This is a genomic window from Sphingobium sp. FG58 (assembly GCF_057809055.1).
The window spans coordinates 1-57671 of record NZ_JBMDJF010000013.1 but is presented as its reverse complement, the minus strand read 5'-3'; the positions used below and the strand labels follow the sequence as shown (position 1 = coordinate 57671).

General features: G+C 62.9%; 34 protein-coding genes (1 of these 34 running past the window's edge). 14 read left to right on the top strand and 20 right to left on the bottom strand.

Annotation, left to right across the window (positions count from 1 at the left end; translation table 11 throughout):
* From ACODR8_RS14730 to ACODR8_RS14720, 3 genes are all read left to right on the top strand, one after another.
* Positions 1–874: the 3' portion of a cytochrome P450 gene (locus tag ACODR8_RS14730; RefSeq protein WP_489007950.1), read on the top strand. 395 nt of this gene lie to the left of the window's left edge; 874 of the gene's 1269 nt are visible here — the last part of the coding sequence; its start codon lies off the left edge, out of view; its stop codon occupies positions 872–874.
* A gap of 5 nt (positions 875–879) precedes the next feature.
* The gene (locus ACODR8_RS14725; RefSeq protein ID WP_489007949.1) at positions 880–1719 is read left to right on the top strand and encodes an SDR family NAD(P)-dependent oxidoreductase; all 840 of its coding nucleotides are present in this window, start codon (positions 880–882) and stop codon (positions 1717–1719) included.
* Positions 1720–1964: 245 nt separating this feature from the next.
* Entirely contained in the window at positions 1965–4211 is a 2247-nt protein-coding gene (locus tag ACODR8_RS14720; RefSeq protein ID WP_489007948.1) for a TonB-dependent receptor, read from the top strand.
* A gap of 58 nt (positions 4212–4269) precedes the next feature.
* Here the strand turns inward: ACODR8_RS14720 and ACODR8_RS14715 are convergent, their stop codons facing one another.
* The 7 genes from ACODR8_RS14715 to ACODR8_RS14685 form a co-directional block, all read right to left on the bottom strand.
* Positions 4270–5763: a phospholipid carrier-dependent glycosyltransferase gene (locus ACODR8_RS14715; RefSeq protein WP_489007947.1), complete on the bottom strand. Its 1494-nt coding sequence runs from the start codon at positions 5761–5763 to the stop codon at positions 4270–4272.
* A gap of 15 nt (positions 5764–5778) precedes the next feature.
* The gene (locus ACODR8_RS14710; RefSeq protein WP_489007946.1) at positions 5779–6951 is read right to left on the bottom strand and encodes a TonB-dependent receptor domain-containing protein; all 1173 of its coding nucleotides are present in this window, start codon (positions 6949–6951) and stop codon (positions 5779–5781) included.
* Complete coding sequence (locus ACODR8_RS14705; RefSeq protein ID WP_489007945.1) at positions 6951–8048, bottom strand: endonuclease/exonuclease/phosphatase family protein; 1098 nt, start codon at positions 8046–8048, stop codon at positions 6951–6953. The genes ACODR8_RS14710 and ACODR8_RS14705 overlap by 1 nt, the downstream gene beginning before the upstream one ends.
* Positions 8049–8168: 120 nt before the next feature.
* Positions 8169–9344 carry a glycosyltransferase gene (locus ACODR8_RS14700; protein WP_489007944.1) on the bottom strand — a complete coding sequence of 392 codons (1176 nt, stop codon included), beginning with the start codon at positions 9342–9344 and terminating at the stop codon, positions 8169–8171.
* Between the two features lie 3 nt (positions 9345–9347).
* Positions 9348–9893: a DUF2141 domain-containing protein gene (locus ACODR8_RS14695; protein ID WP_489007943.1), complete on the bottom strand. Its 546-nt coding sequence runs from the start codon at positions 9891–9893 to the stop codon at positions 9348–9350.
* A complete protein-coding gene (locus ACODR8_RS14690) occupies positions 9890–10828 on the bottom strand; it encodes a hypothetical protein (RefSeq protein WP_489007942.1) in 939 nt (312 codons plus the stop codon). Before ACODR8_RS14690 ends, ACODR8_RS14695 begins: the two co-directional genes overlap by 4 nt.
* Entirely contained in the window at positions 10825–12081 is a 1257-nt protein-coding gene (locus tag ACODR8_RS14685; protein WP_489007941.1) for a glycosyltransferase, read from the bottom strand. The genes ACODR8_RS14690 and ACODR8_RS14685 overlap by 4 nt, the downstream gene beginning before the upstream one ends.
* 131 nt (positions 12082–12212) lie before the next feature.
* Between ACODR8_RS14685 and ACODR8_RS14680 the strand changes: the two genes are divergently transcribed.
* On the top strand, positions 12213–13028 hold the full coding sequence (locus ACODR8_RS14680) for a hypothetical protein (protein WP_489007940.1): 816 nt from the start codon (positions 12213–12215) through the stop codon (positions 13026–13028).
* Between the two features lie 29 nt (positions 13029–13057).
* On the opposite strand, the gene rutA is transcribed toward ACODR8_RS14680, so the two are convergent.
* The 5 genes from rutA to ACODR8_RS14655 form a co-directional block, all read right to left on the bottom strand.
* The gene (gene rutA / locus ACODR8_RS14675) at positions 13058–14137 is read right to left on the bottom strand and encodes a pyrimidine utilization protein A (RefSeq protein ID WP_489007939.1); all 1080 of its coding nucleotides are present in this window, start codon (positions 14135–14137) and stop codon (positions 13058–13060) included.
* 5 nt (positions 14138–14142) lie between these two features.
* Positions 14143–14925, bottom strand: a complete 783-nt coding sequence (gene rutD / locus ACODR8_RS14670) for a pyrimidine utilization protein D (RefSeq protein ID WP_489007938.1) — start codon at positions 14923–14925, stop codon at positions 14143–14145.
* Positions 14918–15301, bottom strand: a complete 384-nt coding sequence (gene rutC, locus ACODR8_RS14665; RefSeq protein WP_489007937.1) for a pyrimidine utilization protein C — start codon at positions 15299–15301, stop codon at positions 14918–14920. The genes rutD and rutC overlap by 8 nt, the downstream gene beginning before the upstream one ends.
* Positions 15301–16035: a pyrimidine utilization protein B gene (gene rutB, locus ACODR8_RS14660; protein ID WP_489007936.1), complete on the bottom strand. Its 735-nt coding sequence runs from the start codon at positions 16033–16035 to the stop codon at positions 15301–15303. Before rutB ends, rutC begins: the two co-directional genes overlap by 1 nt.
* Positions 16036–16209: 174 nt before the next feature.
* The gene (locus ACODR8_RS14655; RefSeq protein ID WP_489007935.1) at positions 16210–18957 is read right to left on the bottom strand and encodes a TonB-dependent receptor; all 2748 of its coding nucleotides are present in this window, start codon (positions 18955–18957) and stop codon (positions 16210–16212) included.
* A gap of 581 nt (positions 18958–19538) precedes the next feature.
* Between ACODR8_RS14655 and ACODR8_RS14650 the strand changes: the two genes are divergently transcribed.
* The gene (locus tag ACODR8_RS14650; protein WP_489007978.1) at positions 19539–20444 is read left to right on the top strand and encodes an ROK family protein; all 906 of its coding nucleotides are present in this window, start codon (positions 19539–19541) and stop codon (positions 20442–20444) included.
* An 8-nt stretch (positions 20445–20452) separates the two neighbouring features.
* Here ACODR8_RS14650 and nagE read toward each other — a convergent pair whose 3' ends face one another.
* The 5 genes from nagE to ACODR8_RS14625 all read right to left on the bottom strand — a co-directional run bounded on the left by nagE (position 20453) and on the right by ACODR8_RS14625 (position 27650).
* The gene (nagE, locus tag ACODR8_RS14645; RefSeq protein WP_489007934.1) at positions 20453–22147 is read right to left on the bottom strand and encodes an N-acetylglucosamine-specific PTS transporter subunit IIBC; all 1695 of its coding nucleotides are present in this window, start codon (positions 22145–22147) and stop codon (positions 20453–20455) included.
* Positions 22144–24648, bottom strand: a complete 2505-nt coding sequence (gene ptsP, locus ACODR8_RS14640; RefSeq protein WP_489007933.1) for a phosphoenolpyruvate--protein phosphotransferase — start codon at positions 24646–24648, stop codon at positions 22144–22146. The genes nagE and ptsP overlap by 4 nt, the downstream gene beginning before the upstream one ends.
* A gap of 62 nt (positions 24649–24710) precedes the next feature.
* Positions 24711–25841 carry an N-acetylglucosamine-6-phosphate deacetylase gene (gene nagA, locus ACODR8_RS14635; protein WP_489007932.1) on the bottom strand — a complete coding sequence of 377 codons (1131 nt, stop codon included), beginning with the start codon at positions 25839–25841 and terminating at the stop codon, positions 24711–24713.
* Positions 25838–26881, bottom strand: a complete 1044-nt coding sequence (locus tag ACODR8_RS14630; protein ID WP_489007931.1) for an SIS domain-containing protein — start codon at positions 26879–26881, stop codon at positions 25838–25840. The genes nagA and ACODR8_RS14630 overlap by 4 nt, the downstream gene beginning before the upstream one ends.
* Positions 26882–26909: 28 nt before the next feature.
* Positions 26910–27650, bottom strand: a complete 741-nt coding sequence (locus tag ACODR8_RS14625; RefSeq protein ID WP_489007930.1) for a GntR family transcriptional regulator — start codon at positions 27648–27650, stop codon at positions 26910–26912.
* A gap of 526 nt (positions 27651–28176) precedes the next feature.
* On the opposite strand from ACODR8_RS14625, the gene ACODR8_RS14620 reads away from it, so the two are divergent.
* The 8 genes from ACODR8_RS14620 (at position 28177) to ACODR8_RS14585 (ending at position 46402) form a co-directional block, all read left to right on the top strand.
* A complete protein-coding gene (locus tag ACODR8_RS14620) occupies positions 28177–30870 on the top strand; it encodes a TonB-dependent receptor (RefSeq protein WP_489007929.1) in 2694 nt (897 codons plus the stop codon).
* Positions 30871–31084: 214 nt separating this feature from the next.
* A complete protein-coding gene (locus ACODR8_RS14615) occupies positions 31085–33358 on the top strand; it encodes a family 20 glycosylhydrolase (RefSeq protein ID WP_489007928.1) in 2274 nt (757 codons plus the stop codon).
* The gene (locus ACODR8_RS14610) at positions 33358–35979 is read left to right on the top strand and encodes a beta-mannosidase (RefSeq protein WP_489007927.1); all 2622 of its coding nucleotides are present in this window, start codon (positions 33358–33360) and stop codon (positions 35977–35979) included. Before ACODR8_RS14615 ends, ACODR8_RS14610 begins: the two co-directional genes overlap by 1 nt.
* Positions 35980–35984: 5 nt before the next feature.
* Entirely contained in the window at positions 35985–38525 is a 2541-nt protein-coding gene (locus ACODR8_RS14605; RefSeq protein WP_489007977.1) for a glycoside hydrolase family 3 C-terminal domain-containing protein, read from the top strand.
* Positions 38522–39949, top strand: coding sequence for a glycoside hydrolase family 125 protein (locus tag ACODR8_RS14600; RefSeq protein WP_489007926.1), 1428 nt, complete (start codon positions 38522–38524; stop codon positions 39947–39949). Before ACODR8_RS14605 ends, ACODR8_RS14600 begins: the two co-directional genes overlap by 4 nt.
* Positions 39946–42240, top strand: a complete 2295-nt coding sequence (locus ACODR8_RS14595; RefSeq protein ID WP_489007925.1) for a GH92 family glycosyl hydrolase — start codon at positions 39946–39948, stop codon at positions 42238–42240. Before ACODR8_RS14600 ends, ACODR8_RS14595 begins: the two co-directional genes overlap by 4 nt.
* A complete protein-coding gene (locus ACODR8_RS14590) occupies positions 42237–44498 on the top strand; it encodes a hypothetical protein (RefSeq protein ID WP_489007924.1) in 2262 nt (753 codons plus the stop codon). Before ACODR8_RS14595 ends, ACODR8_RS14590 begins: the two co-directional genes overlap by 4 nt.
* A complete protein-coding gene (locus ACODR8_RS14585) occupies positions 44495–46402 on the top strand; it encodes an alpha-L-fucosidase (protein ID WP_489007923.1) in 1908 nt (635 codons plus the stop codon). Before ACODR8_RS14590 ends, ACODR8_RS14585 begins: the two co-directional genes overlap by 4 nt.
* 16 nt (positions 46403–46418) lie before the next feature.
* Here ACODR8_RS14585 and galA read toward each other — a convergent pair whose 3' ends face one another.
* The 3 genes from galA to ACODR8_RS14570 all read right to left on the bottom strand — a co-directional run bounded on the left by galA (position 46419) and on the right by ACODR8_RS14570 (position 56697).
* A complete protein-coding gene (galA, locus tag ACODR8_RS14580) occupies positions 46419–49304 on the bottom strand; it encodes a beta-galactosidase GalA (protein WP_489007922.1) in 2886 nt (961 codons plus the stop codon).
* On the bottom strand, positions 49301–50044 hold the full coding sequence (locus tag ACODR8_RS14575; protein ID WP_489007921.1) for a copper homeostasis protein CutC: 744 nt from the start codon (positions 50042–50044) through the stop codon (positions 49301–49303). The genes galA and ACODR8_RS14575 overlap by 4 nt, the downstream gene beginning before the upstream one ends.
* A 149-nt stretch (positions 50045–50193) precedes the next feature.
* The gene (locus ACODR8_RS14570) at positions 50194–56697 is read right to left on the bottom strand and encodes an autotransporter domain-containing protein (protein WP_489007920.1); all 6504 of its coding nucleotides are present in this window, start codon (positions 56695–56697) and stop codon (positions 50194–50196) included.
* Between the two features lie 718 nt (positions 56698–57415).
* Here ACODR8_RS14570 and ACODR8_RS14565 point away from each other — a divergent pair.
* On the top strand, positions 57416–57671 hold a 256-nt coding region (locus tag ACODR8_RS14565; protein WP_489007919.1), incomplete at its 3' end, for a hypothetical protein.

Sequence of the window (57671 nt, the reverse complement as noted above, 5' to 3'; positions counted from 1 at the left end):
GGTCGACCTGATCGACAGCGTCGCGGCGCGGGGCGAGGCGGACGCCATCCATGATTTCGCCGTGCCGCTGACGGTGCGGATCATCTGCGAGCAGCTGGGGCTGGACTGGGACATGAAGGACCGCATCCAGCGCTGGTCGATCGCGGTGACGGCGCAGATCGGACGGATGCAGGATCGCGAACAGATGCTGGGCCATGCGCGCGAGATTTGCGACCTGCAACATTATCTGATCGCCAAGATGCAGGACCGGCAGGCCGATCCGCGCGAGGACATGATTTCCGATCTGGTCCACGCCCGCGACGCCGATGGCGAGGGGTTAAGCTTTGCCGAGGCGGTGTCGCTGGTCCGTGCGCTGCTGATCGCGGGCAACGAGACGACGGCGACGGCGCTGGGCAATCTGTTCTACATTCTGGCCACCCGGCCGGAGATCGCCACATTATTGCAGGAGTCGGCTGACGACGACCGGCTGATGAACCGCTTTGTCGAGGAATTGCTGCGGATCGAGCCGCCGGTGCGGGGTCTTTCGCGCATGACGACGCGTGAGGTTGAACTGGGCGGACGGACATTACCTGCGGGCGCGCATTTGCTGCTAATGTATGCGTCCGCCAACGATCAGGAGGATGTGTTTCCCCGGCCGCGCGATTTCGACCTCAACCGGCCCAATATCGGGCGGCACCTGTCCTTTGGCGGCGGGGTGCATCGCTGCGTCGGACTGGCGCTGGCGCGGATGGAGATAAAGGTGGCGGCGCGCGAGATCGTCAAGCGTATCGGCAATATCGAACTGGCCATTGCGGAGGCGGACATCCGTTATCTGCCGACCGTCGCGACCCAATCGATCGAGCGGCTGCCGATCCGTTTCACGCGGCGGGGCTGACCATCATGGCGGGAGAATTGGCGGGCAAGGTCGCCATCGTCACTGGCGGCGCAGGCGGGATCGGCCGGGCAACGGCGGAACTGTTCGTTGCCGAAGGCGCGAAGGTCGTGATCGCCGACGTTGATGCAGCGGCAGGCGAGGCGCTGGCAGCGGCATTGGGACCGTCCGCGATGTTTCAGGCGACGGACGTGTCTCAGCGCGAACAGGTCCAGGCTCTGATCGACCGTGCCGTCACCGGCTTTGGCGGGCTGCATATCCTGTTCAACAATGCCGGTATCAGCTGCGCGCCCTTCCCGCATTTCATCGATGACAGGCTGGACGATTTTCAGCGGGTGATGGGCGTCAATCTGCTGGGTCCGATGCTGGGAACGCAGATTGCGGCGCGGCACATGAAGGATCATGGCGGCGGCGTGATTTTGAACAATGCGTCGATCGCCGGGATGCTCGCGGGGCAGGCGATGATGAGCTATCGCGCGTCCAAGGCGGGACTGATCCAGTTTTCCAAGTCGGCCGCCATCGATCTGGCCCAATATGACATCCGGGTCAATTGTCTGGTGCCGGGCCATATCCGCACCAATCTTTCATCCTTCCGGGCGGAAGGTGCAGCAGCAGATGTAGCGGCAAAGGTCGATGCAGCGATCGACGCGGTCTATCTGTCGAACCAGCCGCTCAAGCGCCGGGGGCAGCCCGACGATGTTGCCCAGGCGGCGCTGTTCCTGGCGAGCGATCGCGCGTTGCAGATTACCGGCATCACTTTGCCGGTGGAAGGCGGCGTTGTTGCGGGCGATCCGGTCAATCATCTGGAAGAGATATTGGCCGCGCGGGCGATCGCCCTCCCCGAATAAGGCTGGAGCGCGCCGCCAGTTCCCGCCCAAATGTCATGCTGTCCGGCCCGTCCCGGCAGGTGGACTGCCGCGTCATCGACCGGGATGGAACGGGCTTGATGGAGCGGGAATGACCGCTTGATCCGGCAGGCACTAGTGGGACTTCGCGGTCGATCACCTCCGGCGGCTTGATAGGGTAGCGCCGGTCCAGACCGAGAAGCCGATGCCCAACATCGGCACCCTGGGCCGCTACAGGGAGAGATGCCATGACAGTTTCACCAGCTTTTCGCGCGCCACGTGATCATCGCACGACCAGTGCAGCCCTGGCGATGGCCACCGCCTTGCTGGCCATACCCGCACAGGCGCAGGATATGTCGGCTCCGCAAAGCGGCGGTCTGGACGAAATTGTCGTCACGGCGCAGCGGCGGGAAGAGAATCTGCAGAATGTGCCGATCGCGGTGACCGCGATCACGGCGGATGCGCTGGCGAGCGGGGGAATTGGCGGCACGACCAGCCTGCCGCAGGCGGTGCCGAGCGTCCAGCTGACCCGGTCTGGCCCATCCGGCATATTTTTCGTGCGCGGCGTGGGCAACACCAGCGGTGGTACGGGCGAGGAAGGAGCCAATGCCATCTATGTCGATGGCGTCTATCTGCCCGATCTTGGCCAGACCGTCTTTCGCTTCAACAATATCGAGCGGATCGAGGTGCTGAAAGGGCCACAGGGCACTTTGTTCGGCCGCAATGCGTCCGGTGGTCTGATCAATGTCATCACGCGTGAACCGGGGCGCGATGTCGTGGTGAAAGGGCAGGTCGGGATTGCCAATTATGAAAGCTATAGCGGGCAGCTATATGCGGCCAGCCCGCTGACCGATAGGCTGAGCGCCGATATAGCGCTGACCGGAACGCGGCAGGTCGATGGCTGGGGCCGCAATCTGGCGACCGGACGCAAGGTCGGCTTTGGCTGGCACTGGGGCGCGCGCTCAAAGGCGGTGTGGCGACCCAATGACCGGACGAAAATCATGATGTCGGGCGAATACGGCAAATCCGACGATGATTTCGCGTCCATCTTTCATGTTGCCGAAGGATCGGTAGGCACCGGCGGCACGCAATTTCCCGGCGACTATAATACGAACACATCCGCCTATCAGCGTGTGCGCCAGCGCATCTATGGCTTCAACCTGACCGCGGAATTCGATCTGGACTGGGCGACGCTGACCAGCATTACCGGATTTCGGGGCAACAAGACCCGCAGCGGGCTCGACCCCGATGGCGCGCAATTGCCGCTGGCGCGCTATGCGATCCATTCCGAAACGGATTCCTTCCAGGAGGAAATCCGCCTTTCGTCCAACGATACCGAACCGCTGAGCTGGCAGACCGGCCTGTTCTTCCTGCGCAACAAGGCGGCGCTGGTGAACCAGCAGCAGCGTGGCACGGCCTTTGGCGGTGTGGATGCAGGATCGGACCTGTCGGCATCGATGCGGACGCAATCCTATGCCGCCTTTGCCGAAGCGACCTATGCGCTGACGCCATCCACCGATGTCACGGCGGGACTACGCTATACCCGCGACGATCGCACCCTGCGTGGCGAACAGACGCCCGTCGGGCTGGTGCCGGGAACGCCCCTGTTCATCGGCCAGTCGCTCGCGCCGCGCACGGATTCTCTGACCTATGGCAAATTCACCTACCGGCTGGCGATCCGCCAGGACCTGACCGACGATATCAATGTCTATGCATCCTATAATCGGGGCTTCAAGTCGGGCCTCTGGGCCTTGCAGTCGCCAGCCAATCCCCCGGTCGACCCGCAATTTATCGACGCCTATGAAGTCGGCCTAAAGACCGAATGGTTCGACCGACGGCTGCGCCTGAACCTGTCGGCCTATCATTATGATATCAGCGACTATCAGGTTCGCGCCGCAGTGACGCTGGGCGCGCAGCCGACATTGCTGAACGCCGCGTCGGTGGATGTGGACGGCGTAGAGGCGGAGTTCGAGGCCGCACCGATCGACGGGCTGCGCCTGTTCGGGTCAGCCACGCTGATGCGTTCCAAATTCGCGGATTTTCCCTTTGCGCCCTTCACCTACCCCCGTCCTGCCGTCTGTACGCCGACGGGTCCGGCAGCCGGTCAGACCACAGGCGCGGCCACGGGCGGCAACCTGACATGTCTGGGCAGCGCAAAGGGCAATGACACGCCGCTCGCCCCACGTTTTGCCGCCAATATCGGCGCATCCTACACCGCCGATCTTGGCGATGAGCGCGAATTGCTGTTTTCGGCGCTCTACAGCTATAATGACGGCTATTATTTCGAGGTCGACAATCGGCTGCGCCAGGAAGCCTTTGGTGTCGTCAACGGATCGATCGAATATCGCCCGTCCGCGCGATGGGGCGTGGAATTGTGGGTCAGGAACCTGACCGATGCGCGATATCATGTCCAGAAGCTGGGCAGCGCGCTGGGCGATCTGGCTGTGCCTGCGGCGCCGCGCGCCTATGGGCTGAACGTCAAATTTGATTATTAGGGCGTCATGGGGAAACCGGAGCGCGCCATTTGCCCATCATCCTTAGCAGTATCGGCAATCATTCCGGCCGGAGATATAGCGTCCCCTCCCCTGACGGCAGCGTTGTGGCGCGATAGTCATGCGCGCTTGCCCAGGCGATCAGGGACGAATCAAGCCCCTCCGGACTGGCGGGGGACGGCGCGCTTTCCTGTCCGGTTAGGATCGCGGCGGGGGGATGACGGGTCAGGCCGTTCGCGACGCTTGCGCCGTTCAGCACATGGAAGGCAGCCTGCTGCGCCGGGGTGAGCAGGTCGCGGGTGCGGAACAGGAAGGGAGCGGCGGCAAAACGCGGATCGAGCGGAAGGCCGCTGTCCACGACCCGTTCCGGGGCCAGGCTGACGATCGGGCCAGTGATGCCCGCGGCGCGCACGCTTTGCCCGATCGCATGGGCATCACGGGTCGCCGACAGGATGGGACTGTGGGCGCGCGCGATGTTCGGGGCGATACGGATGGCTGTTTCGGCCATGCCAGCCGCCATGCACAGCATCAGGGCCGCGATGGCGGCGGGGCGCGACCAGCGGGGATCGTCCAGCATCAGGCCGAAGCGGAGAAACAGCGCAGGCAGCAGCGGCACCAGATATTGCACATAGATGGGCCGTGGCAGCCATGCCGCGATCAACCCGGCGAGGATCACATAGTCGAGCAGAGCTGTCGTCATGGAGGATTTTGCGGATCGACGCAGGATGGACACCCCCATCGCGACAAGCGCCAGCAGCGCCGATCCCTGCGCCAGAAAACGCAGCAGCCTCAGCGCGCTGAGCGGGGTTTCCACCATATAGGTGCGCTGGTTCAGCATCTGCCATTCCAGCGGCGCCTTCAGGCTATAGTCGATGATGCCGAACCAGGCCGCATCCGGTGCGATCGCCCACAGGATCAGGGTCGGCAATCCACCGGCGATCCCGCCCGCCGCCAGTGCGAGGACACTCATTGGGCCGAGCCGTCGAATATTGACCAGCGCGAACAGGCCGATGGCGGCGGCGGGCAGACCATAGCTGATCTTCGCCGAAGCCGCCGCGCCCAGTAGAAGCCCGGCGAGCATGAAGAATAGCGGGCGGCGACCCGTGCCGAGCGCGTCGATGAGCAGCGCGAGACCGGCCATGTGCAGGAATAGAGGCAGGGCATCGTTCCGCGCAACTGTCGCGGCGAACAGGAAAGCATGGCTGGTGACGAGCGCCATGGCTGCAATCCCGGCGCTGCGCCGCGACCCTCCCACCCGACATACGGTCTGGTATAACAGCGCCGCCGCCCCCGCTGCGCACAGGGTATTGACGGCGCGCAGGGCGAGGAACAGCCAGCCCTCGCACAGCCAGGCCAGCGGCGTGAAAAGCAGGGGTTGCAATGGCGTCTGGAGATAGGCGAAATCGCGATAGGGCAGGCCCGATCGCATCAATGCGACTGCGGCGACATATTGCCCTTCGTCATGGTCGATCGGTCGGAAAGCCGCAATGCCCAGCAGCACCGTTAGCAACAGCAGGAAAATGCACAGCGGGGAAGCGCGGACAGCCTTGGTCATCACAGGGCCGGATGCTTACCAGCCCATGTCGGCGCTGAACATGACGGCGCGGGTCTGATCGACGGCATGAAGGCTGCCCATCGCGGTCGGGCCGGAGAGGCCGATGCTGACCAGACGGCTGGGATTGATGAAGCGTGCGGCAAGGCGCAATCGCTGGCGCCCCTGTTGCACGGGCGTATATTCGATGCTGCCTTCGGCGCGCAGGGGCGATTGCTGGGTGCCAAGAGCAGCCAGGGCCGCGCGGCCGGTGCGCGATCCCTGTGCCGCGACACGCCACGCCCCGCTGGTCCATGCGGCGGCAAGGGCCATTTCCCGTTCCTGCACGGATCGCCCGGTCATGGTGTCCACCGCTGCCTGCTGATAGCGGACGGACCAGTCGAGATGCGACGTCAGCTGGTGCCGGGCCATCATCTTCACGCCTAACAGGCGGGCGGACCCGATATTGGTGGGCAGATAGGCGCGGTCGGCAAAGGACAGACCATTGCGGATGTCGGCGCGATAGAGGCTGGTCGTCACCATCATGTCACCGCCCGACCATTGACCACCGATCGACGCGACCCGGCTTTTTTCGGGGCGGAGGGAGCGGCGCAAAGCCTCGAAATCGGGGCGCGAAAGGCCAAGCGGGCCGGTAAAGCCGGTATCGCCATAGGCGCGCATGGATTCGTTATAGTCCATCGACAGCGTGATTGCGGGTGTGGGTCGGTAGTGGACGACGGCGTGGGGCAGGAACCAGTCCCGCGCGCGCAGCCGATCATCACCACTGCCGATCGTTACATTGGCATTGCGGTTGCTGACTTTCAGTCCGGCAAAGCCCAGCGTCATCGCGACCTGATCGGAAAGGGAGAAATGATCCTCGACCGACAACATCCGCGTACGGCTGCGCGGGCGGTGGTCGTAGCCTGATGCGCCCATAGCGGGTAAAATATCCGCCTGCGCCCCGATGAACCGGCGGCTCTGGCGCTGGAGGCGCAGGGCCACGACATGGTCTGGCTCATCACCGGGCAGCGGACGGATCGCGCCGATCCAGCCATAATCCGGGCTGGTCCTGCGCGCCTCTAGCAGGGGCGATCGTCGGATCGCAGGCTTCAGCGTGAAGCTGATGCTTTGATCGACGAATATGTCCTGTGCCGATGCGGCGCCGCTCTGGAGCGCCAGCGCGACCAGACCGAGCAGATACAGGCTGCGCATCAGCGATACTCGCTTTTCGGCGCAGGGCTGGCATCGGCCAGCGCCAGTTGCGGGCGCTGGCGGTCATAGGCGATGACATAGCCGAAATGATCGGAGAGCGGCTGACCGTCAGGCTCCGACCCGAACGGCACATGCGCGCCTTTCACGACGAGCGCTGTGCCTTGCCCGGCGCGCGCGAAGATCCAGTCCTTGCGGCGCTGGGTGGCGTGGATCAGATCATCGCGCGCCTGCGGAGCGGGGATGGCAGCCTGTTGCAGGGCGAGTTGCGCGCCGCCCTGCGACTCTGCCACGAACGACAGGCCATGGCGGGAAAAGCTGTCGAAGAAGATGCGCGTGCGATCGCCATTGCCGCCAATGTTCATGTCGCCACCGATCATCAATGTGCGGTCGCGCGGGACGGCGCTGGCGATGAAGCGCGCGGTCAGATCGACCTGTCGCGCATAGGCCGCCAGCGATCGCGCCACGGAAACGCCCGACGCCTTGCGCGCGTTGAGGTGGATATTGACGATGGCGACGGGCTTCTCTTCGCCAGGCACCTGTATGTCGGCGATCACCACGCCTTTGTTGGCGAGGCAATCGAACCCGGCGCAGGCGAAATCGGGGAAGGCCAGGCGCTGGACGCGCAGAATGGGATAATCGGACAGGATGATGAGGCCGCTGTCGGTCTGTTTCCCCATCGCCTCACCACGATCCCACCGGGCATCAGCAAGAAAGGCCCGATCCGCCGTTGCAGGCGCGATCGGCGAGCGCATCAGCCGATCCGGTCCGAAGGTCATGTGCCGGTAGCCGGACGTGCGCGCAATCTCTGCCGCCTGCGGCGTGAAGGCTTCCTGCAACACCAGGATATGGGGCTGCTGTCCCCGTTGCCGCAGGGCGCGCAAACGCCCGCCGATCCGCGCCAGCGCCGCATCCCGATCAAAGGCGAGCGGCCAGGGCAAACCCTTGATATTATAGGTCATCATGGAGAGCGTCGTATTGCCGCCGTCCGGCAATAGCTGCGCCATATCGAGACGATATGGCAGGCTGCTGCTGGTCGATCCGGTCGCGACGAAACTGACCAGCCCTGCAAACAGCATGGCTCGCATAGTCTTGTACATGATGATGCCCCCCAATGGCTGGCGTGGTCATAGCCCGCCAATGAGTCGTGCGCGTTTCTTCCGCACTGCAATATGATGAAAGTTCCATGGCGGCAGCGTCACTGATCCGACCAGTAACTGTCATGCAGCGAGCGGAAGGCTCCGTCTGGTCCCTTCATAGAGGGTGAACAGATCGGCGAAATGCGCGTCCATCGTGCGCGTGTCGGCGGCGGCGGCGCGGGCATTGGCAAGATGATCCGCTGCCCCCTGCATCAGGAACAGGCGAATGGCGGCGGCCAGGCTGGATGCGTCCGCCGCGCGGTAATGATGGCCAGCGCCCGGCACCAGATGATCCGCCGCCGCCCCGCCATCGGGCAGGAACATAGGAATGCCACTGGCCCGCGCCTCTGCCGCGATCATGCAGAAGGTTTCGGATTCGCTGCCATGGACCAGCGCGTCGGCGCTGGCGAGCAGGCTGGCGAAGGCATGGCGGTCGGTTACCGGCGCCATCAGCCGGACATGCGGATTGTCGGCCGCGGCGCGTTGCACGCTGGCGCGGGCGCGGCCATCGCCCGCAATGACGAGGCCGACCGGACGATCGAAGCCGCAGGCGGTCACGGCCTCGATGATCATCGGCCACCGTTTTTCCGGGGCGTGACGGCCCGCGCCGAACAGCAACAGCGCATCCTCATCCAGGTCGCACCATTGCAGCAGCCGTCGCCGCAAGTCGGGGTCGCGGTGCCGGGGGGAGAATATGCCGGGCTGCACCCCCATGCGGTTGGTGATGACATGCCGCAAACCGCCATTGGCCAGCCGCGTCGCCAGTTCGTCACTGGCGCACACGATATGATCGAAGCGCGCGTCCAGACGCCGCAAATGTCGCCAGAACCAGTCGAACCCGCGATCGATCTGCTCGCGACTGGCAAGGCTGCGAAACCAGCGATAGGCATAATTTCCCAATGGGTCGGCGTGCATGATCAGGCTGCGTGGTACATCGCCGCGCCAGTTGGCGACCATCGATGCGCTGCCCCAAGGCGTCGATGCCTCCACCAGATCGGGACGCAGGGCGTCCAGCCGGGCGTGCAAAGCGGCTTCGTCATGGAAATAATGATAGCGCCCGTCGAGCGGGAAGCGGCGACCCGGCACATATTCGATGCGCCCATGATCGCCGAAATATTCGACATGCGCCTGCGCGGCAGGGGCGAGAATGATGACTTCATGGCCGCGCGCAGGCCCGGCCAGCATCTTGTGCCGGACATAGGTTTTGACGCCCCCGCCCTGCGGTGCGTAAAAGGCGCATATATCGACGATCCGCATAACCTAAAGCGCCTTGACCGGGCCGAAGGACAATAATCCCCGGCGATAATTCATGATAATCCGCCCGCGCGTAGGACCGTTGCCGACGACCAGCGTGGCCGACGCAGCCTTGGGCTTGCCCATGCCCAGTTTCGGGTTGCCGCCAAAGCCGACGCCATCGACCGAAAGCCCGAATTTCCGGTTGCCGTCGCGATCATGCAGCACGCTGACTGCATAACGGCCCGGCCCCGGCACACGGACGCAGATTTGCGCAGTATAGCCGTTTTGCGTGGAGCCCTGCCCGACTGGCACCTCGACCCGACGGAAAATCTTGCCCTGAGAAATCAGGATATTATCGTCCTGAAGAAAGTCCTGATCGTTGGCGGGATAGACTTCCGCCTTCAGGCGGCCTTCGCGATCCTTGAGGCCGACGATGTCGAGCAACAAGGACGGGCCATTCTCACCGGGGCGACAGCGCGCTTCCGCCTTACCCAGATCGGGGGTCGAGGGGATGGTCGGGACTGCCGCAGCGGCGATGATGCTGGTTGCCCACAGCGCCAGGGTTTTCATGCCTGCCTCCGCTGTTTCACAAGGCCGCTCAGGCCCAGGATCAGCCCGACCAGCAGATGCGCGGCGAGTAGCAGGCTGGCGATCACCGCCAAAACCTGCGCAATTTCCAGCTCACGCCCGACCAGGAATACGGCCACGCCTGCGAACAGCACGTCCTTGTTCGGCACCATCGGCAGACGGGACAGGACCAGCCGTAGCGTCGACAGCATGAACCACCAGCTCAACGCGACATCGGGCAGCAGCAGGTGCCACAATGTCGCATAGAGCAGTACATTGGCGATGATCCGCGCCAGATGCACCCCCGCCACCATCCGCCGTTCCGGCCAGGGCAGGCTGAACACCTTGCGACTGAACAGGATGGGACCAAAGGAGGTCACCACAAGGATGGTGAGCGATATCCCCAGCGCCCGCCCGTCCATCGCCAGCCGCAGCGATGACAGGAGGGGCAGCGTGAAGAGCAGCATCGCGAGCGTGACGATATTGCCCATCACGCCGGACAATATCGCCGAATCCTTGACCGCGCCAAAGGGCGATCCGGCCATCGTCACATGCCGCCGCGCCCAGGCGTAGAAATAGACGTCGCCGACATAGCCGAGCAGCAGTTCGTTACTGATCCGCTTGCGGAACAGGGCCGACAGGCCACCGGCGGGGATCGACCATAGCCGGTTGAAGATGACCCAGTCGCATAGCGGCGTCAGGCTGTATGTCACCGCGAACACCAGCCAGAAAAGCGGGGTGCGCGGCAACATGGCGATAAGCTTGTGAAAATCGAACGAGCCGATCTGAACGAACACGACCGCCAGTATCGCAAAGGAGATAAGCGGGCCGAACCATGCCGTCCAGTTGCGGCCGGACCGGACCAGCGGGGTCGGGTCCAGCATCGCGCCTGTACCCGGCGCATGGATCAGCGGGGAAAGGGCATCGGCATGGCTCATGATAGCTGCGCCTCCAGAGGGGATTGCGAACGGGGCCTGGCAAGGGCAGCGCCCCGCGGGTGCGGGGGCGTTGCCAGCATGTGATGGAAGAGCGCGCGATAGGCGGGGACGGCGCGTTCGATGGTGAACGCCGCCGCCTTTTCGCGAGCGCGCGGGCGGTCCTGCCTATCACGGTGCGCGGTGCGGATGGCATCGGCGAACGCAGCTTCATCGCCGCCATCGATCAGCGTGCCGAGCGCACCATCGTCCAAAAGCGGCGACATGCTCGCGCAGCAGCGGGTGGCGATGATCGGAAGGCCGCACGCCAGCGCCTCGACCACGACGCCAGGCTGCCCTTCATAACGGGACGAAAGCAGCAGCACATCATGGTGTGGCAACTGGCAACGAATATCCGGGCTGAATCCGGCGAAATTCACTTTCGCCGCGATGCCGAGGCGGTCGGCAAGGCGTTCCAGCCGGAAACGCGCACGGCCTGCCCCGAAGATGGTCAGCCTGTCGTCCAGTCCGCTGCCCGCTGCGAAGGCGCGCAGCATCAGCGGATAATTTTTCTGCCGCTCCAGCCGACCGACGGCCACGAAATGCCTGCCCTGTCGCGGCAATGACGATGAAGGCAGTGCCGCAACGGCATCCAGATCGGCCAGCGCCAGCACCGGATTGGGTACGACATGCACGCGCGCGCGATCGACGCCCATCCGTGCCGTCACTTCCTGCGCCATGGGATCGGACAGGGCGGCGAAATGGTCGATCGCCTTGCCCTGTATGCGCAGCCAGAGGCGATAGACAGGCCGCATGATCGCCGGCATATCGGATCGCATCAGGTCGTTGCTGACCTTGGCCAGAATGAGCGGACAGCGCCGCCCGAGCCGCAATTTCAGCAGCACGGCGACGATCGCATAGACATTGCCGGCGCAAAACAGAATGTCGGGACGGTGCGCATCAATGGCGCGCAAGGTCGCGATCAGGAGGCGGAGGGTAGCCAGATGGCGACCGATCAACGGCCAGGATGGCAGATATTGGGTGGCGCTGCCGGGCGGCAGATCATGCTGCATCGGGCCTGCCGGATCGCCGAGCATCAGGCGCACGTCCATCCCGGCCCGCCGCCACCCCGTGATCAGCCGCAGTGCAATGCGTTCGACTCCGCCCGGTCCGGGGGCATGAAGAAAGACCAGGACGTGCGGCGGCGAAACGGCTTCACAATCGCTATCGACGATAGCTTTATCGGTCTGCGATAGCGGCTGACGGAAGCACTGCATGACCCGCCCATGTCGGACATTCATAACAGGCTGATGCACTATTCGTGACGGAACGATGAAGTCTGGACGAATGACATGTCATGATTGCGCCCATCATGAACCCGTCACAAATATCGGGATATAGGTCGGTCATGTTTGCGCCCCTCCTCCTGCCAGTGCTGCTTGCCGTTCAGGGCGTGGCAGCGTCGCTGCCTCCTGCGACCAGCGCGCCGGTCACCTTGCGCATAGCCGCCGAGGAAGCGCGGCAGGGCGTCGCGTCCGATGGCGTCCATATCTATGCCATCGACAATGACCGGATCGGCAAATATCGGATCAGCGACGGCGTGCGTATCGCGCAGTGGAAAGGCGACCGGAGACTTTTTCCGCATATGAACAGCTGCACGGCGGTAGGCCGCGAACTGATATGCGCGGCGTCCAACTATCCCGCCGTGCCGCAGACCAGCGCTGTTGAAATCTTCGATACCAAAAGCCTGCGCCATGTCCGCAGCATCAGCCTGGGCATGGGGCCAGGATCGCTGACCGCGCTAGATCGGCATGACGGGACATGGTGGGCGATGTTCGCCAATTATGACGGGAAGGGCAAAGAGGCCGACCGCGACCATCGCTATACGACGCTGGTGCAGCTTGATGATGATTTCCGGCAAATGCGCGGTTGGCTGTTTCCCGCCGAGGTGCTGGCGCGCTTTGCCCCTTTCAGCTGTTCGGGCATGAGCTGGGGCGCGGGCGGGCAACTTTATGTTACGGGGCATGACAGGCCGGAGCTATATGTCATGCGCCTGCCAAGCGCCGGATCGACGCTGGAGTTGCTGGCCACCATTCCCATCGCGACGGAGGGCCAGGCAATCGACTGGGACCCCAAGACCCCCCATCGCCTCTGGTCGATCATGCGCGGCCAGTCGATCATTGCGGCGAGCGAAATCAGCTGGAATGGCGGCCAACGGGAATAAGCGCCCTATGGCAGGGGGCCAGGGATAGTTTATTGGTCTCCATGGCTTATCGGGCTGCGGCTCTTCATCAGCGGCTGGATGCGGGTGCCAAATGCCTCCACGCCTTCCAGGAAATCGTCGAAGGTCAGCAGCACGCCGCCGGTGTTCGGCACTTGTGCCATCTCGTCCAACATGCGTGCTACGCTTTCGTAACTGCCGACCAGCGTACCCATATTGATGTTCACCGCACCTTCCGGCGCAGCCAACTGGCGCACATTGGTGTCGGTATTGACCGTGTCCTTGGCCCCCTGATCGGCCAGCCAGGCTATGGCTTCCAGATCGACACCGTCATTATAGCTCCGCCATTTGGCCATGGCTTCCTCGTCGGTTTCGGCGGCGATCACCATCACCAGCACGAAAACCGACACGTCGCGGCCGGTCTGCGCCGTGAATTTGGCCAACCGGTCATTGTTGAAAGCGAAGGCAGTCGGCGTGTTGACGCCCTTGCCTAGGCAGAAGGCATAGTCCGCCCATTTTGCCGAGAAAGCCAGCCCCGCATCGGACGATCCAGCGCAAATGATTTTCATGTCCGCTTGCGGCTGGGGGCGGACGAGGCAGTCGTCCATCTGATAATATTGGCCCTTGAAGTCCGATCGCCCGGTTTCCCACAATTCGCGCAATATGCGGGCATATTCATCCAGCACGTCGTAGCGGTTGCGGAAATGCTCCTCACCCGGCCAGAGACCCATTTGCGTATATTCGGGCGGCTGCCAGCCCGTGATCAGATTAAGCCCGAAACGACCGTGGCTGATACTGTCGATGGTATTGCACATGCGCGCGGCGAAGGCGGGCGGGATGATCAGCGTGGGGCAGGTGGCGAAGATCTTGATCTTCTCCGTCACCGCCGCAAGGCCCGCCATCAGCGTAAAGCTTTCAAGGCCATATTCCCAGAATTGCGTCTTGCCACCGAAGCCGCGCAGCTTGATCATCGAAAGCAGGAAATCGAGACCATATTTCTCCGCGCGCTGGGCGATCTCCTTGTTGAGATCGAAGCTCGGCAGATATTGCGGGGCGTTCTCGCTGATCAGCCAGCCATTATTGTTGATGGGAACGAAAACGCCGACCTGCATGGACTTTACCTCCTGAGGAATTCGAGAATGAGGCGATTGAACCCGTCCGGGTCGGTCACGTTGCAGGCGTGGCCGCCCCAATCAAAGGTGGCGGTTGTCGCCTGCTTGACCGGCGCGGCGAGATCGAGCGCTGTGGCGAAGGGGACGAGGAAGTCGTCGCGAGTGGCAATGGCGAGCAGATGTTCAAGCGCCGACAGCCCTGCCGGATCGGGCGTATAGGCCTGCACCGCGGCGATGCGTTTGGCGCTATTCTCGACGCCGGGGAACGTCGCAAGGTGGTGGTCCAGGTCGGCGGTCAGTTCGCCATCATGCGCGGCGATCCAGTCGGTCGGATAGAGGAATAGCGGCTGCGCTTCGAGAAAAGCTCGCTCGCCCGCGCCATGCAGCAGCGCGAGGCGTGCGGCGAAACAGCGCCTTGTATGCGGCGAGAGTGAGCGCCAGCCGTTGATGACTACCAGCCGGTTGATCCGTCCTGTGCGGATGGCGGTTTCGATGCCAATCGCCCCGCCCAGCGCATGGCCGACGATATGCGCGCGCTCGATACCGATGGCATCCATGAGCAGGGTCACGTCCCTCGCCATCTCCTCGACCGATACGGTGTCGGGCAGTGTTCTGTCACTGCGGCCAGTGCCGCGATGGTCGTAGGCGATGACGCGGAAATGCTCCGCCAGCGCCCCAAGATTGGGCGCCCAATAACCCGCCGAGCCGCCAAGGCCACTCGACAGGATCAGTGGCGGCGCATCCACGCTCCCGTGCGTTTCATAATAAAGGCCAGAGGCCTCAGCCAAGATGGGCGACCGAGGCGATTTCGACCAGGCAGTCGGGCTTTACCAGTTCGCATTTGATGCAATAGCGCGCTGGCTTGTCGCCCGGAAAATACTCAGCATAGACCGCATTGAAAGCGGCATAATCGTTGAGATCCTTGAGGAAGATATGGTTCATGGCGATGTCCGCCATGGTGCCGCCTGCGGCTTCCACCGTGATCTTGATAACGTCCAGCACATGGCGCGTCTGCGCGGCGGCATCGCCCACATGCAGGACCGAACCACCTTCGCCCAGCGCCAGCACGCCCGACACATAGATAGTGTTGCCCGCTTTGGCCCCGGCCGAATAAGGCGCGATGGGCGTTGGAAATTGCGGCGGGTTGATCGGTTCGAAAGGCATCAAGACTCCTTTGGTGGCAGCTGCCCGACAGCGGTGCGGAAGTCGGCGACATTGCTGACCCAGCCGAAGAATTTTTCGACATTGTAGAGGCTGGCCTGACGGATGAAGTCCGGTCCCAGATGATGCACCGCATCCTCCAGCAGTACGCCGAAATATTCGAGATGGAAGCCGTCGCGCAGGGTCGATTCCACGCAGACATTGGTGGCGATGCCAGTGAAGATCAGCGTACGGATGCCGCGTGCGCGCAACACGGAATCGAGTTGCGAGTTGAAGAAGGCCGAATAGCGGGGCTTGTGGACGCGAAGGTCGCCGTCATGCACATTCAGGCTATCAACAAGCTCATAGTCCCAACCGCCCCGCGCCAGAAACTGCCCGGCCAGCTCCGGCCGCGCGCGCATCGTCTTGAGCGCATTGGATTTGTGCCAATTGGGGGACAGCGGCGTGCCTGCTTCTACATAGTTCGAATCCCAGCCATTTTGCAGGAACACCACCGGCATCCCCGCCGCGCGCGCCACATCGATGACTTGCGCGATCTTGGGAATGACGCTGGCCGCCGGGCCGACATCAAAACCGGCCTCGTCCACATAGCCGCCTTTGCTGGCATAGGCGTTCTGCATGTCGACAACGATGACCGCCGTGGTTGCGGCGTCAAGCCGGATCGCTTCGGGTCGCGCCGACAGCACGACCGAGGGGCCAGAACGCAAAGGCGCGGGATCGATGACGGGTTCGCTCACTCGCGCAAGATTGAGCAGGCGCGTCCGATCGTCAAGCGGGGTTCAACCTGTTGCCATGATTAGATCGAAGGTCGATCTTCCCGGACGGTTGCGCGCTCGATTTCAGGCGTGTCGACAAAAAAGAACCCGCCCCTCCAATGGAGGGACGGGTTAAATCGGCACATCTGGAGGGGATTAAAAGCGGACGCTGACGCTTGTGGAGAAAACACGTCCGTTCTTGTAGATCGACGTCGGTGCCGACGGCGTCGAGCTATATTGATAATAGGTTTCGTCCAGCAGATTGGAGGCCGTCGCGGTCAACTGGATCGCTTCCGAGATCGCATAGGAAATTTGCGCATCCACCTGGCGATAGGCGGCGGTATAATCCTGCGACTGTTGGCGACCAAAACGGTAGAAATATTTGGACCGGCGGTTGTAGCTGACGCGCGCCTGGATCGGGCCGCTTTCGAAATAGGGCGAGATCTGGAAGGTGCTGCGCGACAGATAGGGCAGGCCATTGGCGAAGGGCGTTTCGGCGTCGGCAAATGTATAGCTTGCCTGGAGTCCGAAACCCGCGATCAAATTGGCATTGCCCGACAGCGAGAAGCCGGTCACCTTCGCCTTGCCGCCATTGACCGGACGGGAGATCGAATAGTCCAGCGTCTGGCCGGTGACCGGATTGGTGAAGGTTACGCCGTCCTCCACCGCGTTACCGACATAGTTGGAAATGTCGCGGTAAAAGACTTCGGCCGCCAGGAAGCTGCCCGGTGCGAAATACCATTCGGCGGACAGGCCGTAATTGGTCGCGGCATAGGGTTTGAGATCCGGGTTGCCACCACCGCCAGACCGGGTCGCATCGTCCAGAGAGATTGATCCTGCAAGGTCGGAATAGCGGGGACGGGCCATGACCTTTGCCGCAGCAGCACGCAACACCACCTGATCCCCGGCATCGTAGATGAGGTTGATCGAAGGAAGGAAACGATCGTCGCTGCTGGAAACGCGGGTCAGTTCATAGATGCCGTTGCTCTGAACATAGAAGTTGGAAACGTCCTTGGTATGAACGAAGCGGACGCCGACATTGCCGCGCAGCTTGCCAGCCTCGAAATTGGCCTGGACATAAGCAGCGCCGATCTTTTCATCGACCTTGAAATATTCATTCTTCGCCAGGCCACGGTCGATCTGCACATTGCCATATTCATCAAGCGCGGCAATGATGCCGTCCCTATCCAAGGTGGCATAGGGCGTGCCGTTTCCGGTCGTGCCAAGCCCCTTGTACAGATCCTTGTCGAGAACGTAATAATCGAGGTCGCCCAGTGTGAAATTCTGGTTGGTGAATACGGCGTTGCTGAAGGTCGTGTTGCTGTTGGAATGGTCGGCAAAGCGTGCGCCGAACAGCAGGTGGGTGACCGGTCCCCAGTTGACGTCATGCTTGAAATTCAGTTCGCCGAATTTTTCGTCATCCTTGGTGAAACCCGACTGGAGCGGAATGCCGCCAATCTGCCGACCGAAAAAGGCTACGCCGCCATTGGCCGCCTGATCCGAAGGGCTGAGATTTTCACCACCAACTGCGGTGAAGTTGCTGAGCCATTTGGTTGGATCGCTGGCCGCCGAGTCCCAATCGACGGTCGTGTTCTTGCCATTGGCACCAGCGGTAAAGCCCTGCTTGGTACGGAAATCGAGCAGATATTCCGGGTCCTTGCCGCCGCTAGCCTTGGTATAGCCGGCGTTGCCGGTGATCAGCCAGCCTTCCGGTTGCCAGTCCAGCATCGCAGAGAATGTGTCATTCTTGACGCGGGTGCGGCGAAAGTTGGTGTCCAGCTGGCCGGTCGCGCCATTCTGGCCGTCGGGAATACCCGCGAAGGTTGCCGAGGTGACCAGGCCGTTGGAATATTCGGCTTCAATCAGGCGCGATCCTTCAAAGCCATAGGTGTACATCGAGTTGGACACATTGTCGTAATTGCCGCGGATGATGAGCGCGGTGCCGGTCAGGGTCAGATTGTCGGCCGGGCGGAACTGGACAGCGCCGTTGAAACCGATGCGTTCGCGTTCCTGCTTGAAGAATTCGCGGGCCAGGAATGACGCATAACGGGCATCGCTGAACTCGCTCAGTTGTGACGCCGTCGGACGCTGGCCATTGATGAGCGGGCCATCGACGGCGCGTCCGTCCGCACCGAACCGGATATTACCAGCGGCATCCCGCGAAAAACGTTCCAGCAGTGCGGCACCGGTGCGATACCAATAGGTCGCGACGCCCGCCCGGCTCAGCTGCTCCTTGTCATAATTGACGGCAGCCAGGACACCGAAGGTTTCGTCCTGGTTCTTCCAGCTGTAAAGCGCCGACCCGCGCAAGCTGCCCCGGCTGGCGCGGTCATTATATTCGTAGCCGCCGTTGAAGCGGAAGGTGTTGGCTTCCAGATCCAGCGGCTTGCGCGTGACGACATCGACGCTGGCGCCGATCGCGCCTTCCTGGAGGCGGGCTTCCGGCGTCTTGTAGACGATCGCCTGGCTGACGATGGCCGGGGCCAGCAACGAATAGTTGAAGGTGCGGCTGGACCGGTCGGACGGGTTGCCACCCCAGTCGGCAGATGCCACCGAATGACCGTCAATCGTCAGGCGGTTAAGTGCAGGTTCGACGCCGGCAATGGACAGTTGTTCGCCTTCACCAAATTGGCGATCAACGGTGACGCCGGGCAGACGTGCCAGCGAATCTGCAATATTGCTGTCGGGAAATTTGCCGACATCTTCGGCACTGATGACATCGACGATCGAGTTCGCCTTGCGCTTGATCTCGATCGCGTCGCGCAAACTGGCGCGATAACCTGTGACGACGATTTCGCTGTCGCTGCCCGACGCTGCGGCGACGTCGGCCTGCTGCGCGGCGGCGGTGAGGGGAAGCGCCACAAGTGCGCTGGTTGTCAGAAACGCGATATGCCGCAAAGCCATGAACAAATCCCCCTATTACGGTGCCACGCACCGACGACTCCCCCGGCCAATTTGCTGGCCTGCTGATTTCACCAATGGATGAATATTGGATATGTCATGATAACCAAACCCACCCTTTGGTTATGTCCATGTTATATTCAGATTTCGCAAAATCTACACAAAAATGACATCAGCGAAGCACTGGCAGCAATATCCGGCATAAATTGCTGAATTTTTAGATATAAAATTTGCTTTCGCCCCTCTGGCAAGCGGCTGCACGCAGCAATTGGACCGCTATAATCGCGGCTTAAATGTCGAACGGGACAGGCGTCGAGTCGATCGGAGGTCCAGCAATTTAGCCGTGTGCCAGCCCCTTTGGCGTTCAGATTTATGTATCTGGGCATTGGCGCAATCGGATGGGAGCCGACCCAGAGCGAGGTTCGAGTTGCGATAATACCAATTTTCGCATTATGGCGGGACATGATTTGTCGATCGCGCGTCTGAATAGACCATTGCGTCCCAATTCCATGCCTGCGCATGGGCAGGGATGACGGCAGACAGCGACGTGGAATTGCAGGGAGATGAAGGTGACCAATCAGGCCATAGTCGCAGGCGTAGAATTGGGCGGAACGAAGGTCGTGGTCCTGCGCGCGCGCGGCGAAAACATCATGGATCTTCGCACCGTCCCCACCACGGACGTTGCCACGACATTGGGGTCGGTGCTGGACATATTATGCGCGTGGCATGGGGAAACGCCGTTCGCGGCCATGGGTATCGGCAGCTTTGGCCCTTTGCGGCTGGACCGGCAGGCACCGGATTTCGGCATCATGCTGCCCACCCCGAAACCCGGCTGGGCCGGGGCTGACATCTATGGGACGTTGACCGATCCGTTCGGTTGCCCGGCCACGATCGACACAGACGTCAATGGCGCAGCCTTGGCCGAATTGCGCTGGGGTGCGGGGGCGCAAGGTGCCGTGCCATCGGACAGCCTATGCTATATCACCATCGGCACAGGTGTCGGCGGCGGTTTCGCCTTTAACGGCCATACGGTCCGTGGCGCGCTGCATCCTGAAATTGGTCATATACAGGTTCGGCGTGCGCCGGGCGACGATTTTCCCGGTATCTGCCCCTTTCACGGCGACTGTATCGAAGGGCTGGTTTCAGGCCCGGCGCTTGCCAAGCGCTTCGGAACGCCCGGTCATAGCATCGCAAACGACGACCCGCGCTGGGATTTTGTGGCCAGCGACATTGCCCAGATGATCACCACGATCCTGATGAACGTAGCGGCCCGTCAGGTGCTGATCGGTGGCGGAGTCGGCATGGGCCGGACCGACCTGCTGGACCGGGTGCGCGCAAAGGTGGTGACGCTGGCGGGCGGCTATCTGCCCTATATTGACGAGGCGAGCATCGCGTCAGTGGTCAGCGCGCCGTTACTGGGCGACCGGGCCGGGCCGTTGGGAACGGTCGCGCTGGCGCTGGACGCGCTGGACGGGATAGGGATCGACTGATCCCTTACCTAGCGCGTCAGCCCCTGCCCGATGATGTGCAGCGTCCGATCATCGATATGGGCGACACCATGTACATCAGCGATCGTCCAGAGGCTTCCGACATTCACCGCGCGATTGAGGACGATCCGCAGCCGTCCTGCCACCAGGCGCGTGTCGGCAATGGCGTCGGCTCCACCCAGTGCCGCAACGATGTCGGCCCGCGCCTGGACGGATGAGGATGGGGGCGAGGTTGCCGGGACGGGCGCAGAGGCGCGCGGTGCCGCGCCCTGGGCAGCAGCCAGGCGGATTTCCTCCGAAACCTGGTCCGCGATCGGGCCGATGATCACCTGCACCGATTGCGTCGAGGGACGCAATATCGCGACCGCACCCAATGCCTTGAGCGCAGCATCGTTCACAAGCGTCTGATCCTGTACGATCAGGCGAAGCCGCGTCGTGCAGGCGCCGATGGTCTGCAGATTTGCGCTACCGCCCAGAGCGGCCAGATAGGCTGCGCCGCGAGCGTCGGCCTGCGTGACGGTTTCGGGTTGGGTTTCGACCGGCTGCCGTCCGGGCGTGGCGAGGTTGAAGCGGCGAATGGCGAACGCGAAAATGCCGTAATAAATGAGGAAATAGGCAATCCCCACCGGCAACAACAGCCAGGGCCGGGTCGCGCGACCGAAATTGAGCAGATAATCAAACAGGCCAGCGGAAAATCCAAAGCCCAGCCGGACACCCAGAAGGTCCATGACAACCATCGATATGCCGGTCAGCACCGCATGGATGGCGTAAAGCAATGGCGCCAGAAACATGAAGCTGAATTCGATCGGCTCGGTTACGCCAGTCAGGAAGGATGTGAGCGCCAGGCTAAGCAGCATACCGCCCACCGCCTTCTTCTGGTCCGGCAGCGCCGCGCGATACATGGCGAGGCAGGCGGCTGGCAGGCCGAACATCATGACGGGGAAAAATCCCGCCATGAACGCCCCGGCATGGGGATCTCCGGCAAAGAAGCGTCGCAAGTCGCCCGTCGTGCCGTTGAAATCGCCTAGCACGAACCAGGCCACATTGTTGAGGATATGATGCAGCCCGGTGACGAGCAGCAGGCGGTTGAGGATACCGAAACCGAACAGCCCCAGATGCCCCGAAGCGACCAGTCCACGGCTGGCAAGATCCAGCCCGGCGTCGAGCAGGGCGTAGCTGCCGCCGACCAGCAAGGCGAGGCCAACCCCTGCCGCCCCGGCTACGATCGGCACGAAACGGCGGCCACCGAAGAAGGACAGAAAAGCAGGCACGCTGATCGTGGCATAACGGTTATAGAGCGTGCCACCGATGAGGCCCGACACAATACCGATGGGTACATCGAGGCGCGCAAAGGCCTTCGCCTTCCACGCCTGCGCGACAGTGTCCGCCAGCGCGTCGGCCAGACCGGCGGTCACGTCCAGAGGCACCTGAAGCAAGGCGCGGCCGCCGTGCATCGTCACAAGATAGCAGACAACGCCAGCCAGTGCCGCGGCCCCATTGCCATCGCGGGCGATGCCCGTCGCCACGCCGATCGCGAACAACAGGCCAAGGCTGGAAAAGAGCGCATCGCCCGCCGCGGCAAGAAGGGGAATGCCGAGCAGGTCGGGCTGCCCCAATCGCAGCAGCAACCCGGCGATCGGCAAGACGGCTATCGGCAGCATCAACGCGCGGCCAATCGGCTGGAGCGATCCGACAATCCTTCTCATTGCGACAGACCTTCCTCAAAACGCCGCGCCAGCGCGCGAACCTGCGCCGCGGATTCCAGTTGCAGCGCCGCTTCTGCGTGGAGGCGACACTCGGCAATCGACAGTCGGCGCACCAGCGCCTTGAGATCCGGCACGAAATGCGGCGCGGCAGACAATTCGGTGACGCCAAGGCCAAGCAGCAGCGGGATTGCAAGACGGTCCGAAGCCAGGCCGCCGCAGACGCCGACCCAGCGCTTATGACTGCGCGCGCCCGCCGCCGTCAGGGCGATCAGACCCAGCACAGCGGGATGGAGGCCGTCAACCCCCGCTGCGACCGCCGGATTGCCGCGATCCATCGCCAGCGCATATTGGGTAAGGTCGTTGGTGCCGATCGAGAGGAAATCGGCATGGCGCGCGAGCATCGCCGCCGTCACCGCCGCAGCGGGGGTTTCGACCATCACGCCGACTTCGATCCGATGACCGATCGCCATTTCCCGACATAGGATATCGACCCGCTGACGGACCGCCAGCAGTTCATCGACGCTAGCGACCATCGGCACCATGATGCGGCACTGGCCGTGTGGCACAACGGACAGGATCGCGCGCAATTGCTGGTCCAATATGTCCGGCCTAGCCAGACCGACGCGGATGCCGCGCAAACCCAGCGCCGGATTTTCCTCGGTCGGCATCGGCAGGTAGCTGGCGGGCTTGTCGCCACCAATATCCAGCAGGCGGATGATGAGTGGGCACCCATCCAGCTTCGCCGCGATTTGGCCGTAAAGGATCGCCTGTTCCTGCACATCGGGTGCAGCGTCCCGGTCAAGGAACAGAAATTCAGTGCGCAGCAGGCCTGATCCTTCGGCCCCGTGCGCCATGGCCACTTCTGCGTCCTGGAGTGAACCGAGATTGGCGAACGCCTCGATCCGCACGCCGTCGCGGCTGACGCAGGATTGGGTGGCATTGGCGACGGCTGCGCTGCGGGCCTCTGCCCGGCGGGCTACTTTCTCTTTGGCGTCAGCCCATATGGGCGGCAGCGGATCGGCGTGGAGCAGGCCGTCATCGGCATCGAGAATGAGCGGTGTTCCGTCGGTCACCGCGGACAATGGATCGCCGATCGCGACCAGCATGGGAATGCCCTTGCTGGCGGCAAGGATGGCGACATGGGAGGTGGGGCCGCCCCGCGCCAGCCCGATCCCGACGACATGGGCGTCCAGTGCCATGACCTGCGACGGCACCATTTCGTCGGCGAGCAGGACCGTGTCGGGCGGGAAGGACAGGGAGTCTGCGGGGCTACCGGTCAATATCTGCAATAGCTGCCGTTCAAGATCTAGCAGGTCGTCGGCGCGCTCGGCAAAGCGGGCGTCGCCCATGGCCCGCATCGATGCCGCCATGTCGCGGCAGGCGTGACGCCAGGCATGACCGGCATCGCGGCCCATATCGATGTGTGTGGCGGCCCCCTGTTGCAGCGCCGGATCATCCAGAAAGGCCAGGTGGGCGCGACGGATCGCCGCATCGGCCGCTGGCCCGTCCGATTGCGCCAGGGCTTGTCTCGCTGCGTCGATCGCGGCGGTGAGACGGGCTCGTTCCGCCTCGACGCCCGCCCCGTCGACAGGCACGTCGATATCGGCGACATGAAGCCAGCGGGCGGTGCCGATGCAATAGCCCGGCGCGGCCAACGTGCCGCCCATTGCGCCATCTGGCAGCGCGCGGCGCTGCGGCTCGATCGAAGGGGGCGATGGGGACACCTCCCCCCCTTCGACCTCATCCATCCCGCCCTCGATCAGCGCCCGTATCGCGGCCACAGCGGCCGCCGCATCCTCACCCGTTGCCACGACGTCGATCTGGTCGTTCAGGCGAATACCCAGTTGCAACAGGCTGATGGGTGAGCGGGTTGAGGCTTCGCACCCGTCCTTGACCAGCCAGCTGGCCGCCACGAAGGTACGGGCTGTTTCTCCGATACGCGCGGCGGGGCGGGCGTGGATACCGTGGACCATCGGGACTGTGACAGTTGCGATGGCTCGCGTGTCACCATTCACCTCCGGGACGATCGCAACGGCGGCTTCGACCGGCTCCAGATGTAAGATGCCTTCGCCGACACCGACTATTTGTCCGGTCACGCGCCGCTGGATGCGGAAACGGTCTGCATTGGTGATGATGACGGGCGTGATCAAGGATGGCACCGCCTGGGCGACGGCATCCAGGTCGAACCGGATGAGTGGCTGGCCGCGCGTGACCATATCCCCCACCCCGACCAGCGGATCAAAGCCCTGCCCGTCCAGCGCGACCGTATCGATGCCAAGGTGCATCAGCACCTCCACGCCACCATCGCCGCGCAGGGTCACCGCATGGCCGCTGCTATGCAGGGTCAGGACTTCACCATCGCATGGGGCATGAAGCAATCCGGCAAGCGGCTCGATAGCGATGCCATCGCCCAGCATCCGTGCGGAAAAGACGGCATCAGGCACATCGTCCATGACCGTGGCCCAACCATGCAGCGGCGATGTAAGGATGATCGATCCCATTGCGTTCCCTTCATCCCGACGAGCCGCCGGGCACCAAAATTCGCCGTCCGCAGCCTTCATCCTCAAAAAATGCGCTGGCCGCCAATCCATGTGCCGCGCACGCGAAGATCCCGGTCCAGCCAGACGAAATCTGCACGGTGATTGGGTTCCAGCACACCGATGCGATCCGACAGGCCGAGGAAAGTGGCAGGATTGGCAGTCGCCATCGCGACCGCTTCTTCGAGCGGCACGCCAAGCTGGTGCATGTTCCGCACCGCCTGCGCCATGTCCAGGTCAGAGCCGGCCAGCGTTCCTTCTTCATTGACGCACACGCCGTCTTGAACTCGAATATTTTCGCCATTCAGGACGAAGCTCTTGTCATCGGACCCGACGGTTGGCATCGCATCGGTCACGAGCATGAACCGGTCATGCGGACGCGCCGCCAGCGCCACGCGGATCGCGGCGGGATGGACATGGGCGCCGTCCACGATCAGACCACAATAAAGCGTTTCATCCTCCAGAACGGCACCCACGACGCCAGGCTCGCGATGATGCAGTGGCGACATGGCGTTGAACAGATGAGTGACGCCCCGCGCGCCCGCATCAATAACAGCACGGGTCTGCGCATAAGTGGCATCGCTATGGCCGATGCTGACAATGACCCCGGCGCGGACCAATGCGTCGATCGCTGACGGATCATTGCTCTCCGGCGCCAGCGTCACCATGACTATGCCCCATCTGGGGCGGGTGAGCAGGGCGACTGCTTCCTCATCCAACGGCCGAAAATGCGCTGAATCATGGATACCGCGCCGGGCATCCGACAGGAATGGCCCTTCGACATGGATGCCCACCACGCCCGGCACGCCAGCCTCGATCGCCTGATCGACGACATCAAGCGCCAGCGCCACATCGTCCAGCGGGGCGCTGATCAGGGTCGGCAGAAAGGCCGTGGTGCCAAATCGCGCATGGGCCTCCCCGATGCGCCGGATACCCGCCACGTCGATCCGTTCGTTGAACAGGACGCCGCCGCCGCCATTGACCTGCGTATCGATGAAGCCGGGAACGATATAGCCGCCCTCCAGATCAATATCGGTCGATCGAGCGCCTCCGGGCACGACTTCGCTGATCAACTGCCCATTAATGTGAAGCGCCGCGCCGTCGAGCCTGTCCCGCCCCGTCAATATGCAGCCATTGTGAAATCCCGTGATACTCATCGGGTTTCCGTGACCTTGCGCAGATAGGGCGGCTGATCAGGGTCCAGCCCGCGTGCGCGCGCCAGCCTTTCGGCGGCGGCATAGAAGGACTGGATCAGGAGGATCGGTTCGAGCAGGGCATGGCTCGTCAGTGTCGGCAGCGCGCTGGATGTGCCAGCCCGGCAATCGGCGAGCAGCACGTCCGCTCCACGATCGGCAAATTCGGTGGCGGCTGCCCGCACATCATCGCCGGACATGTCCGACGTGGCGAAGGCGATCACCGGAAATCCCTCTTCAATGATGGCCATCGGGCCATGGCGCACCTCAGCACTGGAAAAACCTTCAGCGTGCAGTCCGCAAGTTTCCTTGAGCTTGAGCGCCGCCTCCTGCGCGATCGACAGGCCATAGCCGCGCCCGATGATGAACAGATTACTGGCGCTTGCCAGCGCATCGACCAGCGGTGTCCAGTCCAGTTCATAGGCCATGTCGAGCAGGGTCGGCAGCCGGTCAAGGGCGTCGCGCAGGCGCGCGTCATCGCTCCACCATCCCGCGATCGCGGCCAGGCCAGCCATGGAGGCGATGAAGGATTTGGTCGCAGCGACCGATGTTTCCGCGCCAGCGCACAGCGGGAGCAGGCAATCGGCCATCGTCGCCAGCGGTGAGCTTTCGTCATTGACGAGCGCGACCACATAGGCGCCTGCCGCCTTGTAGCGTTCGACGGTCGACAGCAGGTCAGGGCTGCGGCCCGACTGGGAAATGGCGATCAGCAAAGCGTCGGTTTGCTGAAATTCGGTCGAAAAGACCGATGTTACCGACGGGGCAGCAGAGGCGACCGGCAAACCCAGCAAGGTTTCGATCAGATATTTGCCATAGGTCGCCGCATGATCGGACGATCCACGCGCGCAGGTGATGACCAATTTGGGCGGACTGGAACGCAGACGTTCGGACAACGCATCCAGCGCCTTGCCATTCCGAAGAAGGAAACGCGCGACGGATTCGCCTCCCTCACCTGCTTCCAGCCACATCGCGGATCGCCCCGATTGCAGCTCAACGTTGGACATCAAACCCCCTGACGCGCGGCCCGCCGCGCTAAGTTGCGTTGAGTTCGGCAACGACGTCATAGGCGTCGCCCCGATAATAGGATTGCGTGAATTCGACGGCTTCCCCGTCGGCGAGGAAACCCCGCCGTTCGATGAACAGCCCGGCATGACCCGTTTCGACACCCAGCCGCTTGCACTGTTCCAGCGGAAAATGCATCGCGCGCAAGCGCTGCAATGCCCGCACGGGACGGTTGCCGACCGCTTCCAGCGCGGCATAGAGTGACTCGCCGACCGCATCGATACCGGGCAGGCAGCGCCCGACAATGGTGGAATATTCGATCGCCATCGGCACATCGTCGGCAAAGCGCATACGCTGGAACCGGTAAACCTGGGTGCCGGGCGACAGGCCCAGCGACAGCGATTCTTCGGGGGTTACAAGGCCAACCGACTTCATCAGCCATTCGCTGCTGGGCCGCCGCCCCCGTGCCACCATATCTTCCGAGAAAGACGAGAGTTTGGAAAAGCTTTTTTCGACACGGGCCGCCACAAATGTCCCCGCGCCGCGTCGACGCACGACCAGCCCCTCCTGGGCCAGTCCATCGATCGCCTTGCGCACGGTGATGCGCGAAACGCCATATTCGACGGCCAGGTCCCGCTCGGCCGGTATCAGGTCGTCCTGAACCAGGACGCGCGTTTCGATCGCCTGACGAACCAGCTGTTGCAACTGAAGATAGAGCGGGATCCGCAGGTCTTCCCGCAACTGCCCGACCCGGTCGGAAAAAGACGCCATAATACCCCCTGCAAAAGTCGATATCCCAATCGGGTGACCGTAGTGGAGGGTTGAATCATGCACAACTCCGACTTAGGTTATTCATTGGTATTGTTCAAGTCCTATTTTTACGGATCGGCATACCGTGCTAGCCGGGGCTGAAATTGGACGTGGTGCGCCAGCATGCGCATTTTTCTGATATGAGCGGCAGTTCGACCGGCTCCATTGCGACGGGCTGGCGGCAAGGCGATGCGGGACACTGATGCGATCAACCTTGCCAGACGATCCGCTCTGGAAGAGGCGGAAATTGCGCAAATCTTCAGATTATCTCTTTAAATTCATATGCTTATAACAATATTTCTGCCAAATTGCAAATTTATGTAGATTTTATCGGCCCAGGATATACCATCAACAGTACCAAGTGCGCTATTTATAATACCTGATAGTAACCATTAGCGCGCTGATAACGGGTCGCCACACAGGCTCATGCCGGGAATCGGCATAGGAGTCGAAGGACAGAGGGTATATTATGGTTTTGCGACATTTCATGCTGTTCACCACGAGCGCTGTGGCCCTGTTGCCAGCAGCCGCTTTCGCACAGCAGGCTTCTCCAGCGCCCGATCCGCAGGGCGAAATCGTCGTCACGGGCATACGTGCCAGCCTACGCAATGCCATCAACGTCAAGAAGCAGGCCAATGCGGTCGTCGATGTCATCACATCGGAAGATATCGGCAAATTCCCTGATCGCAATGTGGCCGAATCCCTGTCGCACATTCCGGGCGTATCCATCGACCGCCGCTTTGGCGAGGGCGAGAAGGTGGCGATCCACGGCACCGACCCGGCGCTGAACCGGATGCTGCTCGACGGGCACGCCGTGGCATCGGCAGACTGGGGTGGCAATGACAATGACCCCACCAGCCGCACCTTCAACTATTCGCTGCTCGCCCCCGAACTGGTCGAGCGGCTGGAAGTCTATAAGTCCCCCGAACCGCGCATCGACGAAGGGTCGATCGGCGGCACCGTCATCGTGCGCACGCGGCGTCCGCTCGATACTCCGGCCAACAGCATCTTTGCGTCGGGCGGCTATTCGTGGAATGACCGTGCGGAGAAGGGCAATGTTCGTGCGTCCGGCCTGTATAGCTGGAAAAACCAGGACGAGACCTTCGGCATCCTTGCCGCGGTTACCTATGACAAACAGAATCTGACACGGGCAGGCGTCGAATTTTTCGGTTTCGAAAATGCCGGCAGCCGCTTCTTCAACACAGCGGCCGACGGCAGCTTCACGCTGAAAAATCCAAATGCCACCGTTACCGGCGGCACGCTGGCGGACCTCTACAACGCCAAGAGCCCCTTTGGCATCAACTATGCCTATTTCACCCAGCAGCGTAAGCGCATCAGCTATTCGGGTACGATGCAGTTTAAGCCGACCGATAGTCTGACGCTGACGCTGACCGGCCTGCGTATCGACGGCAACTATAATAATAGCAGCCAGTCCATGTATGTCATCCCCGGCGCATGGAGCGGCGACGTCCTGCAATCGGCCACGGTCAATGACGGGGTCGTGACCGCTGCCAGCTTCGGCGCGGCATCGGCCAACAGCCAGAGTTCGCAACTGGATTTGCTGGTGCGCAAGACCAAGCTCACCACCAACAACCTCAATCTGGAGGCCGAATGGAAGGGCGACAGCGGCGCAAGCTTTACCGCCACTGGCGGCTGGAGCCGCGCGGTGGGTGGCCGCAACCCCGAATATCTGCTCGATGTCCGTACCGACCTGCCCTATAGCTACAGCTTCACGCCCAACAGCGCCGAAGTCAATTATGACGGCGACCTGACCAATCCCGCCAATTATCGTCGCAGCAACAGCGCGCAGGCACAGACGATCGACGGCCAGCCGATCATCTATAACGGCACCCAACTCGTCGCGGCACGAGCGGGCGGTATCGATTTTTCCAAAACGATCGACCGCGATTATTATGCCGGGTACGACGCCGTTATTCCGGTCGCCTTCGAACCATTCACCGAAGTGCGTATCGGCGGCAAATATACCAAGCACCGCAATCGGTTGAACGCTGCGGGCTTCAACAATTATGATCTGTCGGGCGGTTACACGCTCGCCAGCCTGGGCGTCGATACCATCACCACACCGAATGGCGCCTTTGACGGCACCGGCGGCACCGGCAATGCGACCCAATATATCAACCTGCCGGCCCAGGCGGTCATCGACATTCTCGCCAATTCGGTGAACATCGCCGTGGACAAGCCGACGGCATCCTACATTGTCGACGAAGAAGTCGCCGCCAATTATGTCCAGTTCAATTTCGAGCAGGGCGGGTTCCGCGGCAATATCGGTGGCCGTCTGGTCTATACCAAGAATAGCTCGGCCTTCACCGCGCAGGTCGCGCAGGGTGATGGCGCGCTGCCGGTTCTGGTCCCCGGCCGCGTCAACAATGATTATCTGAAGTTCCTGCCCAGCTTCAACATCGCCTATGATACCGGCAGCAACATCATCCTGCGCGGCAGCGTGGCCAAGGTGATCGCACGCCCCCGCTACGAACAATTGGGCGGGTCGATCGGCCGCAACGACATCACGCTGGACGCAAGCGGCGGCAACCCGAACCTGAAGCCCTATCAGTCGACCAACTATGAATTGTCCGCTGAATGGTATCCCAAGGCGGGTATGCTCTTCTCGCTGGAACTGTTCCGCCGCGAAGTGAAGGATTATATCTACAACGGGATCACGCAGCAGACTTTCTTCAACGAACTGCTGCAACAGAATCAGGTGTATAATGTGTCGCAGCCGATCAATGGCGGCAAGGCGACGGTGAACGGCGTGCTGGTGTCAGGCCAGGCGGAAATCTGGGGCGGTTTTGGCATCCAGGCCAATTACAGCTTTGCCGACAGCTCGACTGACGAGGGGCTGAATTTGCCCTATCTCTCGAAGCATACGGTCAACATCATTCCCTATTTCGAGAGTGGTCCGTTCCAGGCGCGGCTGAGCTATAATTATCGCTCCGCCTATTTCCGGGCGATCGGTCGCCTGAATTCGGTGGATATGGTCGCGCCCTATAACCAGCTCGATTTCTCGGCCAGCTATGCGATCACGCCGAATATCACCTTGACGGCCAACGCGCAGAATTTGCTGGACGAAACCTATATTCAATATGCCGGCACGCGGGCCACGCCGACGGCCTTCTACAAGAATGGCCGGACCTATGCCGGCAGCGTCAGCGTGCGCTTTTGATGATTGGGAACGGCCTTCGCCCCGTCGCTGTGTCGCATCGCGGGTCGGCAGGACGTTCCCCAACCCTCTTCATATCTGCCCACTCTCTCCAACACGGGCAGATATGATCTAGGCAGGCAACTGCCGCGGGCGGCCCACTGCACGGGGTCGCCCGTCCTTGTTTTCGTGACCGGCGGATTGCACAACTGATCCGTCATCATAATGGAGCCCTGCAATGCGTCGTCTCCTCGCCCTTTCGATCGCTCTAGCCGCAGCGCCTGCCGCCGCGCAGACCGCGCTTCCGCTGATCCCCATGCCCGCCCGCATTGCGCCAAGTGCGGGGACACTCCGTATCGCCGCCGGGTCGCTCGTCAGCACGCCCGTAAATGATGTCGGCGCGGCAAAGGCGGCGAAACTGCTGATCGCACAGGTCCAGAAGGATCGCGGTATCGCTCTTGCTTCTGGTGCAGGCGGGGTGATCCGGTTCGAGCGTGACGCATCGGTCGACGCTGCCGAGGGATATCGGCTGGATGTTACGCCGCAGGGTGCGACCATAAGGGCGCGCGAGGATCGCGGCCTGATCTGGGGCGCGATGACATTGGCGCAACTCTTGTCCCCTGACGCCAAGTTCGGGCAGGCCGTCACTTTACCCGCAATTTCGATTGAGGATGCGCCCCGTTTCGTCTGGCGCGGGCTGATGATGGACGTGGCGCGGCATTTCCAGCCGGTCGAAACCCTCTATCCGATCATCGATGCGATGGCGGCGCAGAAACTCAATACGCTGCACTTGCATCTGACCGACGATCAGGGATGGCGCGTCGAGATCAAGCACTATCCCAAGCTGACGGAAATCGGCGGCTGGCGCACGCCGCCATCGTCCGGCGGCGCGCCGGGTGACAAGGTTGGCGGCTTCTACACGCAGGACGAATTGAAGGCGCTGGTCGCCTATGCGGCCGATCGCGGCATCACGATCGTGCCGGAAATCGACATGCCGGGCCATGCCCAGGCCGCTGTCGCCGCCTACCCCGACGAAATAGGCGTGCTGGGCGACCGGCCCGATGTCAGCCATGACTGGGGCATCAATCCCTGGCTCTTTTCCCCGTCCGACCGCAGCATGGGTTTCATCCGCAATGTGCTGGACGAGTTGATGGCCATATTCCCGTCGCCGTTCATCCATGTCGGCGGGGACGAAGCGGTCAAGGACCAGTGGCAGCGTTCGCCGCAGGTTCAGGCGCAGATGAAGAAACTGGGCATCAAGACCGAAAACCAGATGCAGGGCTGGATGATCGCGCAGCTTGGCCAATATCTCTCAGCCAAGGGCCGCCGCCTGATCGGCTGGGACGAGATATTGGAGGGCGATGTGCCGACCAGCGCATCGGTCATGTCCTGGCGTGGCGAGAAGGGGGCGGTCGAGGCGGCGAACAAGGGACATGATGTCGTCCTGGCTCCCGCCCCCATTCTCTATTTCGACAGCCTCCAGTCCGATCGCAGCGACGAGCCGTCCGGTCGCCTGTCGATCCAGACGCTGGAGCAGGTCTATGCGTTCGAGCCGGTGGCGGCGGGCGTTTCCGCCGACAATGCCCGTCATGTGCTGGGCGCGCAGGCAACCGCCTTCTCCGAATATCTGGCCACGGCGAAGCAGAAGGAACATGCGATCTTCCCCCGCCTGTCCGCCGTGGCGGAGCTGACATGGTCGGCCAGGGACAAGCGCGACTGGAAGGGCTTTGTCGCGCGGCTCGATCCGCAGATGCTGCGTTACCAGCGCGAGGGCATCGCGGCGGCAGACAGCGCCTTCGCCGTCAATTTCAGAATACAGGGAAGCCGGGGCGACGCGCTGCGCAGCGGCAACGTGACGCTGGTCCTGGATACGCAGGCGGGCGCGGGGGTGATCCGCTATGCGACGAACGGCAAGCTGGGCGGAAGGTCGCAGGCTTATTCCGCGCCACTGACAATCAGGACTGGCGCGAGTGTCGAGGCGGCAGCCTATCTGACCGATGGCCGTGCCGCCGCCGCGCTACGCCGTTTCGATGCGTCCCGCGCCGCGCTGCTCCGTGCGACCGCATCCGATCTGGTCGCTTGCCCCAAGGGCGCACTTGGTCTGCGCGTGCCGCTGGTATCGGGCCAGAGCGAGGATGCCCCGACGTTCAACGTCAATATCTTCGACACCTGCACCCAATGGGCTGACGCGCCGCTGGGCGAGGCGAAAGCCGTCACGATCGTGGTAGCCCGTCTGCCGCGCCATTATGGTCTGGCGCATGAAGAAAGTGCTTTGCGGGCGCATTATGCGGTCACCGCGCATGGCGAACTGGTCGTGCGGGCTGGCGGATGCGAGGGCGCGGTGGTTGGCACCTTTCCCCTGCCCAATCCCAAGAGCGCGCCAAACCGGATGACGTTCAGCGCGCCGGTTGCCGATCAGAAGGGGGACGCCAATCTCTGTTTCCAGTTCACGTCGCCCTTGTCCGATCCCTTCTATGCCGTCGAGACCGTGACGCTGGAGGATCGCCGCTGATGCTGCGCACCGCCCTCGCCCTGTTGCTGGCTACCGCCCCGGTTGCGGTGAGCGCCGGGCTGCGCACCGACATCATGCTCGACAAGGGATGGGCGCTGCGTCTGTCGCCGGACGAAAAGGAGGTCGCCAAGGCGCATCCCAAGGCCGCGACATGGCTGCCCGCGACCGTGCCGGGTACGGTGCAGAGCGACCTGATGGACGCGAAGATCACGCCCGATCCGTTCGTCGGTCTCAACGAGGCGACGATCCAGTGGGTCGGGCGCAGCGATTGGGAATATCGCGGACGGATCGACGCCAATGCAGCGTTGTTGGCGCGCGATCATATCGACCTGCTGTTTGACGGGCTGGATACGTTCGCGAGCGTAGTCGTGAACGGCAAGTTGGTGCTGACCGCCGACAACGCCCATCGCCGGTGGCGCGCCGATGTGAAGCCGCTGCTGAAAGCAGGCGCGAACGAGATAATGATCCGCTTCGCGTCGCCGCTCAAGACGTTGCAGCCCAAGATATTGCCGCTCTCCAACCCCTTGCCCGGCGAATATGACAGCGTCTTTGGTGACGAGCCGGAAGGTCGGCAGACATCGCCCTATATTCGCAAGCCCAAATATCATTATGGCTGGGACTGGGGGCCGCGCATCCTGAATATCGGGCCGAATGGCCCCATCAAAATCGAAGCGTGGGACAGCCTGCGCATCGAGAGCCTGCGGGTCGCGCAGGAGGCGGTGTCACAAGCGGAAGCCCGCATCACCGCCAATCTGAACCTGGTCGCCGATCGCGGCGGCCAGGCGCGGGTGGAAACGACTGTTACTGATCCGAACGGCCGGTCAGTCGTTTCCACCCGCACCGTCCAGGTCGCCGCTGGCGTCAATCAGGTCGCCGTGCCGGTATCCATCGACGCGCCGCAGCTTTGGTATCCCACCGGCTATGGCGCGCAGCCGCTCTACAAGGTCGCTGCGCGGGTCAGTTTCAACGGCGAGGACGCCGATCGGGCGGAGAAAAGCACTGGCCTGCGCACGGTCGAACTGGTGCGCGAGGCGGACGACAAGGGACGCGGGTTCACGACCAAAGTGAACGGCCTGCCGATCTTCATGAAGGGTGCCAATGTCATCCCGTTCGACAGCTTTGCGCCGCGCGTGACGGCGGAACGGATGGCGTCGATCCTGACGGACGCGCGCGACGCCAACATGAACATGGTCCGCATCTGGGGCGGCGGCCATTATCTGCCCGACAGCTTCTATGATGCCGCCGACCGGCTGGGCCTGATGGTCTGGCAGGATTTCATGTTTGGCGGCGCGGTGACGCCCTATGATCGCGATTTTCGCGAAAATGTCCGCATCGAGGCGGAAGAACAGGTCGCGCGGGTGCAGGCGCATCCATCGATCGTGCTGTGGTCGGGCAATAATGAAGTGCTGTCCGGCTGGGAAAACTGGTCCGACCGGATCGCCTTCAAGAAGCGGGTGGGTGCCGACGAGCAGGAGCGGATCGGCGTTGGCATGGCCATATTGTTCAACCAGGTTTTGCGCGATGCCGCAGAGCGGCTTGACAGCGATGTGCCGTATTGGCCGGGGTCACCCAGCAGCAATTATGAGGGCAAGCCCGATGTCGATGGCGACGGCGATCGCCATTATTGGGACGTCTGGGGCGGCAAAAAGCCAGCGACCGCCTATCTCGACAGCTGCCCGCGCTTCATGTCCGAATATGGGCTTCAGGCAATGCCGGTCATGCCGACCATCCGCGCCTTTGCCGATGCCAAGGACCTGTCGATCACGGCGCCCGTCATGCGCGCCCACCAGAAATTCCTGAAGGGTAAAGGACAGGAACGGTTGCTGCTCTATATCGAGCAACGCTATCACACGCCCCGCGACTTTGCCGACTTCGTCTATCTGAGCCAGGCGATGCAGGCCGATGGCATCACCCTGGGCGCGCTGCATCACCGCGCCTGCCGCCCGCTCACCATGGGATCGCTCTACTGGCAATTGAACGATGTCTGGCCGGGCGCGTCCTGGTCGAGCATCGATTATTATGGTCGCTGGAAGGCGCTGCACTATGCCGCGCGCCGTTTCTTTGCGCCGGTCGCGATTGCGGCGGGCCGCCATGAGGATGGCCGGACGGAAGTGTCGCTGATTTCCGACCGGACGACCCCGGTTGCGGCGACATGGCGGATTCGACTGGTCGATGTCGATGGCAGGGAGACGCTGGTGAAGGAAGGGACGGCGACGCTCGCGCCGCTTTCCGCCCTGAAGGTTGGCGACCTTGGCGATGACATGCTGTTCGGCACGGCGGACAGGAGCCGCACCTTTGCAGTGGCGGAACTGATGGTGAACGGCGAGCAGGTATCGCGCGCCATCGTGTCGGCGCTGCCGGAAAAGGCGATGGCCCTACCCGACCCCGGCCTGGTCGCAAGCTGGTCGATGAGCGCCGATGGCAAGCCGCAACTTACCGTCAAGGCAACGCGCCTTGCGCGCGGACTATGGATCGGTTTCGGCGCGATCGACGCGAGCGCGTCCGATAATTATATCGACCTGCTGCCCGGAGAGAGCGTGACCGTTTCCATTGCGTCGGAGGCATCCCTTTCAACCCTCAAAAAAGGGCTAGAGCTGCGCCATCTGGGAGCCGGTCGTTGAGCGTGATGCTGGTCCTGCTGGCGGCGGCCACGCCTGTCGTCGATGCTGATATCCAGGCGAAAATTGCGTCGATGACAGCGGCGCAAAAGGCCGCGCAGCTGCAATCGGGCGCGCCGGCCGATGGCCCGGAGCTGCCCGCCTATGACTATTGGAACGAGGCGCTGCACGGCCTGGCCCGCAATGGCGTGGCGACGGTGTTCCCGCAGGCGATCGGCCTTGGCGCGACCTGGGACCCGGACCTGATGGAGCGGATCGGCACGGTGGTATCGACCGAGGCGCGCGCCAAATATAATGGCCTGCCCGGCCAGGACCGGCGGCGCTATCAGGGGCTGACCATATGGTCGCCCAACATCAATATTTTCCGCGATCCGCGCTGGGGGCGGGGACAGGAAACCTATGGTGAGGATCCGCTGCTGACCGGCAGTCTGGCCGTGGGCTATGTGAAGGGGTTGCAGGGACCGGATCTCGCGCAGCCCCGCGTCATCGCCACGCCCAAACATCTGGTCGCGCATAGCGGGCCGGAAGCCGGACGCGACAGCTTCAACGTCCAGTCCAGCGCCTATGATATGGAAGCGACCTACCTGCCCGCCTTCCGCATGGCGTTGACGCAAGGCAAGGCGCTGTCGGTCATGTGTGCCTATAACAGCGTCCATGGCGTGCCGGTTTGTGCGTCCGACTGGCTGCTGAACCAGCGGGTGCGGAAGGATTGGGGCTTTGACGGCCTGGTCGTGTCGGATTGCGATGCGATCGGCAATATCAACCATTATCAGCGCTATCGCCAGACCAACGCCGCCGCGTCGGCGGTGGCGATCAATGCGGGCATGGACCTGAATTGTGGCAAGGCCTATGCCGCACTGGACAAGGCGCTGGCGCAAGGGCTGACGACGACCGCGACAGTCGACACTGCGCTTGCCCGCACCTTTGCGGTGCGCAAGGTGCTGGGTGACGCATTTGGCGCGAAGAGCCGGTGGGACAGCATCCCGGCGAGCGCCGTCGATACGGCGGCCAATCAGGCGCTAGCGCTGGAAGCGGCGCGCAAGTCGCTGGTGCTGCTCCAGAATGACGGCGTCCTGCCGCTGAAGCGCGGCGCGCGCATTGCTGTTGTTGGTCCCAATGCCGATAGTCTGGATGTGCTGGAGGCCAATTATCACGGCACAGCTGCTGATCCCGTAACGCCGCTGGCAGCGCTGCGCAAAAGGTTCGACGTCCATTATGCCCAGGGATCGACGCTGGCCGACGGCGTGCCGGTGGTCATCCCCGAAACCGCCTTTGCCACGGGTCTGAAAGCTGAATTTTTCGCTGACCCGGCCATGACCGGCGCACCGATCACTACCCAGACCCACAAAAAAGTCGATTTCGACTGGAACCGCACGTCCCCTGCGCCCGGTGTGCCGTCCGATCGCTATGGCGTGCGCTGGACCGGGACGTTGATGCCGGAAGGGGCTGGCGAACATATATTGCGCATCGATGTGCCGCGCTGTTTCGATTGCAATGGCCATGATGCGGTGCGGCTGTGGATCGATGATCAACCGGTTATCGTGGATACAGGGGACAATAGCAAAATCGAGACGCGGCTGGACTTCGATGATGCGCGGCCCCGCAAGGTCCGGCTGGAACTGTCGCATGCCAGCGAAGATGAAGGCATAAGGCTGACCTGGGTCGCGCCGCCCCTGCCCCAGCGCAGCTATGCCGTTGCGCAGGCGCGGGCTGCGGACGCCGTGATCGCCTTTGTCGGCCTGTCGCCCGCGGTCGAGGGCGAGGCGCTCCAGATCGAAGTGCCGGGCTTTTCCGGGGGTGATCGCACCGATATTGCTTTGCCGCAGGCGCAGCAGCAATTGCTGGAGGCCGTGAAAGCCAGCGGCAGGCCATTGGTCGTCGTGCTGATGTCGGGCAGCGCGGTGGCGATGCAATGGGCCAAAGATAATGCCAATGCGATCATCGCCGCCTGGTATCCCGGTCAGGCGGGCGGCACGGCGATCAGCGACCTGATCGAGGGACGCTATGCGCCGTCCGGTCGTCTGCCGGTCACCTTCTACGCCAGGACCCGCGACCTGCCCGCCTTCGTCGATTATAATATGCGGGAGCGGACCTATCGCTATTTCCATGGCACCCCGCTCTGGGGCTTTGGCCATGGCCTGAGCTACACGCAATTTGCCTATGATCGGGCCGAAGCGCCAGCGGAGATAGCGGCCGGAACCACGCTGACCGTCAAGGCGCGACTGCGTAACAGTGGCGATCGTGATGGTGAGGAAGTGGCGCAGGCCTATCTGATCCCGCCGGAAGAACTGCAACGGATCGGCGATTTCAACGATCCACTGTTGCGCCATAGCCTGGTGGGCTTCCAGCGGGTGATGCTAAAAAAAGGCAAGGACAAGATAGTGAGTTTCACGCTCGATCCGCGCGCCTTGTCGACGGTGGATCGTGATGGCATGCGGGCCGTGCGGCCCGGCGCCTATCGCCTGTTTATCGGTGGCGGGCAGCCGGGCGAAGCGAGCGGCGTGGAGGTTCCCTTCACGATCAGCGGAATGCAGGAATTGCCCAAATGAGGATGGATCGCCGCGCCATGATCGCCGCCAGTCTGGCCATGGCAGCAATGCCGGCCATCGGCGCTGCGCCGCGCACCGCCAGCAAGCGCCCTGCCCCGGCCGATCGCCGCTTCACCAGCCCGGCGGTGGACCGCGAGATCGCCCGCGTCTCGGCGCGGATCGGCGATCCTGAACTGCGATGGATGTTCGGCAACTGCTATCCCAACACGCTCGACACGACCGTGTTCATGGGCGAGGTGGACGGCAGGCCCGACGCCTTCGTCATCACCGGCGACATTGAATGCCTGTGGCTGCGCGACAGTTCGGCGCAGCTCAATCCCTATGTTCATCTGGCGCGCGACGATGCCGCACTGCGCCAGCTATTCCGCGGCCTGATCGCCCGGCAGGCGCGCTCGATCCTGATCGATCCCTATGCCAATGCCTTCATGCGCGATCCCGCCGCCAAGACCAACCTGCCCTGGGCGCTGGCCGACGATACCGACATGAAACCGGGTGTCGCCGAGCGGAAATGGGAGGTGGACTCGCTCTGCTATCCGATGCGGCTGGCGCATGATTATTGGCGGGTGAGCGGCGATGCCGCGCCGTTCGATGCGCTGTGGCGTGACGGTGCGCGCGCCAGCATCCGCACCTTCCGCGAACAGCAGCGTAAGGATGGTCCCGGTCCCTATCGCTTCTTGCGGCGCGACAGACTGGCCACCGAAACGCTGATCCTGAACGGCTATGGCGCGCCGACACGCAAGGTCGGGATGATCCACAGCATGTATCGCCCGTCCGACGATGCCTGCATCTTTCCCTTCCTGGTCCCCGCCAATCTGTTTGCGGTGGCGGCGCTGCGCAAGCTGGCGATCGTGGCAAGCGAGGCGGCGAAGGACGATGCGCTGGCCAGCGATGCCAAGGCGCTGGCCGATGAGGTCGAGGCCGCCACTCGCGCCCATGGGACGATGATCGACCCGGCGACTGGTGAGCGGCTCTGGGCCTATGAAGTGGACGGCTTTGGCAACGGCCATTTCATGGACGACGCCAATGTGCCGAGCCTGTCCGCGCTGGCCTATCTGGGCGCGGTGCCAGCCGACGACCCTTTGTTCCGGCGGACGGCTGTAGCCGCGTGGAGCGAGCGCAATCCCTATTTCTTCAAGGGCAAGGCGGCGGAGGGTATCGGCGGTCCCCATGCCGGGTTGCGCATGATCTGGCCGATGGCGATCATCATGCGGGCGATGAACAGCGACGATGACGCCATCATCCGCCAGTGCCTGCGCTGGCTCAAGGCCAGCCATGCCGGGACCGGCTTCATGCACGAAGCGTTCGATCAGGATGATCCCAAGAGCTTTACGCGCCACTGGTTCGCATGGGCCAATGGGCTGTTTGGCGAGCTGATGCTGGATCTGGCGCGGCGCAAACCTGCTTTGCTGGGAGAGAGACTGTGACCCGCCTGACCCGCCGCGCGCTGCTGGCGAGCAGCGGTGCGCTGACGCTGGCCGGTGCCTTCCGGCTGGATGCCGCGTCGGTAGCGGCGACTCCGCCCGACCTGTTCGTCGGAACCGGCGGCGACGGTCACACCTTCCCCGGCGCGTCGATGCCCTTTGGCATGGTGCAATTGTCGCCCGATACCGACACGGCGCGCTGGGACACCTGTTCGGGCTATCATCATGGCGATGCGTCGCTGCTGGGCTTTTCGCACACCCATCTATCAGGCACCGGGATCGGCGACATGCTGGACGTGCTGGTGGTGCCGAGGCGTGGCCCGGTGCGCTTGCAGCCGGGGCCGCTCGACCTGTCCGAACCGGGCTATCGCCAGCGTTACAGCGGCGAGCGGGCCGAGCCGGGCTATTATGCCGTCATGCTGGAAAGCGGGGTGCGGGCGGAACTGACGGTGACGCCGCGTACCGGCATCCATCGCTATCATTTCCCCGCAGGGCCGGGCCATGTACTGATCGACCTGAGCCATTTGGTGATGGAGGGACCGGGCGACGCGCCGCTGATCGACGAGGCGGCGCTGCGTTGGGACGGCATGATGCTGACCGGCACGCGGCGGGTGTTTCGCTGGGCGAAGGGACGGCGCATCTTCTTTGCGATGCAACTGTCGCGGCAACCGGACAGCATCGACTTTTTCGGTGATGAGGATGCACCCGCAGGCTCCACTGGCGTCACCGGCAAGCGGCTGAAGGCCGTGCTGCATTTTGACGATGCCGGACGGGTGCCGTTGCTAATCCGGTGCGGCATATCGGCGGTCGATCAGGATGGGGCCATCGCCAATCTGAAGGCCGAGGCGCGGCATTGGAATTTTAATCGCTATCGCGCCGCCGCGCAAAAGGCGTGGGACGCGGAACTGGGCCATATTCGGGTGGAAGGTGGCACGGCGGAGCAGCGCACGATCCTGTCGTCCGCCCTCTATCATGCGAGCCTGGGGCCGACGCTGTTTTCCGATGTCGACGGGCGTTATGTCGGGCTGGACCGGCAGGTCCACCGGCTGGCCGATGGCGAGCAGGCCTATAGCGCCTATTCGCTATGGGATACCTATCGGGCCTTTCACCCGCTCCAGACCTTGATCCGGCCGAAGCAGGCGGCGGCGTTCACGTCCGACCTGATCCGCCAGACGCAGCAAAACCCGTTCGGCCCCCCGGTCTGGCCGTTGCAGGGGGTGGAGACCGGCTGCATGATCGGCTGGCACAGCGTTGCGGTGCTTGCCGAAGCGCGGGCCAAGGGCATCCCTGCCGATTATGCCGCTGCCTGGCCGGGGATCGAGAAGCGGCTGTTCGACTGGTCGGCCCCGCATCTCGACAACAGCCTGGGCATTCGCGAATATGACGAGATGGGGTTCATCCCCGCCGACCGCATTTTTGAAAGCGTGTCGCGCGTGCTGGAATATAGCTATGACGACTATGCCGCCGCGCATATCGCCGATGCCGCTGGCGCGGGGGACCGGGCGGCGCGGCTGCGGCAGCGGTGTGGCAACTGGCGCAATGTTTTCGATACGGAAACCGGCTTTGCCCGGCCGCGCCTGGCCGATGGGCGGTGGGCCGAACCCTTTGCCCCCAATGGCATTGGTCATTCCAAGACGTGGCGCGATTTTACCGAGAGCAATAGCTGGCAGGCCACATTTCTGAACCAGCATGACGTGTATGGCCTGATAGCGGCAATGGGCGGGGACGCCGCTTTCGAGGCCAAGCTGGACGGACTGTTTACCGCCGATTCCACCCTGCCCGAAGGCGCGCCGCCCGACATTAGCGGGCTGGTCGGCCAATATGCCCATGGCAATGAACCCAGCCATCATGTCGCCTATCTCTACGCCTATTGCGGGGCGGCGTGGAAAACGCAGTCGATGGTCCGGCGACTGATGGCGGAGATGTACAAGGCCGCGCCCGACGGTATTATCGGCAATGACGATTGCGGGCAGATGAGCGCCTGGTTCATCCTGTCGGCGCTGGGTTTCTATCCGGTCGATCCGGTGAGCGCGACCTATGTGCTGGGCAGCCCCCTGTTCGAGCGGGCGATCGTGCGGCTGGGCGAAGGCCGCACACTGGTGATCGAGGCACCGGGGAACAGCGCCGCCACGCCCTATGTGCGCGCCGTCAGCTGGAACGGGCAGCCATGGACGAAAAGCTGGATCGCCCATGCCGATCTGGTCAGGGGCGGCACGTTGCGGTTCGAGATGAGCGATACACCGAACAAAAGCTTTGCCGCGCGGGTCGAGGACCGCCCCGGCCGCCCCGCATGACCCTGGTCGCCGCCCTGATGCTGGCGACCGCGACCGGCGCAGTGCCCGCGCCGGTCGCGCTTCAATCCGTCTGCGTCGAGGGAGAGCCGGTCGCGGCCGGGCTGCTGCGGCAGAGGCTGGCGGAGCGCGGGGGGCGATCGGCGGGATGCAGAGTGCGGGTGCGGATGATCGAGGCACGCGGGATGGCGCAAGAGGCGTTCCGCATCGACCGGCGGGGTGATGGCATCGCCATCCGGGCGAAGGGAACGCGCGGTCTGATCTACGGCGCAGGTTGGGTGCTGCGCCATACCGATGGCCTGCTGCTGAGGCTGGATGCGCCGGTGACGGAGCAGCCCCAGCAGGCGGTGCGTGGGACGCAGATCGGCTATCGGTTCAAGAATAACAGCTACGACGCCTGGACCCCCGCGATGCTGCGGCGGCGGATCGAGGATTTCGCGCTGTGGGGGGCAAACCGCATCCAGATCATCGCGCCGCGATCCGACGATGCGCCGACATCGCCCTTGATGCCGGTGCCGCCGGAGCAGGCGGTCGCCGCCATGGCAGGGGCAGCCACAGTGCTGGGTCTAGACGTCGCGATTTTCTATCCGGCGCTGGAAGATTATGACGGCGGCGCGGCAGATGCGGCGGAGGCGGTGCGGCTCGATGTGCTGTTGCGCAGCCTGCCCAAGGTCGATGCGCTCTATATTCCCGGTGGCGATCCGGGCCATAGCCCGCCTGACCGGCTTTTCCCCCTCGCCCGGCGGCTGGCGAGCGTCCTGCGTGGGCGCTTTCCGAAGGCGGAACTGCTGTTATCGACGCAAGGGTTCGATGCGGCGGGACTGGATGCCTTTTACGCGCAGCTGGGGAAGCAGCCGCGCTGGCTGAGCGGCATTTTCGTCGGGCCGCAGACGCGGGAGAGCGTGGCGGCGCATCTGCGCCGGATCAGCGGACGATATCCGGTCGAGCTGTATCCCGATACGGCCCATGCGATGCAGGCGCAGTTGCCGGTGGCAGACTGGCACCCGGCCTTCGCACTGACGCAGGGGCGCGAGCCGGTGAACCCGCGACCGGCGGCGATGCGGGCGGCCTTCGATCATCTGTCGCCCGGTACGCGGGGCGCGGTCAGCTATTCCGAAGGGATCAATGACGACTGGAATGTGCATCAATGGCTGGCGCTGGGATGGAAAGCCGACACTGAGCTGGACATAGCAAAGCAATATTCGCGCTTTTATATCGGCGACCCCGCCTTTGCCGCGATCCCGGCGATGCTGGAGGCGAACTGGCGGGGTGATCCGGCGGGCAATGTCGGGATCGATGCGACGCTGGATGCTGTTGAACGCATCAAATCAACAAGTTGGCAGGCCGATCTTTATCGCTATCGCGCGGTCTATGACGCATTGGTCCGCGCACGGTTGATGGGCGCGAGGGCGCGGCAGGCAGAGGCGCTGTATACATTGCGGCAGACACCGGGCATCGGGCCGGACGCAGCCGTGGCGGGCGCGCGCTTTGCCTATGCGCGGCCAGACGCGGAACGGGTGGCGACGCTGCACGAGCGATTGGTGCTTCTGGCGGACCAACTATGGACGAAGGCCGGGATGCAGTTGTCGGTCGAGCGGCATGGCGCGTCCCACTGGCGGCGGGGTGCCAATCTGGACCGGGCGATGATCGATTTGAACGATCGGGTCGCGGTGGAGCGGGACATGGCTGCGGCGCTGGCGTTGGCGACACGGGCCGAGCAGGTCAAGGCGTTGGTCGCGATCGGCGACCGGTGGGGCATGGCGGATTTGGCGCTTTATGATGATCTGGGCGATCCCGGCAATGAGCCGCATCTGGTGCGCGGGCCGGGCTATCCCGACGATCCGCAACTGTGGCGCAGCGCGATTGACGGCGTAGCTGGACATAGTCCCGACGAAGGCTGGCGCATGGCGGAACTCAGCTATGCCGAGGCGCTGTATGAGCAGCCGCTCATGCTCCATTATGAGGGGCTGGAGAAGGGACGCACCTATCGGCTGCGCTACACCTGGGCAGGCGAGGATTATGTCCTGCCGCTGACGCTGACCGCCAACGGAATGCAACTGCCCGCCCCACCCGTGCGCAGCGCCAATCCGCAGCGCGTCGAGCTGGCCATACCGCAAGCGCTGACCGCCGGTGGGACGCTCGACCTGAGCTGGACCCGCCCGCCGGGCATCGGCGGCGGCGGGCGTGGACGGCAGATTGCCGAAGTGTGGCTGATCCCCCAGCCGTTGAACCAAGACTTGCCTAACGGAGCCAAACCATGACCGCCTATGTCACCCGTCGCACCCTGATGGCAGGATCGCTGATCGCGGGCGCCAGCGCCTGCGCGCCGCGCGGTCCGGCAGGGGTCACGGCCCGCCCTGCCCTGCCCGCGCCATGGGGCGCGACGCCATCGCCCCGCCAGATGAAATGGCATGACCGGCGCATGTATGCCTTCGTCCATTTTTCGATCAACACCTATACCGACAAGGAATGGGGCTATGGCGACGAAGATCCCAAGCTGTTCAATCCGACCGATTTCGATCCCGACCAGATCGTCGCGGCGGCCAAGGCCGGTGGCCTCAACGGCCTGATCATCACCGCCAAGCATCATGACGGTTTTTGCCTGTGGCCCACCATGCTGACCGACCATTGCATCCGGTCCAGCCCCTATAAGGACGGCAAGGGCGACATAGTGGGCGAACTGGAGCAGGCCTGCCGTCGGGGCGGAATCGGCTTTGGCGTCTATCTGTCGCCATGGGACCGCAACCGCGCAGATTATGGCACGCCCGCCTATATCGACTATTACCGGGCGCAACTGACCGAATTATGCACCCGCTATGGCGATCTGTTCGAGGTCTGGTTCGACGGGGCCAATGGCGGAGACGGCTATTATGGGGGGGCGCGGGAAACCCGCAAGATCGACGCCCCCGCCTATTATGACTGGCCCGCCATCGTCGCGCTGGTCCACCAGCTGCAACCGGGTGCCTGCACCTTCGATCCGCTGGGGGCCGACATACGCTGGGTCGGCAATGAGGATGGCCATGCCGGTGACCCATGCTGGCCGACCATGCCCGACGAACCCTATGACCAGGTGAAGGGCAATAGCGGGGTGCGCGGCGGCGCGCTGTGGTGGCCCGCCGAAACCAATGTGTCGATCCGGCCCGGCTGGTTCTATCATGCGGACGAGGATGCGCAGGTCAAGACGCCGCAGAAACTGATGGCCATGTTCGACCAGTCGATCGGCCATGGCACGACATTCCACCTGAACCTGCCGCCCGACCGGCGCGGTCGGATCGCCGAGCGCGATGTCGCCAGCCTGACTGCGTTCGGCGACGCGGTGCGCGCGAGTTTCGCGACCGATCTGGCACGCGGCGCGGTGGCGAGCGCCAGCGCCGACATTGGCGGCACCGCCGGCCATGCCATCGACGGCAATCCTGAGAGTTTCTGGTGTGCGCCAGCCGATGCGCGCGACGCCAGCCTGACGCTGGACCTGGCCCCCGGCACCCGGTTCGACACGATCCGCTTGCAGGAATGGCTGCCGCTGGGGCTGCGCACGACCAGCTTTGCCATCGACATCGCCGATGACGGGCAGGATTGGCGGGAGGTCGCGCGCAAGGACATGGTGGGACCGCAGCGGCTGGTGCGGCTGCCTGCGCCGGTGTCACCGCGCCGGGTACGTTTCCGCGCTGTGGCGGCAGAGGCCGGGCCGACGCTGCGCGAATTTGCGCTGTTCCTGTCGGTAGCGCCGGTCACGCTGCCCCCGGCGCAGGTCAATGATCCCAGCATCGTCGCGCGCGACGGGTGGACGATCATCGCCGCCAGCGCGCCAGGCGGCGCGGCCATGCTGGATGACAACGCCAAGACGGCCTGGACCAGCCCGGCCCCGGCGATGCTGACCATCGATCTGGGCAAGGCGGAGACGTTGGCCGGATTTACGCTGACCCCGACCCGCCATGTCGATCCGCAGGCCGCGCCGCCCGCGCGCTATATGGTGGAAACCAGCGTCGATGGCCAGCGCTGGAGCAAGGCGGAAGAAGGCGAGTTCCAGAATATCAACTATGCCCGCGCGACGCAGCGCATCCCCTTTTCCGCGCCACGCCCGGCGCGCTATGTGCGGCTGCGCTTCCCGCGCCCGGCAGTGCCTGCGCCCGCCATCGCGATCGCGACCATCGGGGCGTTCCGGTAAGGCGCGGCGCGGGCGGTCAGTCCCGCGCCTCCACCTGCACCCGGCCGAGCAGGCCGGACGGCTGCCCCGCGTCCGAACGGATCAGAAGCGCAACCTCCTTGGCGCCGGGCGGCAGGTCAGCGACCAGCGGGGCGGATGCGGCTTCGGCTCTGGTGACCAGCAGACGACCGTCGACCCATAGTTCGGCCTGTCCGGCGAGGGCGGTGAAGCTGATTCGGCCACCGCGCGCGATGATCGCCTTGCGCTGGGGCAAGGCCGCGCGATAGACGCACCATTGCGGTATGGTATCGGCTGGCGTCGGCGTGCCTGCGCGCATGAAGGCCCACAGATTATTGTCGCCATCGGCCGGGCGCGAGGCGGGATCGGGGCGATCCGCAAAGGCGGGTGAGCGCCGCCATTCGCCGACCAGCGTGCGCGGCGGCAGCGCCGGAACCGACGGGCGGGGCGTGACCGCCAGTTGCGGGAGGACCAAGCGGGCGGACCGCAAGCCCTCCGCCTGCGCCTCTACGCGGATCTGGCCGCGGCCCGTGCCTGCCTGAAGGATCATCTGCGCAAGGCCGTTGAACAGCGACCGTTCGGCTGCCTTTTCGCTTTCATGGCAATTGGGATCGCCATTGCCCACACCGATCAGGGTCGCGCCGTTGATGGTGAAGCGCGCCATATATTGCGCGACCGGAACATGGTGGCCGCGTGCGTCGATAGCGTCGATGGTGATGGCCAGGACATCCTCCCCATCGCCGCGCAGATGGGCGCGCGTGGGCGTGAGGCGCAGCGCGACCGCTGGACCGGCCGTATGGTGTGCGGCGCGAGCGACGACCTTCCCATCGCGCAACGCCTCCACTTCCAGCAGGCCGGGTTCATAGCTGGTCCTGACGGTTACGCCCATGATCCGGTCGCAGGGCTGGTCCGCGACGATCCGGCCATTGACCCGCACCCGCACCCGTGGCGCATTGGAGGTTACCAGCAGATCGATGGGCTGCCCTTCGCGCCCCGGCCAGGTCCAGTGCGGCGCGACACCCACGACTGGACGATCATCGATCCATTGGGCGCGGCGGATATCATAGGCGGTCTTGGCAAAGCCGCACAGGTCGAGAATGCCAAAGAAGCTGGCGATCGTCGGCCATTCATAGGGGGTGGGTTCGCCATGATAGTCGAACCCCGTCCAGACAAAGCCGCCAGCGACGAAGGGCCGCTCGGCAATCGCCTTCCACGCCTTGCGGTGGGTGGCGCCCCAGGGTGCCGCTTCTTCATCCATGGCGGCGATGACATGCGCGCCCGCGTCGCTGGCATAGGCGCCGCGCGTCATGAAGGCGCTGGTATCTTCCGAACTGGTGAGCGGCTGGCGCGGATTCAGCGCGTGGAAACGGTCATAATCGTCGAGATAATAGTTGAACCCCATGACATCGACGACCTGCGACACATTGTCGGGATCGTAGAAAGATCCGTTCATCGCCGCCGTGACCGGGCGGCTGTCATCGAGCGCGCGGACGGCAGCCCGCATCCGGCGAACCATCTCCACCCCGGCGCGCGTCCCCTGCATCGGTTCCTCATTAAACACCGACCACAGGATGATGCTGGGATGGTTGCGATGGGCGCGGACCAGCCATTCCAGCTGCGCCAGATTTTCCGGCGCGGGATTGAAGATGCGGTTTTCGTCCATGACCAGAAAGCCCATCCGGTCGCACAGGGCATAAAATTCCTCCGCCTGCGCATTATGCGAGCAACGGATGGCGTTGCAGCCCATATCCTTGAGCCGCGCCAGCCGCCAGGCAAGCAGCGCGTCCGGCACCGCCACACCGACCCCGGCATGGTCGAGATGGACGCACACCCCCTTGAGCTTGACGGGCGTGCCGTTGAGCAACAAGCCCCGGTCAGCGTCGAACGCGATGGTGCGAAAGCCGATGGGAATGATCCGCCGGTCGGTGCCGTCCGGCCCATCCAGCAGCAGATCGACACTATAGAGCGCGGGATCGTCGACCGACCAGAGGCGGGGTGCGGCGACCGGGATGGTCAGGGCGACGCTGGCCTGCGCGAGGGGCGGCACGTCCAGCATCGCCTGCTGACGGCTTACCTCCCGCCCGTCCGGGTCTCGCAGGATGGCGGTGACGCGCATCGAACGCGGGTCGCGCGCGATGCTTTGGGCGGTCAGGGTGACAGGCACGCGCCAAGCGCCACCCTCCTGCCGGGGATCGCAATGCACGCCGTCCGTGGCGATCGAGACGGCGGGGTGTCTGGCGAGCCAGGCATGGCGATAGAGGCCCGCGCCCTCATACCACCAGCCTTCCATCGCATTGGCATCGACGCGGATGGCGACGACATTATCCTCCTCGCCAAAACGGGCGAAGGGGGTGATGTCGATGTTGATCGCATTATAGGCGGAGAAATTGCGCGCGACGACGCTGCCATTGACCCAGATGGTCGCCTGCGTCGCGATGCCGCCGAAATGCAATTCCAGCCGCTTGTCCCGATCAGCCGGGTCGAGCCGGAAGGTACGGCGATACCAGCCGATGCCGCGCGGGCGATAGCCCTGCGAAACGTTGGCGCTTTTGACGAACGGCTGGGCGGAGGCCCAGTCATGGGGCAGGCGCACCCTTTGCCAGTCGCCATCGTCCCAGTCGATCGCCGCCGGGCCACGGGCATTGCCTGCTTTCACCGACAAATAGGTCAGGTGATGGCCGACCGGCGGCGGCACGTCGATATCGCCTTCATGGAAGCGCCAGCCTTCATCGAGCAGCAGGCGCGAGGGATCGCTTTGCGGCAGGTGCCAGGGGGCGTCGTCACGGGGACCAAGGCCGTGGAGCAACGGCGATGCGTCAGGTGCGGGGCGCGCGGTCGCGACGTCAGGGAGCAGGCTGGCAGCCAGACCGAGTGTCAGGGTTTCGCGGCGGTGGAGCCGGATCATTGGTCGATCGCCTCTCTGATGGCGCGCACCTGGGCAAGCGATGTGCGTCGCCTGTTGCCCAACGCAAATCCCAGGGCGAGGGCGTGGGCATCGACCGCCTCTGTTTCTTCGCTCGCGGAGGCATGGACTGCCGACACGCCGGTGGAGGCGATGATCGCGCCGACATTGGCGGCGCGGACGCCTGCGCCGGGCATGATGATGATCCGCCCGGCCGCGCGCGCCTGCATTGCAGCGAGTATCGGGAGCGCATCAATGGCCCGTGTCGCGCCACCCGATGTCAAGATATGGTCGAAGCCGAGAAGGACGGCCTGATCGACCGCCGCGACCGGATCATCGACCAGATCGATCGCGCGATGCAATGTCAGGCCGATGTCGGGGCGGGATTGGCGCATCGCGGCGGTCCAGTCGGCGAGCGCCGCGCCGTTCAGTTGCCCGGCGCGCGCTGCGCCGAACACCAGCCCGTCAACGCCCTGCCCGATCAGCGCCACACCCTCCGCCCGTGCGGTGGCGAGATCGCTCGCATCATAGGCAAAGTCGCCATCGCGCGGGCGGACCATGGCGCGGATGCTCATGCCCCGCTGCCGCACGGCCTCCACCGCCTGCGCCACCAGCCCGGCCGATGGGGTCAGCCCGCCCAGCGCCAGCGCGCTGCATAATTCGATCCGGTCCGCCCCTCCAGCCAGTGCGACATGCAGGTCCGCCAATGTTTCGACACAGACTTCCAGTTTACGCCTGATCATCAGCGTCCCATCACATGCAATATGTCAGACAAGTATCTAGAACCTGTGACGGCGCTAGCGCAAGCGCGGGCTGCATCGGACCAGCAACTGCTAGCCGATTTCAGCATTATCGGAGCGGCGGGAAGCCGCTCAGCCCGCGCATCGACGTCTTAAAAGGCGAATTTCAGCCCAATATTTGCCGAAGCCCGACGGTCATCTTCGCTATAGGTCTGGGCTGCGTTGGCGAAGAGCGAGAGGGCGGAACTGACCCGCATCTCCACGCCGCCGCTGACGCTGCCCACCAGCCCGCCACGGCGCGCGCCGAGCGATAGCAGGCCCTGATCGGAGCCGGCAAAGCCCGCCAGCGCCAAGACGTTACGGCCCTTCAGCTGATATTGGACACCCAGCCGCACGAAGGGACGGAAGGACGCATCCGACGCCCGGCTGCGGCCGAAGGCGATGCCGCCATCGGCGACCAAGGCATCATGCTCGTCCTTTGCGACATCAAGTGCCCAGACGCTGCCATTATCCTCGCTCACGCCCGTGCGGGTCGTCGCGACATAGGTCAGACCGACGTCAGGCTGCGCCGCCCAGTCGCTGCCCAGAATAGCCTCGTAAGAGAGCGACAGGTCGCCGATCCAGTTCTTGAGGCGGAAGCGGCCACGCGCCTTTCCGCCATCGGGCGTCAGGCGATCGATATCGGCATCAAGCTGGTGGTAGGCCAGCGTCGCATCGAACCGCAATGCCCCCATCGCGTAGCTGCCAGCGACACCCGCGAGCCAGCCATCGGCATCGGTCTGCGATCCCAATTGGCTCAGCGTCTGGCGCGAGTCCAGATAACCGCCAAAACCCGCGACCGACCAGCGATCCGTGCCGATGCCCAAGCCGCCCAGCAGGCCATAGCTGCGCGAACGGCTAGCCGACAGGCCAGCCTTGTCGTCCGCCGCGATCCGGCCAAGGCCGCCCAGATACTGGCCGATGCTGAATGCCCGCGGCGCATCGTCACCCGATAGCCGGGCAATGCTGCGGGTCGCATTGGCGATGGTCAGGCCGTTTTCGACGCCCATCTGGGTCGCTGAAGCATAGGGTTCGGCGGTCAGGCGCGCGAAGGCAGCGGCATTGGATGCGCCCGATGCCGTTACCAGCACCGGCAGGGCGTCGATCAGGCTATCGCTGGCCGTGCCGGCCCCGATCACGGCATTGGTATAATCGACGGCGCGCCGTACCTGCGGCGTGAAGGCAGCATCGTTGAGGAACTGGCCGAGCAGACGGATGCGCTTGTCATCCTGAACAATAAAGCCAAACAGGCTGTCGGGTTTCACGATGCTGGTATAGCGGCCCGATATGCCGCCATTGGCGATGATGAGGTCGAGCGTGGTGCCCGGCTTCACCTGCTGGTCGGCGGTCAGGACCAGGCCAGCCCCCTGCGAGATCGTCAGCGTGCCGGAAATCAGCAACTGGTCGGACAGGGTCGGCGTGATCTCCATCAGCGTGGTCGATCCACCGGCCAGGGCGACATTGCCCGTCACGGTCATTGTGCCGGGTGATGCGCCGGGGCTAAGCGTGCCAGCGACATTGATAGTGCCGATCACAAGGCCAGCCGATCCGAAGGTCGCGCCCTGCCGCACCACGATGCTCCCCGCACGGATGGTCGAGCCAGCAAGCCCCACCAGACGCCCGCTGATCAGGTCGATCACGCCAAAATCGGCATCGCCAGAGACGGTTGCATAGCCGCCGCCCATGTCCAGCCCGTTGATGCGATTGACCGCAGCGAAACGGACCGGTGCAGAAACGCTACCGGCATTGAGCAGGATGCGATTGCTGCCCGCGCCACCATCGATCGAGCCAGCGAACTGGCCGTTGATGATGAAGCGGTTGTCGGCGCTTCCAAAGGCCAGCCTGTCCGTAGTCAACGAGGCACCGCTGGCGAGGGTCAGGCCGCCCTCTGCATTCACGCTCTGTAGGGTGAAGTCGTTGATGAGGGTCAGCGTACCCTGCCCTTCCACCGACAGTCGCTCGAAGCCGGTCTGCGCGCCGATGCCGCTGCGGTCGCCCGCCATGATCAGGCGATAGAGATCGGTCCCCGCGCCACCATCGACCAGGCCAGCCACGCTGCTGCCTGTCTGTTCAGTGAAGCTGTCATCGCCCGCGCCCAGCGAAACCGGGCCGCCGATGGTGCCGCCATTGACGATGCTGTCATTGCCGCCAGCCAGCGCGATGCCCCCGCTGATCATGCCCGCATTCAGCACGCTGTCATTGCCCGCAGCTCCAGCGATGGTGATTGCGCCAGCGCTGCTCAGCGTCTCGCCCGCCGCCACGGTGATGGTGCCGCCGTCCAGGCCGATCGTGTCGAAGTTGAAGTCGCCCGAATAGCTGACATTGCCTTCGCCAGTCTGGACGAAGCGTTCGAAATTAACGAACTGGTCGGCATCGACCGCGCCGCCGCCGGTCGCGTCAACTATGAAGCTGTCCATGCCCGCACCGCCGTCAACCGCGCCTTGCAGGATTGCGCTTGCCAGTTGGGAGAAGCTGTCGTCGCCGTCGCGCAGATAGACGTCGCCGATGATCGTCCCACGATTGACGATCACATCGTCGCCAAAGCCAAGGTCGATATCGCCGCGGATGATACCGCTGTTGGTAAGGCGATCGTCATGGCTGCCGATGCTCTGGATCGCGCCCGCAAGACGTGTCGTCCCAAGTTGCAGCGCCAAACCATCGTCTGCATCCAGCATCGTCCCGGCCTGACCGTTGATCTCGCCGCCATTGTCGACGTTGATTGCCAGGCTCGACAGAATGGCGGTCGAGGCATCGCCAAGCGCTTCGATAACGCCGCCCTGGGCGTTCGTGACGGTCAGGACCGAGCCGGATATTCCCGACGCGTGGATCGCGGAAGCGGGAGCCGTATAGGAATAATCCCCCCAATAGTCGTAGGAAATCAATTCGCCACCGCCATTGGCGCGTAAGGTTCCGCTGTTCCCGATCGTAAAACTGCCCGGCATCTCGAAAAGGTCAGCCAAGTTGATTGCTGATCCCCATTTGGCAGAGGATTGGATCGTGCCACTATTGGCGATATCGACGACGCTTCCCGCACTGCCTGAAAACAGGCTGAGGGCGATGCCATTCTCAATCGCCGTGGTGATCGTGCCTGCGTTGTGGATGGCAATAGTCGCCGGCCCATCGGCATTGAAATTACTATGGACGCGGCCTTCGATCCGTCCTTCATTGCTGAAGGTGACTTCACGGAGCTGGTCGCTATACAGGCTGACAGCGATGCCGTATCGGTCGTTACCGCTGATCGTTCCTGTATTGCTGAAGGAAAGCGTGTCGATATTATGGATCGACACTCCAGTATATTCGGCATCTTGTTTACCGATTACCGCGCTGTTGGAAAAGGCACGCGCGGCACCGAAAAATGCCGATATATTCGCCTCATTGGAGAAACTGGCCAAAGGCTCCAGTTCCAATTCGAACGGATAGGCATAGACTTGACCGGTGATAACGCCATCAGATTGCACGCGATTGACGATATGGCCATTGCCACCAATGGCGAAACCATTGGCGATCGGGTCGGCAGCTTCCAGCGTCAAAACCGTATCGAGACCTTCTGCGCGGACCAGTTGGGCTTCAAAATTTACCCCTGGCACCGTTCCGAGGGTTATAGTCCCGCTGCTTTCGAACGTCTGACCGAAAACGTCAAATCCCTCGCCCCCATCAATGACGCCCGAAACGCCTATGTCCGAACCCTTTGACAGGAAGATGTCGTTCGCGGCCCCGAACAGCAGATCTCCATTCAACATGCCGCCATCGGAAATATATAAGATGCTGTCGTAGCCGCGGCCGTCCACCCGATAGGCCATGTCCACCGTGCCGGTGATGATGCCCGCATTGGTGATCGACCCGCCACCGCTGACCTGGATCGCCGTTCCATTGCCATCGATCGTGCCGTTCAGGCCGTTGACAAGTGCCAGCGACCCATTGCCGCCGATCGCGACCCCATTTTTACTGCGCAAAACCCCGTTATTGATGATGTTCGTAGCATAGGAATCGGCCACGACGGCGCGCCCGTTCATGCTGATCGTACCGCTGTTGGTCAAATATGATGTAACGACGCCAATTGATGTCGTGCCGTTCTCCAACTCCGCGATCAGGCCATTATTATATACATATCGTGCGCCGTTGATGGCCGCTGCGCCATCGACAAGGATGACGCCGTTATTCGTGACTTCAAGCCCTCGGCTGATTGCACCAACATAGCTGTAGGGCGAGATTGCGAGATTCTGGAAGCGCAAAGTGCCGTCATTTATGAAGCTACTTTCAAAACCCAGCGCAACCATGGCGCCAAAGGAGGGGTAGCTACCGGTCGCACTGCGCACCGCTGTCAGCGTACCATGGCTCCTGACCAACAGCGTCGAATTGTTGTAGTTTTCGCCTGGGAGGATGACGCCTTCAACGATGCTGAGCAATCCGTCTTCAGCGAAATTGAAGTCCGCGGCCAGATCGACAATGCCCTTGCCGGCCAACATCAGACTGTCGCTTTGTGCTGACGCCGCGCTGAGGGAGAGGGTCGCACCCTGCGCGACCTCATAGCTGGTCGCACCAAAGCCGGTCAGGCGACCGAGAGTCGCACTGGCGTCCGTTGCGGCCATATAGCGAAGGCTTGCGCCATTGCCATGGATGGTGCCGTTGAAGCCATCGAAGGTCGTGCCGCCCGACGTCGGCAGAGAGACGGCCAGCATGTCGCTGCTGCCCAGGATGAGATCACCGTTGAGGATGCCACCCTGCAGCGCGATGTAGCTGTTGCCATAGCCATAGATCGAATTGCTGGCGAGATTGACGGTCCCGTTGATCGTCCCTGCATTTGCGACCGTACTGCCATAGACTGAATAGCTGGAGTCCTGCGGACCTATCGCCAAAGTGCCGCCTGAAATAACGCCGCCCGCTTCATTCATCAGCCCCCCGCCGGTCATCGCCACGGCAATCCGCGGAGAGGAGATGGTGCCACTGTTTTTGAAGTTGCCGTTCAGCAAGACGCCGACCGTGGCACCATCGATGAGGCCGATGTTCATCAGGGGCGCACCATAATAGGTGTCGACGTGCAGGGCGATATCGCCGGTCGAACGGATCGTCCCGGTATTCACCATGGTCCCCGATCCGAAGTAGATCGCCCGTTTGGAAGCGGTTATGTCGCCTTCATTGGTGAATGTGGTCGAATGGAGCGACAGGGCATTGCCCTGGACAGTGATCGATCCACTATTGTCGAACGTCATTTGCCCGAAAGACAGCGCCGTCGCATATGGGTCCGCATTTGCGGCATTGATGCTGCCTTCGTTCTGGAAAGTCAGGCCATAATAATCGCCCGTATTCCAGATCCTGGCGTTCGGCTCCGTCAGCGTAATCCCGGTTTGGTTCCTGATAGTCCCATTACCAACCAGGAACAGGGGAGCATTCGCGACGAAGCCATCGACGAGCGCGACATTTGCCGTATTCAGCGCCGTGATGCGGACCTGCTCGAAGCCAGGCAGCGCGATGCGCTGATCAATGGTGCCGTCGGCCTCGAACCGCACATCGATTGTGTCATTGCCTTCGCCGCCATCGACGCGGCCGGTAACGCCCGTGCGCAAGCCCGTGACCGGATCGAACGCGGCAATGAGCATGTCATGGCTGCCGCCGAGCAGCAGATCGCCGTTGATCGTACCCAAGCGGGAATCGATCGTGCTGGTTGTCGCGTAATATGGGGAGAAAAGGGCCTGCGTGATGACATTGCCATTGATCAGGCCCGCATTGGTCAATTGCAGACTGGCTGTGGTGCCAATCGCCGTGATGTCGCCTGTAATGACGCCACCAGCCTGGTTATCGACGGAATAGAAATAGCCCTCAATCGCGCGGTTGCCGCTGTCATTGGCGATTGTTCCGGCGTTGACCAGCATGGCACCGGCACCCAGGTTGGCGATCGTCGCACTCGCGCTATTGGAGCGGATAGTGCCGTTATTCTCAAGGTCTGCCTTGGGGCCGTAACCGTCGCCGATCCTGCCGTCTATGGCGCTCGATACGCCGCCGTCGATCAGCCCGTCGTTGGCCAGTTGGGTCAGCTTTCCGCTGATCGCGCCCATGATCCCGGGCTGACGATTGACCAGCCCAACATAAGCGGAGGCGGTGTCCGCAAGATCATCCCGGATTGCATAGCCATCGGCGCCGGTGATTGATCCGCTATTATCGACATTCAGGGTCATGGAGGCATAGGGATTGTCCGGCCCGTTTGACAGAAGAATGCCCGTGCTGCCGTCGATGCGACCGCCGGCCCCCACCACGACACCCAGATAATCGGATGCATAGGACGGGCTGGCAGTATCGAACCGGACACCGGCATGGCCTATGCCCTCGACATGACCGTCGATATTGAGAAACACTGTACTGGAATAGACATCGCTGCGCGCGCGCTGGACCAGAATGGCGTCACTGCCGGACGAGGCGATACGCGCACCGCTGGATAGCGAGACGCTCGTATTCTCGGAGGTAATGACAAGACCATCATCGTCGATGCCCTCGCAAATGGTCGTTCCACCTGTGACCGGCGGATCAGGCTGGCATTGGGCTATTGCGGCGTCAGTGAGCATTGCCGACAAGACAAGAAGGCTGACGCCGCTGGCGCGACGTAGCTTGTCTGAAAACTGCATCTAAATACCCCAAAAACCCCAGATTTTGATCGTTATTGCAAAGTCCTGGACGCTTTGTCTAGTTATTTGATCCGCGCATTTGAACCATCCTGGTCCTATCGGCGGTTATGATTATCATGTACCGGGGATTCGCCGAGGGCAGCCGGCTCGCCAGAGCATGATGGAGGCAGATATGGAAGTTTACATGACTATCTTGGTGCCGGACACTTCACCGCAGCATTCATGCGCGACTTGCGTTCAGGCATGATATGGCGGGCAGGGCGCCTCACTGAATTTTGTCATTCTTATATAATTTTCTTTATAAACAATATGTTGAATTTTTTCCGGCAATCAGATTGCATCATTTGAGCAGATTGCGGCCACGGTCAAGATTGGGTCCGGCAAGGAACGTAGCTCTCTAAATTCGGATTAAAAGACAAATAGCTTGTCAAACTCGCCGCTCCCTGATACCTGATTTCTATAACATGAAACGGGATGAGTGATGTCGGGCATTGGCGACGCTATTGTCGAAAACGTCAAAAATGACTGCCTGTCACCAGGCTTACGCAACGGGGGCTTGCTGGCGCGCGCCCAGGTAAGCCAGTCTGCGCTTAGTTGACGCCCGTTTTTGCCAATCACGCGAACCAATCTTCTGATTTCTTAGACTAGTCCTGTCAAATCATGATGCAGAGCGCATCATTACGCTATAACATTCGGCTTAAAGGAGGCGGGTGCAACCATGACAGCAAAAATATACGATGCCAACAAATCTGAACTAATGGCCATCAGTGGCCTTGAGAGAGAAGGCAATGAGCTGGTCATTCGCGGCAAAATTTATGGTGCCATGCCGATGTCAGCACGGTTGCGGCCAGAGGATGTTCGCAACCTGCTAAAGCTCCTCGACCTCAAGATCATAATCTTTGCGATCAGCATGTTGTTTGATCGTGTCCCGCGGGATGGTGTAACAGCGGGTATCCTCGGTAGAGGATCGGACT

Excerpts from the sequence above, each read along its gene's own strand:
- ACODR8_RS14630 (WP_489007931.1), bottom strand. The coding sequence starts at position 26,881 with ATGTCCAACGTTGAGCTGCAATCGGGGCGATCCGCGATGTGGCTGGAA.
- ACODR8_RS14590 (WP_489007924.1), top strand. The coding sequence starts at position 42,237 with ATGACCCTGGTCGCCGCCCTGATGCTGGCGACCGCGACCGGCGCAGTG.
- ACODR8_RS14680 (WP_489007940.1), top strand. The coding sequence starts at position 12,213 with ATGTTTGCGCCCCTCCTCCTGCCAGTGCTGCTTGCCGTTCAGGGCGTG.
- ACODR8_RS14570 (WP_489007920.1), bottom strand. The coding sequence starts at position 56,697 with ATGCAGTTTTCAGACAAGCTACGTCGCGCCAGCGGCGTCAGCCTTCTT.
- ptsP (WP_489007933.1), bottom strand. The coding sequence starts at position 24,648 with ATGGGATCGATCATCCTTACATCGCCGCTGCATGGTTGGGCCACGGTC.
- ACODR8_RS14705 (WP_489007945.1), bottom strand. The coding sequence starts at position 8,048 with ATGTACAAGACTATGCGAGCCATGCTGTTTGCAGGGCTGGTCAGTTTC.
- rutA (WP_489007939.1), bottom strand. The coding sequence starts at position 14,137 with ATGCAGGTCGGCGTTTTCGTTCCCATCAACAATAATGGCTGGCTGATC.
- ACODR8_RS14655 (WP_489007935.1), bottom strand. The coding sequence starts at position 18,957 with ATGGCTTTGCGGCATATCGCGTTTCTGACAACCAGCGCACTTGTGGCG.
- galA (WP_489007922.1), bottom strand. The coding sequence starts at position 49,304 with ATGATCCGGCTCCACCGCCGCGAAACCCTGACACTCGGTCTGGCTGCC.
- ACODR8_RS14625 (WP_489007930.1), bottom strand. The coding sequence starts at position 27,650 with ATGGCGTCTTTTTCCGACCGGGTCGGGCAGTTGCGGGAAGACCTGCGG.
- ACODR8_RS14615 (WP_489007928.1), top strand. The coding sequence starts at position 31,085 with ATGCGTCGTCTCCTCGCCCTTTCGATCGCTCTAGCCGCAGCGCCTGCC.
- ACODR8_RS14600 (WP_489007926.1), top strand. The coding sequence starts at position 38,522 with ATGAGGATGGATCGCCGCGCCATGATCGCCGCCAGTCTGGCCATGGCA.
- ACODR8_RS14610 (WP_489007927.1), top strand. The coding sequence starts at position 33,358 with ATGCTGCGCACCGCCCTCGCCCTGTTGCTGGCTACCGCCCCGGTTGCG.
- ACODR8_RS14605 (WP_489007977.1), top strand. The coding sequence starts at position 35,985 with ATGCTGGTCCTGCTGGCGGCGGCCACGCCTGTCGTCGATGCTGATATC.
- rutC (WP_489007937.1), bottom strand. The coding sequence starts at position 15,301 with ATGCCTTTCGAACCGATCAACCCGCCGCAATTTCCAACGCCCATCGCG.
- ACODR8_RS14620 (WP_489007929.1), top strand. The coding sequence starts at position 28,177 with ATGCTGTTCACCACGAGCGCTGTGGCCCTGTTGCCAGCAGCCGCTTTC.
- ACODR8_RS14695 (WP_489007943.1), bottom strand. The coding sequence starts at position 9,893 with ATGAAAACCCTGGCGCTGTGGGCAACCAGCATCATCGCCGCTGCGGCA.
- ACODR8_RS14720 (WP_489007948.1), top strand. The coding sequence starts at position 1,965 with ATGACAGTTTCACCAGCTTTTCGCGCGCCACGTGATCATCGCACGACC.
- nagE (WP_489007934.1), bottom strand. The coding sequence starts at position 22,147 with ATGAGAAGGATTGTCGGATCGCTCCAGCCGATTGGCCGCGCGTTGATG.
- ACODR8_RS14710 (WP_489007946.1), bottom strand. The coding sequence starts at position 6,951 with ATGCGCAGCCTGTATCTGCTCGGTCTGGTCGCGCTGGCGCTCCAGAGC.
- ACODR8_RS14700 (WP_489007944.1), bottom strand. The coding sequence starts at position 9,344 with ATGCGGATCGTCGATATATGCGCCTTTTACGCACCGCAGGGCGGGGGC.
- ACODR8_RS14575 (WP_489007921.1), bottom strand. The coding sequence starts at position 50,044 with ATGATCAGGCGTAAACTGGAAGTCTGTGTCGAAACATTGGCGGACCTG.
- ACODR8_RS14690 (WP_489007942.1), bottom strand. The coding sequence starts at position 10,828 with ATGAGCCATGCCGATGCCCTTTCCCCGCTGATCCATGCGCCGGGTACA.
- nagA (WP_489007932.1), bottom strand. The coding sequence starts at position 25,841 with ATGAGTATCACGGGATTTCACAATGGCTGCATATTGACGGGGCGGGAC.
- ACODR8_RS14715 (WP_489007947.1), bottom strand. The coding sequence starts at position 5,763 with ATGACCAAGGCTGTCCGCGCTTCCCCGCTGTGCATTTTCCTGCTGTTG.
- ACODR8_RS14725 (WP_489007949.1), top strand. The coding sequence starts at position 880 with ATGGCGGGAGAATTGGCGGGCAAGGTCGCCATCGTCACTGGCGGCGCA.
- ACODR8_RS14685 (WP_489007941.1), bottom strand. The coding sequence starts at position 12,081 with ATGCAGTGCTTCCGTCAGCCGCTATCGCAGACCGATAAAGCTATCGTC.
- ACODR8_RS14585 (WP_489007923.1), top strand. The coding sequence starts at position 44,495 with ATGACCGCCTATGTCACCCGTCGCACCCTGATGGCAGGATCGCTGATC.